This is a genomic window from Bradyrhizobium sp. MV1.5 (genome assembly GCF_055807615.1).
Genome location: NZ_JBVVPL010000030.1, coordinates 1 through 57,671 on the forward strand (window position 1 = coordinate 1; position 57,671 = coordinate 57,671).

Annotated in this window: 47 protein-coding genes and 1 pseudogene (1 of these 48 running past the window's edge); 25 read left to right on the forward strand and 23 right to left on the reverse strand. The window is 64.2% G+C overall.

The window, feature by feature from the left end; genetic code table 11:
* The 5 genes and pseudogenes from AC0L2J_RS24910 to AC0L2J_RS24930 all read left to right on the forward strand — a co-directional run.
* A pseudogene (locus AC0L2J_RS24910) lies at positions 1-104 on the forward strand (chemotaxis protein CheW); the annotation flags it as partial.
* A gap of 31 nt (positions 105-135) precedes the next feature.
* A complete protein-coding gene (locus tag AC0L2J_RS24915; protein ID WP_007604416.1) occupies positions 136-522 on the forward strand; it encodes a response regulator in 387 nt (128 codons plus the stop codon).
* A gap of 59 nt (positions 523-581) precedes the next feature.
* Positions 582-1,463, forward strand: coding sequence for a CheR family methyltransferase (locus tag AC0L2J_RS24920; RefSeq protein ID WP_473394827.1), 882 nt, complete (start codon positions 582-584; stop codon positions 1,461-1,463).
* A gap of 2 nt (positions 1,464-1,465) precedes the next feature.
* Positions 1,466-1,783, forward strand: coding sequence for a hypothetical protein (locus tag AC0L2J_RS24925; protein WP_007598957.1), 318 nt, complete (start codon positions 1,466-1,468; stop codon positions 1,781-1,783).
* A 141-nt stretch (positions 1,784-1,924) separates the two neighbouring features.
* On the forward strand, positions 1,925-2,428 hold the full coding sequence (locus tag AC0L2J_RS24930) for a response regulator (RefSeq protein WP_007604418.1): 504 nt from the start codon (positions 1,925-1,927) through the stop codon (positions 2,426-2,428).
* Between the two features lie 85 nt (positions 2,429-2,513).
* Here the strand turns inward: AC0L2J_RS24930 and AC0L2J_RS24935 are convergent, their stop codons facing one another.
* Positions 2,514-2,774, reverse strand: coding sequence for a hypothetical protein (locus AC0L2J_RS24935; protein ID WP_473394828.1), 261 nt, complete (start codon positions 2,772-2,774; stop codon positions 2,514-2,516).
* A gap of 150 nt (positions 2,775-2,924) precedes the next feature.
* Between AC0L2J_RS24935 and AC0L2J_RS24940 the strand changes: the two genes are divergently transcribed.
* Positions 2,925-3,560, forward strand: coding sequence for a response regulator transcription factor (locus AC0L2J_RS24940; RefSeq protein ID WP_007604420.1), 636 nt, complete (start codon positions 2,925-2,927; stop codon positions 3,558-3,560).
* 109 nt (positions 3,561-3,669) lie between these two features.
* Here the strand turns inward: AC0L2J_RS24940 and AC0L2J_RS24945 are convergent, their stop codons facing one another.
* The 3 genes from AC0L2J_RS24945 to AC0L2J_RS24955 all read right to left on the reverse strand — a co-directional run bounded on the left by AC0L2J_RS24945 (position 3,670) and on the right by AC0L2J_RS24955 (position 8,589).
* The gene (locus AC0L2J_RS24945; protein WP_473394829.1) at positions 3,670-7,266 is read right to left on the reverse strand and encodes a PAS domain S-box protein; all 3,597 of its coding nucleotides are present in this window, start codon (positions 7,264-7,266) and stop codon (positions 3,670-3,672) included.
* On the reverse strand, positions 7,244-7,672 hold the full coding sequence (locus AC0L2J_RS24950; RefSeq protein ID WP_473394830.1) for a response regulator: 429 nt from the start codon (positions 7,670-7,672) through the stop codon (positions 7,244-7,246). The genes AC0L2J_RS24945 and AC0L2J_RS24950 overlap by 23 nt, the downstream gene beginning before the upstream one ends.
* Positions 7,673-7,872: 200 nt before the next feature.
* Entirely contained in the window at positions 7,873-8,589 is a 717-nt protein-coding gene (locus AC0L2J_RS24955) for a GntR family transcriptional regulator (protein ID WP_473251329.1), read from the reverse strand.
* A gap of 95 nt (positions 8,590-8,684) precedes the next feature.
* Between AC0L2J_RS24955 and AC0L2J_RS24960 the strand changes: the two genes are divergently transcribed.
* The 5 genes from AC0L2J_RS24960 (at position 8,685) to AC0L2J_RS24980 (ending at position 13,921) form a co-directional block, all read left to right on the forward strand.
* Positions 8,685-9,704: an ABC transporter substrate-binding protein gene (locus tag AC0L2J_RS24960; RefSeq protein WP_007604424.1), complete on the forward strand. Its 1,020-nt coding sequence runs from the start codon at positions 8,685-8,687 to the stop codon at positions 9,702-9,704.
* Entirely contained in the window at positions 9,704-10,465 is a 762-nt protein-coding gene (locus AC0L2J_RS24965) for an ABC transporter ATP-binding protein (protein ID WP_473394831.1), read from the forward strand. Before AC0L2J_RS24960 ends, AC0L2J_RS24965 begins: the two co-directional genes overlap by 1 nt.
* A gap of 11 nt (positions 10,466-10,476) precedes the next feature.
* On the forward strand, positions 10,477-11,334 hold the full coding sequence (locus tag AC0L2J_RS24970) for an ABC transporter permease (RefSeq protein WP_473394832.1): 858 nt from the start codon (positions 10,477-10,479) through the stop codon (positions 11,332-11,334).
* Positions 11,331-13,070: an L-arabinonate dehydratase gene (gene araD, locus AC0L2J_RS24975; RefSeq protein WP_473394833.1), complete on the forward strand. Its 1,740-nt coding sequence runs from the start codon at positions 11,331-11,333 to the stop codon at positions 13,068-13,070. Before AC0L2J_RS24970 ends, araD begins: the two co-directional genes overlap by 4 nt.
* 131 nt (positions 13,071-13,201) lie before the next feature.
* Positions 13,202-13,921 carry a ribonuclease activity regulator RraA gene (locus AC0L2J_RS24980; RefSeq protein WP_063992391.1) on the forward strand — a complete coding sequence of 240 codons (720 nt, stop codon included), beginning with the start codon at positions 13,202-13,204 and terminating at the stop codon, positions 13,919-13,921.
* 187 nt (positions 13,922-14,108) lie between these two features.
* Here the strand turns inward: AC0L2J_RS24980 and AC0L2J_RS24985 are convergent, their stop codons facing one another.
* Complete coding sequence (locus AC0L2J_RS24985; RefSeq protein ID WP_473394834.1) at positions 14,109-16,214, reverse strand: S9 family peptidase; 2,106 nt, start codon at positions 16,212-16,214, stop codon at positions 14,109-14,111.
* A gap of 186 nt (positions 16,215-16,400) precedes the next feature.
* Between AC0L2J_RS24985 and AC0L2J_RS24990 the strand changes: the two genes are divergently transcribed.
* Together AC0L2J_RS24990 and AC0L2J_RS24995 are read left to right on the forward strand one after the other, a co-directional pair.
* Positions 16,401-17,837, forward strand: a complete 1,437-nt coding sequence (locus tag AC0L2J_RS24990) for an MBOAT family O-acyltransferase (protein WP_007604430.1) — start codon at positions 16,401-16,403, stop codon at positions 17,835-17,837.
* Positions 17,837-18,949: a hypothetical protein gene (locus AC0L2J_RS24995; RefSeq protein WP_473394835.1), complete on the forward strand. Its 1,113-nt coding sequence runs from the start codon at positions 17,837-17,839 to the stop codon at positions 18,947-18,949. The genes AC0L2J_RS24990 and AC0L2J_RS24995 overlap by 1 nt, the downstream gene beginning before the upstream one ends.
* Before the next feature lie 108 nt (positions 18,950-19,057).
* Here the strand turns inward: AC0L2J_RS24995 and AC0L2J_RS25000 are convergent, their stop codons facing one another.
* The 3 genes from AC0L2J_RS25000 to AC0L2J_RS25010 all read right to left on the reverse strand — a co-directional run bounded on the left by AC0L2J_RS25000 (position 19,058) and on the right by AC0L2J_RS25010 (position 23,033).
* Complete coding sequence (locus AC0L2J_RS25000) at positions 19,058-20,245, reverse strand: pyridoxal-phosphate-dependent aminotransferase family protein (protein WP_473394836.1); 1,188 nt, start codon at positions 20,243-20,245, stop codon at positions 19,058-19,060.
* Between the two features lie 107 nt (positions 20,246-20,352).
* Complete coding sequence (locus AC0L2J_RS25005; RefSeq protein ID WP_007604433.1) at positions 20,353-21,093, reverse strand: thermonuclease family protein; 741 nt, start codon at positions 21,091-21,093, stop codon at positions 20,353-20,355.
* Positions 21,094-21,305: 212 nt separating this feature from the next.
* Positions 21,306-23,033: a hypothetical protein gene (locus AC0L2J_RS25010; RefSeq protein WP_473394837.1), complete on the reverse strand. Its 1,728-nt coding sequence runs from the start codon at positions 23,031-23,033 to the stop codon at positions 21,306-21,308.
* A 424-nt stretch (positions 23,034-23,457) separates the two neighbouring features.
* On the opposite strand from AC0L2J_RS25010, the gene AC0L2J_RS25015 reads away from it, so the two are divergent.
* Positions 23,458-24,306, forward strand: coding sequence for a caspase family protein (locus AC0L2J_RS25015; RefSeq protein WP_473251338.1), 849 nt, complete (start codon positions 23,458-23,460; stop codon positions 24,304-24,306).
* A gap of 166 nt (positions 24,307-24,472) precedes the next feature.
* Here AC0L2J_RS25015 and AC0L2J_RS25020 read toward each other — a convergent pair whose 3' ends face one another.
* The 3 genes from AC0L2J_RS25020 to AC0L2J_RS25030 form a co-directional block, all read right to left on the reverse strand.
* A complete protein-coding gene (locus tag AC0L2J_RS25020; protein WP_473394838.1) occupies positions 24,473-25,360 on the reverse strand; it encodes an efflux RND transporter periplasmic adaptor subunit in 888 nt (295 codons plus the stop codon).
* A 322-nt stretch (positions 25,361-25,682) separates the two neighbouring features.
* Entirely contained in the window at positions 25,683-26,807 is a 1,125-nt protein-coding gene (locus AC0L2J_RS25025) for a lactonase family protein (RefSeq protein ID WP_473394839.1), read from the reverse strand.
* 121 nt (positions 26,808-26,928) lie between these two features.
* A complete protein-coding gene (locus AC0L2J_RS25030; RefSeq protein WP_179950111.1) occupies positions 26,929-27,081 on the reverse strand; it encodes a hypothetical protein in 153 nt (50 codons plus the stop codon).
* Positions 27,082-27,198: 117 nt separating this feature from the next.
* Between AC0L2J_RS25030 and AC0L2J_RS25035 the strand changes: the two genes are divergently transcribed.
* Together AC0L2J_RS25035 and AC0L2J_RS25040 are read left to right on the forward strand one after the other, a co-directional pair.
* Positions 27,199-27,375, forward strand: coding sequence for a hypothetical protein (locus AC0L2J_RS25035; protein ID WP_157233960.1), 177 nt, complete (start codon positions 27,199-27,201; stop codon positions 27,373-27,375).
* A gap of 96 nt (positions 27,376-27,471) precedes the next feature.
* Positions 27,472-27,594, forward strand: a complete 123-nt coding sequence (locus tag AC0L2J_RS25040) for a hypothetical protein (protein WP_007604441.1) — start codon at positions 27,472-27,474, stop codon at positions 27,592-27,594.
* A 60-nt stretch (positions 27,595-27,654) separates the two neighbouring features.
* Here AC0L2J_RS25040 and AC0L2J_RS25045 read toward each other — a convergent pair whose 3' ends face one another.
* The 3 genes from AC0L2J_RS25045 to AC0L2J_RS25055 all read right to left on the reverse strand — a co-directional run bounded on the left by AC0L2J_RS25045 (position 27,655) and on the right by AC0L2J_RS25055 (position 31,736).
* A complete protein-coding gene (locus AC0L2J_RS25045; protein ID WP_050992532.1) occupies positions 27,655-27,966 on the reverse strand; it encodes a hypothetical protein in 312 nt (103 codons plus the stop codon).
* 264 nt (positions 27,967-28,230) lie between these two features.
* On the reverse strand, positions 28,231-30,894 hold the full coding sequence (locus AC0L2J_RS25050; RefSeq protein WP_007604443.1) for a bifunctional diguanylate cyclase/phosphodiesterase: 2,664 nt from the start codon (positions 30,892-30,894) through the stop codon (positions 28,231-28,233).
* 140 nt (positions 30,895-31,034) lie between these two features.
* Positions 31,035-31,736, reverse strand: coding sequence for a TolB-like translocation protein (locus AC0L2J_RS25055; RefSeq protein ID WP_473394840.1), 702 nt, complete (start codon positions 31,734-31,736; stop codon positions 31,035-31,037).
* A 183-nt stretch (positions 31,737-31,919) separates the two neighbouring features.
* Between AC0L2J_RS25055 and AC0L2J_RS25060 the strand changes: the two genes are divergently transcribed.
* From AC0L2J_RS25060 to AC0L2J_RS25085, 6 genes are all read left to right on the forward strand, one after another.
* Positions 31,920-32,963, forward strand: a complete 1,044-nt coding sequence (locus AC0L2J_RS25060) for a LysM peptidoglycan-binding domain-containing protein (RefSeq protein WP_473394841.1) — start codon at positions 31,920-31,922, stop codon at positions 32,961-32,963.
* A gap of 284 nt (positions 32,964-33,247) precedes the next feature.
* Positions 33,248-34,537, forward strand: coding sequence for a Spy/CpxP family protein refolding chaperone (locus tag AC0L2J_RS25065; RefSeq protein WP_473394842.1), 1,290 nt, complete (start codon positions 33,248-33,250; stop codon positions 34,535-34,537).
* 111 nt (positions 34,538-34,648) lie between these two features.
* On the forward strand, positions 34,649-37,375 hold the full coding sequence (locus AC0L2J_RS25070) for a class I SAM-dependent DNA methyltransferase (protein WP_473394843.1): 2,727 nt from the start codon (positions 34,649-34,651) through the stop codon (positions 37,373-37,375).
* 84 nt (positions 37,376-37,459) lie between these two features.
* The gene (locus AC0L2J_RS25075) at positions 37,460-37,744 is read left to right on the forward strand and encodes a BrnT family toxin (protein ID WP_473394844.1); all 285 of its coding nucleotides are present in this window, start codon (positions 37,460-37,462) and stop codon (positions 37,742-37,744) included.
* A gap of 10 nt (positions 37,745-37,754) precedes the next feature.
* The gene (locus AC0L2J_RS25080) at positions 37,755-39,893 is read left to right on the forward strand and encodes a DEAD/DEAH box helicase (protein ID WP_473394879.1); all 2,139 of its coding nucleotides are present in this window, start codon (positions 37,755-37,757) and stop codon (positions 39,891-39,893) included.
* On the forward strand, positions 39,886-41,103 hold the full coding sequence (locus AC0L2J_RS25085) for a GIY-YIG nuclease family protein (protein ID WP_473394845.1): 1,218 nt from the start codon (positions 39,886-39,888) through the stop codon (positions 41,101-41,103). Before AC0L2J_RS25080 ends, AC0L2J_RS25085 begins: the two co-directional genes overlap by 8 nt.
* A gap of 198 nt (positions 41,104-41,301) precedes the next feature.
* On the opposite strand, the gene AC0L2J_RS25090 is transcribed toward AC0L2J_RS25085, so the two are convergent.
* Both AC0L2J_RS25090 and AC0L2J_RS25095 read right to left on the reverse strand, forming a co-directional pair.
* Positions 41,302-43,749, reverse strand: a complete 2,448-nt coding sequence (locus AC0L2J_RS25090) for an adenylate/guanylate cyclase domain-containing protein (RefSeq protein ID WP_473394846.1) — start codon at positions 43,747-43,749, stop codon at positions 41,302-41,304.
* A gap of 284 nt (positions 43,750-44,033) precedes the next feature.
* Complete coding sequence (locus AC0L2J_RS25095) at positions 44,034-46,127, reverse strand: AsmA family protein (RefSeq protein WP_473394847.1); 2,094 nt, start codon at positions 46,125-46,127, stop codon at positions 44,034-44,036.
* 235 nt (positions 46,128-46,362) lie between these two features.
* Here AC0L2J_RS25095 and AC0L2J_RS25100 point away from each other — a divergent pair, with 235 nt between their 5' ends.
* Positions 46,363-47,037, forward strand: coding sequence for a Crp/Fnr family transcriptional regulator (locus AC0L2J_RS25100; protein WP_007599026.1), 675 nt, complete (start codon positions 46,363-46,365; stop codon positions 47,035-47,037).
* A 7-nt stretch (positions 47,038-47,044) separates the two neighbouring features.
* Here the strand turns inward: AC0L2J_RS25100 and AC0L2J_RS25105 are convergent, their stop codons facing one another.
* From AC0L2J_RS25105 to AC0L2J_RS25130, 6 genes are all read right to left on the reverse strand, one after another.
* Positions 47,045-47,281: a DUF4926 domain-containing protein gene (locus AC0L2J_RS25105; RefSeq protein WP_083843118.1), complete on the reverse strand. Its 237-nt coding sequence runs from the start codon at positions 47,279-47,281 to the stop codon at positions 47,045-47,047.
* The gene (locus AC0L2J_RS25110; protein ID WP_473394848.1) at positions 47,281-47,613 is read right to left on the reverse strand and encodes a DUF6883 domain-containing protein; all 333 of its coding nucleotides are present in this window, start codon (positions 47,611-47,613) and stop codon (positions 47,281-47,283) included. The genes AC0L2J_RS25105 and AC0L2J_RS25110 overlap by 1 nt, the downstream gene beginning before the upstream one ends.
* A 30-nt stretch (positions 47,614-47,643) precedes the next feature.
* Positions 47,644-50,793 (reverse strand): efflux RND transporter permease subunit, encoded by a 3,150-nt coding sequence (locus AC0L2J_RS25115; protein WP_473394849.1) that lies wholly within the window; start codon positions 50,791-50,793, stop codon positions 47,644-47,646.
* Complete coding sequence (locus AC0L2J_RS25120) at positions 50,793-51,722, reverse strand: efflux RND transporter periplasmic adaptor subunit (protein ID WP_007604451.1); 930 nt, start codon at positions 51,720-51,722, stop codon at positions 50,793-50,795. The genes AC0L2J_RS25115 and AC0L2J_RS25120 overlap by 1 nt, the downstream gene beginning before the upstream one ends.
* 158 nt (positions 51,723-51,880) lie before the next feature.
* Positions 51,881-52,552 (reverse strand): OmpA family protein, encoded by a 672-nt coding sequence (locus AC0L2J_RS25125; RefSeq protein WP_007604452.1) that lies wholly within the window; start codon positions 52,550-52,552, stop codon positions 51,881-51,883.
* Positions 52,553-52,697: 145 nt separating this feature from the next.
* The gene (locus tag AC0L2J_RS25130; RefSeq protein ID WP_473394850.1) at positions 52,698-54,209 is read right to left on the reverse strand and encodes a caspase family protein; all 1,512 of its coding nucleotides are present in this window, start codon (positions 54,207-54,209) and stop codon (positions 52,698-52,700) included.
* Between the two features lie 372 nt (positions 54,210-54,581).
* Between AC0L2J_RS25130 and AC0L2J_RS25135 the strand changes: the two genes are divergently transcribed.
* On the forward strand, positions 54,582-55,388 hold the full coding sequence (locus AC0L2J_RS25135) for an N-acyl homoserine lactonase family protein (protein ID WP_473394851.1): 807 nt from the start codon (positions 54,582-54,584) through the stop codon (positions 55,386-55,388).
* A 144-nt stretch (positions 55,389-55,532) separates the two neighbouring features.
* Here AC0L2J_RS25135 and AC0L2J_RS25140 read toward each other — a convergent pair whose 3' ends face one another.
* On the reverse strand, positions 55,533-56,075 hold the full coding sequence (locus AC0L2J_RS25140) for a MarR family winged helix-turn-helix transcriptional regulator (protein WP_473394852.1): 543 nt from the start codon (positions 56,073-56,075) through the stop codon (positions 55,533-55,535).
* Positions 56,076-56,184: 109 nt separating this feature from the next.
* On the opposite strand from AC0L2J_RS25140, the gene AC0L2J_RS25145 reads away from it, so the two are divergent.
* Positions 56,185-57,671 carry the 5' portion of an FAD-dependent oxidoreductase gene (locus tag AC0L2J_RS25145; RefSeq protein ID WP_473394853.1) on the forward strand. Its footprint extends 136 nt past the window's final position, so 1,487 of the gene's 1,623 nt are visible here — the first part of the coding sequence; the start codon lies at positions 56,185-56,187; its stop codon lies beyond the right edge, outside the window.

The following is a 57,671-nucleotide window of genomic DNA, read 5'->3' on the forward strand; positions in this document are numbered from 1 at the left end:
CCAAGCTCGCCGGCGGTGTCCACCGTCTCGACGGCCAGCTCATGGTCGTCCTCGACGTCGACCGCGTCCTCGAGCTCAAGACCGAAGTGCAAATGGCTGCGTGAGCCCCAGAAACATCGAAGCCGGAGAACCGAAATGAAGACGTGTTTGGTGGTCGATGATTCCAGCGTCGTGCGCAAGATCGCACGCCGAATCCTGGAAGGCCTGGAATTCGAAGTCACGGAGGCCGAGGACGGCTCCAAGGCGCTCGAGATCTGCCAGCACAAGCTGCCGGACGCGGTGCTGCTGGACTGGAACATGCCGGTGATGGACGGCTTCGAGTTCATGGGCCACATGCGCCGCCTGCCGGGCGGCGAGGAGCCCAAGGTCGTGTTCTGCACCACCGAAAACAACGTGGCTCATATCGCTCAGGCGCTCAGCGGGGGCGCCAACGAGTACATCATGAAGCCCTTCGACAAAGACATCATCGCCGACAAATTCGCTGAAGTCGGCTTGATCCCGGTCGGGCAAGCCATGGTCTGAGTGTCTGGCGGAGTGTTCCAGCCAGAGTGTTCCCAGTACAGCTTCCGAGAGGCCTATCAGTGACCCCGACCGAGTATGAGTATCTGCGTAAGTTCCTGAGGGATCATTCCGGGCTCGATCTGTCCGCAGACAAGCAATATCTGATTGAAAGCCGGCTGTTGCCGCTGGCGCGCAAGGCCGGGATCCCTGGCATCGGCGAACTCGTGCAGAAGCTGCAAGGCGCTGGCTCGGGCGCGCTCGTCACCAGCGTGGTCGAGGCGATGACCACCAACGAGACCTTCTTCTTTCGCGACAAGGTCCCGTTCGATCATTTCCGCGACACCATCATGCCGGAGGTCATCAAGGCCCGCGCCGGCCGCCGCAGCGTGCGCATCTGGTGCGCCGCCGGCTCGACCGGGCAGGAGCCCTATTCGCTGGCGATGAGCCTGAAGGAGATGGGTGCGGCCCTGACCGGCTGGCGCGTCGAGATCATCGCGACCGATTTGTCGCAGGAGGTGCTCGAGAAGGCCAAGGCCGGCATCTACAGCCAGTTCGAAGTGCAGCGCGGCCTGCCGATCCAGATGCTGATGAAATATTTCAAGCAGACCGGTGAGACCTGGCAGATCAATCCCGAGCTGCGGGCGATGATCCAGCACCGGCAGCTCAATCTGCTGCACGATTTCGCTCAGCTCGGCACCTTCGACGTCATCTTCTGCCGCAACGTGCTGATCTATTTCGATCAGGACACCAAGATCAACATCTTCAACCGCCTGGCTCGCCAGATCGAGGGAGACGGTTTCCTGGTGCTGGGCGCGGCCGAAACGGTGGTCGGACTGACCGACACGTTCAGGCCAATTCCAGAGCGGCGCGGTCTCTACAAGCCGAACGACCCGCGTGCCGCGGCCGCCAAGCCGGCGCTTGCCGGCGCCGTGCCGCGCGTAGCGGTCATGGCAGGACGATAGGCATGGCCGAGGATGGCAAGGGCGCGGAACGCGTGACGTTCAGTCGCGGCTATGATGTCTGCATCATGGCCATCGACGGCACGTGGCGCCGCGACTGCAAGCTCAACGCGATCTCCGACACCGACGCTATCCTGACGGTGGAAGGCTCCATTCAGGGCCTGAACCTCAAGGAGTTCTTCCTGCTGCTGTCGTCCACCGGGCTTGCCTACCGCCGCTGCGAACTGGTGCGCGTCAACGGCGTCGAAATGGACATCCAATTCCTGCGTGGCAAGAACCGGAAGAAGCGCGGCGCCGCCGGTGGCCGTGACGAGGCGGCGTGATCGTCACCTGCGTCTCGTCGCCGTTTGCCGCGAAGTTGGTTCACATTTGCTGAAACATCCGACTGAATTTGCCTTGGCGACTTTACGTCGCCTAAGCGCGAGCCGTGTATGCATTGCCGGTCTCAATCTCAGGATACCGCAATGCCCAGAAGCTCTTTTTCCCCTCTCCCGTCAAACCTGCCCGACGGCGCCGAGCGGCGCGCACTTCAGCTTCTGGTGGTCGATGACGACGCCACGCAGCGCAGCCTGATCACGGTCGCGGCCAAGCAGGCCGGCCATGAAGTCACCGTGGCGCCGTCCGTGGCCGAAGCGATCGAAAAACTCCGCACCGCGCGCTTCGACTGCGTGACACTCGATCTCCTGCTGGAGGATGGCGACGGCATCGACGTGCTGGGCGAGATGGCCAAGGCGAAATTTGGCGGCGCCGTGATCGTCATCAGCGGCATGGACGGCAAGCGCCGCAGCGCCGCCCGCAGCTTCGCCCGTTCCGTCGGGATCGAGCTCCAGAGCCTGCCCAAGCCGCTGGATCTGGCCGCATTGCGCATCAGCCTCGCCAATCTCAGCAAGACCGCGATGGGCCTGCCGGCTATCCACACCTGGGGTGGTGTCGCCACCGACGCGATCGTGGAGCGGCACCGCGCCTGAGCCGCGGGCCTGCCATGCGATGAAATGCGGTCGTCGCGCCGCAGCAACCGCGATCTATACCGTGCTGCCAGTTTCCGACAGGCATTCAGCGGCGTGGCCCAAGGCCCGCCCGGCAGGCGTCGAGCGCGGCGATCGCGATGGCATACCTGGGTGTGACGTCGTCGAGCACGAAAACGTCGGCGGAACCTTCCGGATCGCTGCCGTGTTCTTGATCAATGGCTGTGGCGGTCCGGCGCATACTGGTCTCGATCTGCGAGATCAGCATGCGAAGGTCCGCCGCAATCAGCTCACGGCTCTCGACTTCGGGCATCGCGACGAGAGGCGGCGTAGCGGCCCAATTTAGCATGGATATTCTCCGTCCTCTGCAATTGGGCGCCTTGCCGCTACTTGTGCGTTAAGTCCATGTCCCGTACAAATACGGTGGGCCGAATCCGCGCCGAACGCCATAACGGTTGGGGCGGACGCGAGTCCTTCATGCCAACCGGATGTGTGGCACATGGCCGAACAAAGCTCTCGCGGTGAAATCTTCGTGGTCGACGACGACGCTGCCGTTCGCGACACCTTGTCGATGGTGTTGAAGGCGGCGGGCTATGAGGTGATCTGTTTTGCGGACGGCGCAGCATTGCTCTCTGTCGCGCGAAGCCGCACACCTGCAGCGGTCCTGCTCGACGTGCACATTCCCGGCAAGTCGGGTCTCGACATTCTCAATGAGCTGCACGGCGAAGACTATCCGGCACCGATCTTCATGATCTCCGGGCAGGGCGATATCGCGATGGCGGTCGGGGCCATCAAGAGCGGCGCGCTCGACTTCATCGAGAAGCCGTTCCGCGGCAGCGAGATCGTCGGCCGGCTCGACGAGGCGATCGGCGCCTATGCACGCAGGCAGTCGGAGAACGCGGCGCCGAAGTTCGGCTCGCTGCATTTCCCCGGGCGCGAGCCGTTGACGCGCAGGGAACGCGAGGTGCTCGAGCAGTTCGCCGCCGGCGCTTCCAACAAGGAAGCCGGCCGCACGCTCGGCATCAGCCCGCGCACCATCGAGGACCACCGCGCCAACATCATGAAGAAGCTCGGTGCGCGCAATGCCGCCGATCTGATCCGGATCGTGATGACCGCGGCGCAGCGCGCGTCGTAAATTTATCGGCAGTAGCCCGGATGGAGCGTAGCGAAATCCGGGGATCCGTGTCCACGGCAAGACACGTCCCGGATTGCGCTACGCTCCATCCGGGCTACGGCCCCTCACATCACCCGCTCAGCGCCTTGCGGATGGCCCGTGCCAGATCCGATTTCCGATAGGGCTTCGCCAGCAGCAGAACGCCCGAATCCAGCCGGCCGTGATGGATGATCGCGTTCTCGGTGTAGCCGGACGTGTAGAGCACCCTGAGATCGGGACGCGTTCTCTGCAGTTCGTCGGCGAGCTGCCGCCCGTTCATCTTGCCGGGCATGATAACGTCGGTGAACAGGAGGTCGAACGGTTTTCCGGCGGCGACGATTGCGAGCGCCTCCGCGGCGTTCGCAGCCTGCAAGGTGACGTAGCCGAGCGAATGCAGCTGTGCCAGCACGTAGTCGCGCACCAGCCGGTCGTCCTCGACCACAAGGATCGTCTCGTGTCCGCCCTCGATGGTCGCCGGCGTCGCGCTCTCGCCGACCGCCGTTGGCGTCTTGCCGGGCGGCAGATACATCTTGATCGTGGTGCCGTGGTCTTCCTCGCTGTAGATCTTGATATGGCCCGCTGACTGCTTGATGAAGCCGTAGACCATCGAAAGCCCGAGTCCGGTGCCCTTGCCCGGTCCCTTCGAGGTGAAGAAGGGGTCGAACACCCTGGCCAGCATGTTGGCGGGAATTCCGCTGCCGGTGTCGCTCACGGCGATCAGCACGTAGTGTCCCGGCGGGACGTCGTTGACGTTGGCATAGACCTCGTCGAGATAGGCCGCGCCCGTCTCCACGATCAGCTTGCCGCCGCCCGGCATGGCGTCGCGGGCATTGAGCGCGAGGTTGAGGATCGCGGTGGTGAGCTGGCTGGGATCGACGATCGCGACGCAATTCTCGTCCTCGAACACCGATTCGATATGGATCTGCTCGCCCAGCGTCGGCCGCAACAGTTTCGCCGTGTCGATGATCAGCGCGTTGACGTCGATTTCGCGCGGCTGGAGCGGCTGCTTGCGCGCAAACGCCAGCAGATGCTGCGTCAGCTCGGCGCCACGCCCGGCGGCCTCGTCGATCATCTTCGTGATCGCGGCGAGCTCCGGCTCCTTGGCCACCGCGTCGGCCAGGATCTCGATCGTGCCGGTGATGACGGTGAGGATGTTGTTGAAATCGTGCGCCACGCCGCCGGTGAGTTGGCCCACCGCCTCCATCTTTTCGGCCTGGCGGATGCGCTCGTCGGCCGCGATCTTGTCGGTCAGGTCGCGGTAGAACGAATTGAAGAGAACGCCTTCGCGTCGCCGGAGCGCCGTGACGCTGAGCTCGGCCCTGAACTCCTTGCCGTCGCGCCGCCGCACCAAAAGGTCGCGCCGTGGATTGGCCAGCGATTGTTGCTCGGATTCGAGAAAGAGCTTCAGTCTGGCCCTGACACTTTCGCGCTCACTGGGGGCGACGAAAAGCTCGATCGCATCCTCGCCGATCGCCTCCTCACGCGTCCATCCGAAGAGCTTCTCGGCTTGCGAGTTCCAACTCAGGATGGTCCCGGTGTGGTCGGTCTGGGTGAAAGCATCGAGCGAGGTCTCGACAATGTTGCGCGCCAGCTGTTCGCTCTCCCGCAAGGACTCCTGTGCAAGCCTCGCCTCCGTCATGTCGCGCCCGACAAAGAAGTAGCGATTGGCCTGGGCGGACCAGCTGGCGAGCCAGGACAGCCAGACCTCGTGGCCATTCTTGTGGAAGCAGCGGGTGTCGGCGAGCCTCGGACGTTCGCCGCGCCGCAGTGCGCGCATCTCGTCGCGCGACCGGTCGAGGTGGTCCGGATGAATGAAATCGGCGCCGCTGCGACCGATCATCTGCTCCGGCCGGTAGCCGAGGATGGCCTCGCTGCTCGGACTGATCTGCGCGATGTGGCCGCGCGCGTCCATCACCATGATCAGATCCTGGGAGGTCTCGAAGATCTGCCGCCGTTCCTCGAGCTGCTGCTGCAGCGCCCGCTCGGCCCGCCGCGCCTCGGTCAGGCTGCGCGCCGTGCCGGAGGCGCCCACGATCTCGCCAGACGGGCCCCTGATCGGCGACAGGCTGAGTGAGATTTCGACCGACGTGCCATCCTTGCGCAGGCGCACCGTCTCGAAGCGTTCGATCGGTTCACCTCCGGCGATCCGCCGCAAATAGTCCTTGCCTTGCTCGCGTCGGTCGGGTGGGACGATGATCGAGGTGGATTGCCCGATCGCCTCATTCGCCGAATAGCCGTAGAGGCGCTCGGCGGCCGCATTCCAGCCGGTGATGATGGCGTCGAGCGATTGCATCACGATCGCATCGTCGGAGGATTCGACGGCGGCGCTGAACAAGCGCTCGCGCGCTTCATGATGGCTTCGCGCGGCCTCGGTGCGGCGATGCTCCTCGATCTCGCGTTCAAGCGCGGCCGTCTTTGCTCTCGTTTCTTCGACCATTTGCGCGAATGCCCGCGCCAGCACGCCTGTCTCTCCGCTCGCATCGACGGGAATCTCGGCGCGCCGTCCGCTGCCGATCGCTTCCACCGCCGCGGTCAGACGCCCGATCGGCCGCGTCAATGAGCGCGCCAGCAGCACCGCAAGCAAAGCTGCGGCAAGGATGGCAAGCAGGCCGACCAGCGAGGAGGTTTTTTGAATGGCCGCCGGAACGCTACTGAACACGGATGGTGGTGCCGTCTCGATGACTGCCAACCACTCCTTGCCGGCCAGCAGTACCGGTGCGATCGCCGCTCCACTCGGCCGGCCCGCTTGATCGCTCGTAAGCTGCGTGGATCCTTGCGGCAGGCCGGCCCGGGCTGCAAAGAAAGGAAAGTCTCGGCGCCAATCGTTGGCGTTGCCAAGCAATGCACCGAATTCCCGCGCGCGATCAGGGTGGACAAGATAGTCGCCACGCGAATTCACGACATAGATTTCTCCTCCTGCGCTCGCGGTCGAGCGGACGCGGTCGAGCGCAGGACGCATGTCGATATTGGCGATGATGATGCCGAACGGCTTGCTATCAGGCGAGAACAGCGGCGTCGCGACGCGCAATGTCGGAATGTGAGGGTCCGTGGTCCCTCCCTGCCGCGTGGCGAGATCGACGGGCGAAACATAGATGTCGCCCGGCGCCAATTGAATCGTCTCCTGGAAGTAGGTTCGGTCGCTCTTGCGTTCCAGTTCGCCGTCGGGGACAATCCGTGCTGTTCCGTTCGGGCCGGTGCGATCGACGCGGACCAGCTCGCGCTGGTCGTCGTCAAGGCCGATGATTCGAAATTGCCCGTAGCTCGGTTTCGCGTCGATCTCGGCTGCGAGCCGCGCAGCGATGCGCTCGCGCCAGGTTTGCTCGGAAACGCCGTCGACATCGTCGAGGCCTCCACCGATATGGGTACGGATCAGGCCGTTGATGGCCGCGGCGGAGCGATAACCGAGCAGATCGCCGCGAGCGCCGGCAACGTAGGATTCAAGATGGGTGGCCAGCAGGCTCGACTGGGCTTCAATCCGTTCCAGGACCCGCGGAATGACGGCCTGGGTGATATTGCGATAGCCGAGCCAGCCGACTGCGGCCACGGTGACCGCCACCAGCAGGATCATCGCGATGGCGAGCCGCGTAGCGAGCGTCATGGCGATATTTGCACCGCGTCCTGAATGGCCGTGCCCGCGCTTGGTTGGAACAGAATGAAGGTTCTTGTCATCGGCGGCCGGTGCTGACATCCGGATTCCTCACCGATGCGGCCCGCGCCGCGTCCAGGCAGCCAGCGACCGCGGCGAGCAGCGCGTCGGCCCGGAACGGCTTCTGCAGGCTCGCCACCGCGCCGAGCTTGGTCGCCATCCTGAGGAAGTCCGGCTCCGCATGGGCATCCGGCGTGAACGAACGGCCGGAAATGACGACGATCGGAATCGCCGGCTGCAGCGCCCGGATGTGGCGCATCGTCTCCAGGCCGTCCATGCCGGGCATGAAGATGTCGAGAAACAGCAAGTCGAACTGGCTGGCCTCGAACAGCGCAAGTCCCTTGCGGCCGTCTCCGGCGACGGTGATGTGATGACCGGCCCTCTCCAGGAGCAGCCGGATCGTCATCTGCACGGCCGGATCGTCATCCACGATCAGGATGTTGGCCACGTCTGGTGTCCTCCCGGGCCGGATGGGGCTTCCCAGCGACCGCAAATCAAACCATCAACTCTGAAATTGTTGCGCGGATTGCATCCGGCCTGCAAGCACTTCGCCATCGATCCGACGATTGCTCGCAAATGGCGAAACGATTGCGCCAACCTATGCACGGTGACGTGCACAAGCACTCGCGACAACCGCGCGCCATAGGCCTAGTCGGTCAAATATTCCGGATAGTGGCTTCGGATCGTGGCGAGCTCGCTCAACGTGCCCGACAGGTGTTTGCGCAGATGCTGTTGCGCAGCATCGGCGTCGCCGGCCTCGATCGCGCGCGTGATCAGCTTGTGGTGGCGGACGATGTTCTGGGCCTTGCCGGGTGAGGGTAGATGCAGCCGGCGCAGCCGGTCGATATGTCCGCTGCGGCTGCGCACCAGCGTCCAGAGTTCCTGCTTGCCGGCCGCGGCATAAAGCTGCGCATGAAAATCATTGTCGCCGGCGATGAAGCTCTCGAAGTCTCCGGCCTTGGCGCATTGCTGCTGGAGCGCGATCGTGTGGTCGAGGCGTATGACCAGCGCTTCGCCGTGCTGCTGCGCGAGCAGACGGACGATTTCGAGCTCCAGCGCCTGGCGCAGGAAATGGGCCTGCTCGGCCCGACCGACATCGACCCGGCTGACGACGGTGGCGTGCTGCGGAAACACGTCGACCAGCCCTTCTTCCTCCAGCCGCATCAAGGCGTCGCGGATCGGCGTCGAGCTGACGCCGAATTGTGCGGCGAGATCCGTGCGCGACAGCGGCGACCCCGGCGGCAGTTCGAGCGCGAGAATGGCGTTGCGCAGCCGCTCGAACACTTGCGGTGCGGCCTGCCGGGCCCGGTCGAGCCGCGCGCCGGGGCGGGCGGCGCCGCGGGGCGCGGGTTGGGCTGGTTCCATGCGAAGAGCTCCGGCCGGCCTTGCCTTTGATACACTAATACATTAGTGCATCAGCGAGATCGCTCGTCAATGGCGGCCGGAGGAAACGAACAACAATGATCAAGCAATTGCAGTGCGGCCTCACGGCCATCGCCCTGATCGCCGCGACGGCGCTGACGGCCTCGCCCGCGACGGCGCAGCAAAAATCCGAGATATCGCTGTCGCGCCAACCCGGCATTTTCTACATGCCGAGCCACGTCATGGAAAAACAGAAGCTGATCGAAAAGCATGCAGCCCAGCTCGGGGTGGCGGGTGTCACCACCAAATGGGTCACCTTCTCCGGCGGCGGTGCGCAGACCGATGCGCTGCTCGCGGGCGGCGTCGACATCCTCAACACCGGCACCGGCAATCTGCTGCTGCTGTGGGACCGCACCCGCGGCGGGGTCAAGGGCATCGTCGCGACCTCGGCGCAGCCGATGACGCTGATCAGCCGCGACGCCAACATCAAGTCGATCAGGGATTTCGGTCCCGGCGACAAGATCGCGGTGCCGACCGTCAAAGTCTCGACCCAGGCGATCGTGCTCCAGATCGCCGCCGCCGAGGCCTTTGGCGCCGACCAATGGTCGAAGCTGGACGTCAACACGGTGCAGCTCGGCCATCCCGACGCCTATGCGGCGCTGTCCAACGCCAAGCACGAGGTGCACACCCATTTCTCGATTCCGCCGTTCACGTTCCTCGAGCTGAAGAACGTGCCGGGTGCGCATGTCGTGCTGTCGTCGCCTGACGTGATGGGCGGCCCGCTCAGCCAGGCGCAGTTCTTCACCACCACAAAGTTCGCCGATGCCAACCCGAAAATCATCCAGGCCGTGCGTGATGCGACCAAGGAGGCGCAGGATCTGATCCGTAGCGACACCAAGCAGGCGGTCGAGATCTACAAGGAGATCACCGGCGACAAGACCTCGGTGGAAGAGCTGCTCGATCTGCTCAAGGAGCCTGGCATGATGGAGTGGAATCTCGAACCGCAGGGCACGATGAAATTCGCCGCCCATCTGTTCAAGACGGGCACGCTGAAGACCCAGCCCAAGGCCTGGACCGATTACTATCTGCCCGTCGCCCACGATCTGAAGGGCAACTGATGGCGCTGCTCGACGTCAGCTCCGTGACTCTGCGTTACAAGACCTCCAGCGCCGTCGTCACCGCCACGGAAAGGGTGAGCTTCACCGTCGACAAGTCCGACCGCTTCGTGCTGCTCGGGCCGTCCGGCTGCGGCAAGTCGACCCTGCTCAAGGCCGTCGGCGGCTACATGGCGCCGAGCGAAGGTCGCATGACCATCAACGACCGCGAGATCCACGGTCCCGGCGCCGATCGCATGATGATCTTCCAGGAGTTCGACCAGCTGCTGCCCTGGAAGAGCGTGCTGGCCAACGTGATGTTTCCGCTGCTGACCGCGCGAAAATTGTCGCGCAAGGACGCCGAGGTGCGGGCGCGGGCCTATATCGAGAAGGTCGGCCTGACCCGCGTCGTCGATGCCTATCCGCACACGCTCTCCGGCGGCATGAAGCAGCGCGTCGCGATCGCGCGTGGCATGGCAATGGAGCCCGACATCCTGCTGATGGACGAGCCGTTCGCCGCGCTCGACGCGCTGACGCGCCGGACCTGTCAGGACGAGCTGCTCCAGCTCTGGAGCGAGACCAAATTCACCGTGCTGTTCGTGACCCACTCGATTGCGGAAGCGATTCGCATCGGCAACCGCATCCTGCTGCTGTCGCCGCATCCCGGCCGCGTCAAGGCCGAAGTGGTGGACGTCGACAAGGTCTCGAATGACGATGGCAGTGCCGGCCGGCTCGAGAAGGAGATCCACGATCTCCTGTTCGCCGCCGAAGGCACGGCGTATTGAGGGAGCCTCTCATGGGCGCAGCCAGGATCCTGCTACGTGAGGCGCCGGTCGCCGCCAGCACAGCCGAAGTCGAGCGCAAGCTGAGCGTGCCCGAGCTGTTGTGGAACGATGGGTTTGTCCGCAAGACCGTCATCATCCTGTTCCTCGCGGCGGTCTGGGAGGCCTACGGCCTCGCCCTCGACAATCCCCTGCTGTTTCCGACGCTGCACGACACGGTCCTCACGATGTACGATCGCGTCAAGGACGGCACGATTCCCATGCGGGCCTGGGCTTCGCTGAAAGTGCTGTTCATGGGCTATTCGGCCGGCATCGCGCTCGCCGCGATCTTTACCGTGCTCGCGATCTCGACCCGCATTGGCACCGATTTTCTCGAGACTGTGACGGCGATGTTCAATCCGCTGCCGGCGATCGCACTGTTGCCGCTCGCTTTGATCTGGTTCGGTCTCGGCAACGGCAGTCTGGTGTTTGTGCTGATCCATTCGGTGCTGTGGCCGGTCGCGCTCAACACCCATTCCGGCTTCAAGAGCGTGTCCAACACGCTGCGCATGGTCGGCCGCAATTACGGCCTTCGGGGATTGCCGTACGTCGCGAAAATCCTGATCCCCGCCGCGTTCGGCTCGATCCTGACCGGCCTCAAGATCGGCTGGGCCTTTGCCTGGCGCACGCTGATCGCGGCCGAGCTGGTGTTCGGCGTATCGTCGGGGCAGGGCGGGCTCGGCTGGTTCATCTTCGAAAACCGTAACCTCCTCGACATACCTGCGGTCTTCGCCGGCCTCTTGACGGTGATCATCATCGGGCTTTTTGTCGAAAACCTGATCTTCCGCGCCATCGAGCGGAACACCGTGCAGAAATGGGGCACCCAATCATGACCAAGAAGAAACTAACGCCCGACCAGCTCCGCAGCGCGCGCTGGTTTGCACCCGACGATCTCCGCTCGTTCGGCCACCGCTCCCGCGCCATGCAGATGGGCTACGCGCCGGAGGAGTGGAAGGACCGCCCGATCATCGCGATCCTCAACACCTGGTCGGACGCGCAGCCCTGCCACATGCACTTCAAGTCGCGCGTCGACGACGTCAAGCGCGGCATCCTGATGGCCGGCGGCCTGCCGCTGGAGCTGCCGGCACTGTCGCTGTCGGAATCGCTGCTCAAGCCGACCACGATGCTCTATCGCAATCTGCTGGCGATGGACGCCGAGGAGCTGCTGCGCAGCCATCCCGTCGACGGCGTGGTGCTGATGGGCGGCTGCGACAAGACCACTCCGGCGCTGCTGCTGGGTGCGACCTCGATGAACATCCCGGCGATCTATCTGCCGGCAGGTCCGATGCTGCGCGGCAATTGGAAGGGCAAGACGCTCGGTTCGGGCTCGGACGGCTGGAAATACTGGGACGAGCGGCGCGCCGGCAAGATCTCCGACAAGGACTGGCTCGACATCGAAGCCGGCATTGCGCGCAGCTACGGCACCTGCATGACCATGGGCACCGCCTCGACCATGACCGCGATTGCCGAGGCGATCGGCATGACGCTGCCGGGCGCGTCCTCGATTCCCGCCGCGGATGCCAACCATATCCGCATGGCCTCCGAATGCGGCCGCCGCATCGTCGAGATGGTCTGGGAAGATCTGACGCCGAAGACGATCCAGACCCGGAAAGCCTTCGAGAACGCGATCGCGGTCGCGATGGCGATGGGCTGTTCGACCAACGCGATCATCCATCTGATCGCGCAGGCCCGCCGCGCCGGTCTCGACATCGGCCTCGACGATTTCGAGATTGCGAGCCGCAAGGTGCCCGTCATCGCCAATGTGCGGCCGAGCGGTGACGCCTATCTGATGGAGGACTTCTTCTACGCCGGAGGCCTGCCGGCGCTGATGGGGCAGATCAAGCCGCACCTGCATCTCGACTGCATCACCGTCACCGGCCAGACGGTCGGCGAGAACATCGAGGGAGCCGAGGTCCACAATGACGACGTGATCCGCTCGATCGACAATCCCATCTACAAGGAAGGCGCACTCGCCGTGCTCAAGGGCAATCTCGCGCCCGACGGCTGCGTCATCAAGCCCTCCGCCTGCGCCCCGCGCTTCCTCAAGCACACCGGGCCCGCGCTGGTGTTCGACGATTATCCCGCGATGAAGAAGGCGGTGGACGATCCCGATCTCGACGTCACCGAGGATCACATTCTCATTTTGCGCAACGCGGGGCCGCAGGGCGGGCCGGGCATGCCGGAATGGGGCATGCTGCCGATCCCGACCAAGCTTGTGAAGCAAGGCGTGCGCGACATGGTGCGGATCTCGGATGCGCGCATGAGCGGCACCAGCTACGGGGCCTGCATTTTGCATGTCGCCCCCGAATCCTATGTCGGCGGGCCGCTGGCGCTGGTGCGGAACGGCGACCGCATCACGCTCGACGTCGCCGCCCGCACCATCGATCTCGATGTGTCCGAGGCCGAGCTCGAAAAGCGCCGTGCCGCCTGGAAGCAGCCCGAGCGCCGCTTCGAGCGCGGCTATGGCTGGATGTTCACCAAGCACATCAAGCAGGCCAATGACGGCTGCGACTTCGACTTCCTCGAGACCGATTTCGGCGCGCCGATCGGCGAGCCCTCGATTTACTGATGACCCTGTCATCCCGGGGCATCGCGAAGCGATGAGCCCGGAATCCATTGGGCCGCAGTCTGTGCCGCCCGATGGATTCCGGGTTCGCGCTACGCGCGCCCCGAAATGACAAAAGAAAGAGTGCCAATGCAATGACCAAGCTTACCGAAGCCACCCGCAACAAGCTCAAATCCGTTTCCACCGCCACCGTCGCCACCGCGTTGTTCAAGCGCGGCCTGCGCATCCAGATGATCCAGGATGTGCACCCGCTCAGTGCCGGCCAGCCCACCATGGTCGGTGAAGCCTTCACGCTGCGCTATATGCCGGCCCGCGAGGATCTCAACACCATCGACGTCTTTAGGGATCACTCCCATCCGCAGCGCAAGGCGGTCGAGGATTGCCCGGCGGGCAGCGTTCTGGTGATGGACAGCCGCAAGGACGCGCGCGCCGCTTCCGCCGGTGCGATCCTGGTCACGCGCTTGATGAAGCGCGGTGTCGCCGGGGTCGTCACAGACGGGGGTTTTCGCGACTCGGCCGAGATCGCCAAGCTGGGCATGCCCGCCTACCACCACCGTCCGAGCGCGCCGACCAATTTGACGCTGCATCACGCCATCGAGATCAATGTGCCGATCGGCTGCGGAGACGCGCCGGTGTTTCCCGGCGACGTCATTCTCGGCGACAGTGACGGCGTGATCGTGATTCCCGCGCATCTCACTGAGGAGATCGCCAACGAGACCTTCGAGATGACCGCGTTCGAGGACTTCGTCACCGAGGAAGTCAACAAGGGCCGCGGCATTTTCGGTCTCTATCCGGCGACGGACCCGCAGACGCTGACCGACTTCGCCGCATGGCGGAAGGCGAACGGAAGGTAAAGGCCGACAACTCGTCCCGCAATCTCCATCGTCGTCCTGGCGAAAGCCAGGACCCATCACCCCAGGGAGGAATTTGGCGAAGACCCGGAGTCGTCATGCTTTCGCGCGGTACTGATACCGAGCTTTATCGGATGGATCACGCGGTATGGGTCCTGGCTTTCGCCACGACGACCCGGGAGAGCGTGGCCTACACCCCCGCCTCCGCCATCCCCGCAGCCCACAGCGCGAACGCATACACGATCGCTACTTCATCCAGCCGGTTGAAGCGTCCCGAGGCGCCGCCGTGGCCGGCGCCCATGTTGGTCCGGAGCAACACCGGTCCGCCGCCACTCATGGTCGCCCGCAGGCGCGCGATCCATTTGGCGGGCTCCCAGTACGTGACGCGCGGATCTGTCAATCCGCCCATCGCCAGGATCGCGGGATAGTCTTTCGCGGCGACATTGTCGTAGGGCGAATACGACAGGATGGTGCGGAAATCCTTCTCGCTTTCGATCGGGTTGCCCCATTCCGGCCATTCCGGCGGCGTCAGCGGCAGCGTGTCGTCGAGCATGGTGTTGAGCACGTCGACGAACGGCACTTCGGCGACGATGCCGGCGAACAATTCGCCGGCGCGGTTGGCGACCGCGCCCATCAGCATGCCACCGGCCGAGCCACCATGGCCGACGATGCGTTTCGCACTGGTGTACTTCGCATCGATCAGCGCGCGGGCGCTGGCCGAGAAATCGTCGAACGAGTTCGTCTTCTTCTCGCGCTTGCCGTCGAGATACCAGCCCCAGCCCTTGTCGGCGCCGCCGCGGATATGGGCGATGGCATAGACGAAGCCGCGATCGACCAGCGACAGCCGGTTGGCGCTGAACGAAGCCGGCATCGCCATGCCGTAGGAGCCGTAGCCGTAGAGCAGCAGCGGCGCCGCGCCGTCCAGCGTGAGCCCGCGGCGATGGAGGATCGACACCGGCACCTCTGCGCCGTCCTGCGCCTTCGCCATGATCCGCGTGGTGACGTAGTCGGCCGCATTGTGGCCGGACGGAATCTCCTGCCGCTTGCGCAGGGTGCGCGTCCGCTTGACCATGTCGTAATCATAGACTTCCGACGGCGTCGTCATCGACGAATAGGCGAAACGCAAATTCGTCGTCTCGAATTCATAGGAGCCCATCGTATCCAGCGAATAGGCCGCCTCGTCGAACGCGATGGCGTGCTCCTCCTTGGTCGCGAGGTCGCGGATCACGATGGACGGCAGCGCATTGGCGCGCTCCAACCGCACCATGTGGCCGGCATAGAGATCGAGGTCGATGATGTAGATGCCCGGGCGATACGGGATCAGATCGCGCCAGTTCTTGCGCTCGGGGGAAGCGAGCGGCGCGGTGACGATCTTGAAGTCGATCGCGTCGTCGGCGTTGGTGAGGATGAACAGTTCGTCGCCACGGTCGGCGAGCGAATATTGCACGCCTTCCTCGCGCGCCGCGACGAGGCGCGGTGGTGCCTCGGGATGGGCGAGATCGATCAGCCGCTGCTCAGAGGTCTCGTGGTCGCCGCCCGCGATCACGCAGAAGCGGCCGCTGGTGCTCTCGTGCAGATGGGTGAACCAGCCGGAATCCTGCTCTTCGTAAACCAGCGTGTCGTCGGCCTGCCCGGTGCCGAGCTTGTGCCGCCACACCTGCATCGGGCGATGATTGTCGTCGAGCTTCACGTAGAAGAACGACGTGGCGTCCTTGCTCCAGACCACGCCGCCGTCGGTCTCCTCGACGACGTCGTCAAGGTCGTTTCCGGTCGCCCAGTCGCGCACGCGGATGGAGAAATACTCCGAGCCTTTGGTGTCGGCGCTCCAGGCCTGCAGCCTGTGGTCGTTCGAGTGCCGGCTGCCGCCGAATTTGAAATAGGTATGGTCCTTGGCGAGCGCGTCGCCGTCGAGCACGATGTGGCCTTCGCCGCCATCGCGCGGCATGCGGCCGAACAGCTCGTGCTGACCGCCTTCGCGAAACTTGCGGAAATAGGCGAAGGGACCATCCGGCGACGGCACGCTGGAATCGTCCTCCTTGATCCGCCCTCGCATCTCGCGCACCAGCGTCTTCTGGAGGGCTGCGGTATGGCCGAGCAGGCTCTCGGTGTAGCCATTTTCTGCGTCGAGATATTTGCGGATGTCGGGATCGAGCACCGCGGGGTCGCGCAGCACCTCCTGCCATTTCTCGTCCTTCAACCAGGCATAGTCATCGGTCACGGTGATCCCATGCCGCGTGAATGAATGCGGCCGGCGCGGCGCGACGGGAGGCTGGGAAGGTGTTTTGGCTTGTGTCACTCGATCCTCACTCAGATGCGCCGGCGTTCTTTCAGCTCTCCCCGCAGGCGGGAAAGGGAGAAAGATGTGTCCCACCTTATATCGTCCCGATTTCATGAATTGCCAGCGCCACTGCGCCAGTCGCCGGGTTGTTGATCGGTCCCTTCTATGCTTTAGGCTTCCTATCCCCGCCGCCGGTCCAGCCTGATGCTGTTCAATTCCTATCCGTTCATCCTGCTGTTCCTGCCGGCCGCGCTGGCGGGCTATTTCTGGCTGGGGCGGCGCAGCAATCTGGCCCCGGTGATCTGGCTGGCGGCGGCCTCGCTCGCCTTCTATGCCATCGGCAATTGGCAATTCGTGGCCCTGTTGCTGATCTCGATCGCCTTCAACTATGGCATTGGCCATCTCCTCATCGTGGCGAAGCTTGCTCCGTCGCAGCGAAAGGCCGCACTTGCCCTCGGCGTCGCCGGCGATCTCCTGGTGCTCGGCGTCTTCAAATATGCCGGCTTCGTCGCGGAGAACGTCAATGCGTTGACCGGCACGCATTTCGCGGTCCACATCCTGCTGCCGGTCGGCATCTCCTTCTACACCTTTACCCAGATCGCGTTCCTAGTTGACGCCTGGCGCGGGCAGGTCGCGGCCTACGCGCTGCCGCACTACGCGCTGTTCGTGACCTACTTTCCGCATCTGATCGCGGGGCCGATCCTTCACCACAAGGACATGATCCCGCAATTCGAACGGGAGGAAACCAAGCACCCGCATGCGCATCTGATCCTGTGCGGAATCATCATCTTCGCAATCGGCCTGTTCAAGAAGACATGCCTCGCCGACGGCATCCAGCCGCTCGTCGCGCTCGCCTTCGAGGCGCGCGCGCCGAGTTTTGATCAGGCCTGGCTCGGTGCACTCGCCTACACCTTTCAGCTCTATTTCGACTTCTCCGGCTATTCCGACATGGCGATCGGGATATCGCTGATGTTCGGCATCTTCTTACCCGTAAATTTCAACTCGCCCTACAAGGCGAGCAGCATCGTGGAGTTCTGGCGGCGCTGGCACATGACGCTGTCGCACTTCCTGCGCGACTATCTCTACATTCCGCTCGGAGGTAACCGTCGCGGCCGCGTGCTCCGTTATGTCAATTTGATGCTGACGATGCTGCTTGGCGGGCTCTGGCACGGCGCGGCCTGGACATTCGTCGTCTGGGGCGCACTGCATGGCGCCTATCTCTGCATCAATCACGCCTTCAACGCGCTGGTGCCGAATGTTCCGAAGTTGCTCGCGCGCCCAACGCGCGTCGCCGGGGCCGTGCTGACATTCCTCGCCGTCGTTGTCGCCTGGGTATTCTTCCGTGCCGAACGGGTCGATTGGGCGCTGCGGATTCTGAATGCCATGGCCGATCCCTCCAACATCGTGTTCGGGCGCGAGGAGATTGCGGCGTCGGTGATGGTCGCAATTTATGCCGCGCTGGTGTGGCTGGCACCGAACACGCAAGGTATCATGGGGTACGACCACGCCAATCGCCGGGTCGGCGAAGGCCTGATGGCCGGACGGATGCGGCCGCTGGTCCTCTATGGTGCGTCGCTGGTGCTTGCGTTCGGGATTTTGGGCATCCAGAGCCACAGCGAATTCATCTATTTCCGGTTCTGATGCGAGGCGCGTTCACACATCCAGGGCGTCTTCTCCTCGCGAGCATCGCGTGCGTGCTCGGCGCGGCTGCGCTCACCTATGTCATCGATCCCCTGCAACTGTTTCGCCCCTCGCGCCTCGTCGCGCCGTTCTATTCCGATGACACGCGCGTGCAGAATGCCGGTCTGATCCGCAGCCAGTCGTTCGACACCGCCTTCATGGGCACCTCGCTGGCGATCCATTTCCGCCAGAGCGACATCGACCATGCGCTTGGCGTGCACTCGCTCAAGCTGGCGATGACCGGATCCAATTCGCGCCAGCAGGGTTTTGTGCTCGAGCAGGCCATCGATCGCGGCGCAAAGCGCGTGATCTGGCAGATGGATGATTTCATCTTTGTCGATGCGGCCGACATCGAGACCGATCCTTATCTCTCTGCTGATCTCTATCGCGGGACGGCCAAGGGCATCGCGTCGTATCTGTTCAGCGCGGCGATGGCGAAGGAATCCCTGTTCGCATTGCTCCGGTCGGTTCCGCCGCTGCGGCAGCCGCTGACCCGGGCCGCGCCTTTTCTGCCCGTCAAGTTTGCGCTGTCCGATGTCGACGACATCTATGCGCTGCCGCGGGATGTCGACGTCGCGCGCGCCTATAATGCGAAAAGGACGCTCGCGGCCTTCGCCTATATCACCGATCCCGTACGCAGCCGCTTTCTCGGCGAAGGCTATGGTTACGAGGCCATGGTGCGGCATTTCGAGCGTGACGCCGCCGGCCTGATTGCGCGCCATCCTGACGTGACCTTCGACATCTACTTCCCGCCCTATTCGATCCTGCAATTCGTCGCGATGCGCGACGCTTCGCCTGCGACGTTGAAGATCGTCACCGACCTCACGGCTGTCATTGCGCAGCGCCTGACGCAGCTTCCCAATGTGCGCCTGTACGATTTCCGGGCGATCAAGGACGTGACGCACGATTTCGACAATTATGGCGACGTCATCCACCATTCGCCGGTGGTGGATGCGATGGTGCTGTCGTGGCTGGCGCGCGGGGAATATCGTGTCGACCCGAAGGCGCCACTTGCGGCGCTGAATGAACTGAGGGCGCAGGTCGAGGCTTATCGCGTGCCGCCGCTGCCGTAGCCCGCATGAGCGAAGCGACATGCGGGAACTCACGCAAGAATCCCGGGTGTCGCTTCGCTCACCCGGGCTACTAGATTGCTCCCGCAAGGGGAGAAGGAAAAAAGACGCCTACACCGCCACCTCTTCGCCGAGATACGCGACCGCTGCCTCAAGCCCGCCCTTGCCGTGCGGGATCTTCAGCGCGTTCAGCCCGACCTCGATCACCCCCAACGTGCCGAGCAGCATCGGGGCGTTGACGTGGCCCATATGGGCGATGCGGAAGGCTTGTCCCGAGAGATCACCGATGCCGGTGCCGAGCACCACGCCGCACTTCTCCTTGCAATAGCGTTGCAGGATTGCCGGATCGTGGCCGTTGCTCATGGTCACCGTGGTCACGGTGTTGGAACGTTCGCTGGCTTCCGCGATGTTGAAGCCGAGCACCTGGCCTTCCGACCACGCGCCGACGGCGCGTCGCGCGGCTTCGCCGAGCAGGCTGTGGCGGCGGAAGGCGTTCTCCAGCCCCTCCTCGTGCAGCAGGTCGATCGCCTGGCGCAGCGCGAACAGCAGATGCACCGGCGCGGTGCCGGCATATTTGCGATAATGCTCGCTGCCTTCGCGCTCGCTCCAGCTCCAATAGGGCGTGCTCATGTTGGCGGTCTTCTGGACCTCGAGCGCACGCGCGTTGGCCGCGACAAAGCCGAGGCCGGGCGGCGTCATCAGGCCCTTTTGTGAGCCCGACATCGCGACGTCGATGCCCCATTTGTCCATCTCGAACGGCATGCAGCCGAGCGAGGCGACGGTGTCGACCATGTACAGCGCCGGGTGGCCGCTTGCCTTGATCGCCTTGCCGATCGCCTCGATGTCGTTCTGCACGCCTGAGGCCGTGTCGACCTGGACGACGACAACGGCCTTGATCGTATGCTCCTTGTCGCGGCGCAGGCGCTCCTCGACCTCGTGCGGCCGCACCGCGCGGCGCCAGTCGCCCTTGAGCACCTCGACATCGGCACCCATCAGGGAAGCCGCATTGCCCCAGCCGATCGCGAACCGCCCGCTTTCGAGCACCAGCACCTTGTCGCCGCGCGACAGCACGTTGCTCAGCGCCGCTTCCCAGGCGCCGTGTCCGTTGGCGATGTAGATGTAGGACTTGCCCTTGGTGGCAAACAGTTTCGAGATGTCGCTGAGCAGGCTCTCGGTCAGATCGGTCATCTGCTTGGAGTAGATGTCGATCGCCGGACGATGCATCGCCCGCAGCACCTCGTCGGGCATATTGGTGGGCCCGGGAATGGCCAGAAATTCCCGGCCCGCGCGAACGGTCATTGCTGTTGGTCCTTGTTGCCTGAGAACAGGATGGTGGGTCGCTGATTCACACTTTTACGCGGCGCTGCGGTGCAAGAAAAGGCCGGAAAACGCAGGTCTGAACTGGGCTATCTCTTAGTCTCGCGGCAGCCCGCATCTTCGGCTTCCTCCACCGAGCAGAACCAGCGCGTGCCCTTGCTGATCTTCATCTTGATCTGCGCATACCAGCGGCTGGTCGGCCGGTGATAGATGCACTCGCCGGCGGTGTTGACGTTGCCCTTGATGGTGCAGTCCGGCGAGGGCGCGATGGGCCCCGACGCCGAAGCGAGCAGGATCGCATGCGCGCCGTCGGGCGGCTTGGTGGCGCCGAGGATGGTGGTCTTCTTGTTGCGCACGCGCCAGTCCCAGGGCGCGATGAAGGCGCCCTGCCACATGCCGGCCTTGGCCTCCCGCGCGGCCTTCTCGTCCGCCTCGTAGTCGTGCGACATGCGGGTGTAGGCCAGCGCCCAGCCTGTGCGCACCAGCCATTTCTGGATATCTTCGCCGCCGACGTCGCAGCGCGCCACGGTGCGGCCGCGCCGGTCGATCGACCTCGCATGGCAGACCCAGCTCTTGCCGTCGGCGTATTTGGCAAGCTCGTCGCGGGCCGCGATGCCGCAGGTCCAGCGCTCGCCCTTGTTGTTGAGGCAGAGCTGGTCGACCGCGGGCGCGTCGATGCCGCCGAGCCTGATCCGCGTGTTGCCGATCACCACGGCGTCGCCGGCGCGAACCTTCGCGGTGCCGGTGATGTCGGCGGCCTCAGCCGGCGACAGCAAGCCGGGCAAGGACAAGCCAAGCAATGACAGCGCAATCAGGAATTTTCGCAACATGCCGGTCCGCGTGTGATGAAAATTGCGATAGACCTCGCAATTGTGGTCGGCTTTTGTCCGCCCGGCCAGCTTATGCCTGGCAGTTGGGCTTTCAACTTACTGTCATCGGACGAAGTTTAGTAGGGGTGGGTTAGCCGAAGGCGTAACCCACCTCTTTCGTCTCCACGGCGGCAGAAGTGGTGGGTTACGCTTCGCTTACCCACCCTACGAACCTATCCCCGCGACATCGCCCGCTTGGCCACCGCCAGCCCCATCAGCACGAACGCCGACGTGACCTCCGGACCGCCGACCAAAATCCGCGTCGGCGTCTTCATCTTGTTCCATTCATAGGCGCGGAACGGGCCGCGGCGGCCGCCTTCGCCGAGGCTCGCGATGATCACGTTCAGCGCCGGCGCAAAGGCGCGCGGGTCGGCGCCGAGATGGCCGAGCGCGATCAGCGCGAGCGCTGCGTCGAACACGTTCATCTCGGCGGCCATCAGCTCGCCCTTGACGTAAGACAGCACGCGGTGGCGGATGAAATCGAAATCGCCGTCGGGATCGATGATCGCCTGCGCCGCCAGCGGCAGCGCCAGGAAGGCGGCGTAGCAGCGGCCGAAATAGGCGCTGTAGAGCTCCGGCAGATAATAGATGTGCGAGCGCGGATTGGCGAAGGCGCCGCTCGCCGCCAGCCGCTTCTGGAAGCCGAGGATGCGATGCACGGTGGCAAGCCGCGCCGGCGTCTCCAATACTTTCCAGCGCGCGAGGTTGCGAAAGCTGACCTCGAGAATGTCGAGATTGAGCGTCGGATCGAGATCGTTGCCGTAGGGCCGCTCGCCCTTGAGGTTATCGATCCAGGTCGCAACCCCGCCCTCATAGTCGATATTGTCGTTGAGCGGCACGGTCACGCGCGGCTCGTTGACGCCCGCGCGCACCTGATAGCCGGCATAGAAATCCAGCAGCGGCTGGTCGAGGATCGGATCGGTGCAGCCGGCCTGCGTCGCCGCGGAGATCGAGCACGCCGTGGTGTCGCAATCCGGCACGTAGACGCCGAAACCGAGATCCTGCTTGATCTGGGCGAAGTAGCGCGAGAAGCGCGGATGCGGTGCAGGCGCGAGCGCGGTGATGACGTTGAACCGCGCGCCGTCGATGCCCTCGACCTCTTCGCGGCTGATGTTGACGCAGAAATCGACCATGTCCGCGACCGCGCGCTCCGCCGCCATCTTGTCGGCGGACGAGGCGAGGCCGCTCTCGACGTAACTCAACAGCGCCTCGATGAAGAACGCGTCGTAATAGGCCGAGCGGTGGCGGATCTGCACCGGCTCCCACATCGGTTCGGCAATCCCTCGCCAGGGCGGATTGACGACGGCGCGCGCCGGCGTTCGCGCGATGAAGACACGGGCGAGGTTGAACAGCAGCGAGGAGTTCTTGTAGCCGCGCGCGTTGAGACCCGTGAGCGCCATGGTCAGTTCGCGGCCGCGGAAATCGGGATCGCCGATCAGGTTGAACGCGGCGTAGGTCGGCAGAAAGCCATTTTTTCGGTACGAGCCCAGCAGATGCTGCGCACAGTCGCGGATCACGGCGTCGATCTGCGATTGTTGCGGCATGGCGCCGGTGAACATGGCCGGCGGCGGCTTGGGATGATCCAGCGCGATGCTGTCGACGAGATCGGCAACGGGCTGGCCGACCGCCGCCCAATCGGGCTCGGCCTCGTCGCGGGCGCGAACCAGCGCCTGGCGCAGCCGGGCCAGTTTGCCTTCGTCGCGCAGCTCGGGCAGTCCGGCCCGGCGGAGCAGCACCCGCAATGCGGGATTGCCGAGCGCGGTCTTGTAGAACTTGGCCAGATGCGGATCGCCGCTGGCCGCAACGGACAGTACGGGATCGCAGACGTCGTAAAGCGAGGGGCCGTCCTTCCGCGCCGTCAGCGCCCGGCAGGCGGCGCCGGCAAAATATTGAAAGCTCATGAAATACCTGGTCGCGGGAATTGGCCGGGGGGCCGGCCGGCACGCTCCCAGCCGCGCGCCACCCCCTGCAAGTCGTTGAAAAAGCTACCCGGATTCGCAGGAAATACAAATGTGATGGCAGTCACAGAAAAAGCCGGCACGAAGCCTGCATAATTGGGCTCCGGTAGGTTACGGGGACGCAAAAAAATCACACTTTGGGCGGTGCAAATTAACTCATGTTTCCAGAGGCTTAGATCAAATTTTCGGCGATCTATTGCCGGGGAGGCGATATCCGGTTAAGGCTTTGTTTGGTGCGGCGCCGCAAATTGCGCGCAATTCGGGGGCACACCCCCGGCCAATCCCTCAAACCCAAAGACGCTATCGCGCTACTCAAACAGTGTGCGCGTGCTTGGCTGGTCTTTGGCACTGACAGGAATGACGCGAGATGAATGTAACGCAGCTCGACATTTCCCGACGCACGATCGCGGTGGCCGCAGCCCTCATCGGCACGGTGTCGCTCGTGATCGGCGCCCATGCTGCCCTCAACATGCGGGCGCTCGATGCCGCCAAGGCCATTTCGACCGACCAGGTCACCGGCTCGATCGGCCAGGCCTCGCGTCTCGCCCTCGTCATCGGCAATGGGCACTACCCCGACGCCAACGCGCCGCTGACCCAGTCGATCAACGACGCCCGTGCGCTGTCCTCGTCGCTGCGCAAGAACGGTTTTGACGTCGACATGGTGGAAGACGCGACCAAGGACGACATGGTCCGCGCCGTCAATCGCCTGAAGTCCCGGATCAAGCGCGACACGGTCGTCATGCTGTTCTTCGGCGGCTACGGCGTGCAGGCCGGCCGCGAGAGCTACATGCTGCCGGTCGATGCCGCGATCTGGAAGGAAAACGACGTCCGCCGTCAGGGCGTCTCCATCGAGGGCGTGCTCGACATGATGAAGGAGCAGGGCGCCAAGGCCAAGCTCGTCGTGGTCGACGCCTCTCGCCGCAATCCCTATGAGCGCCGCTTCCGCTCCTACAGCCACGGCCTCGCGCCGATCAGCGCGACCGACAATGCGCTGATCCTCTCCTCGGCTTCGCCGGGCAAGGTCGTCGACGACGGCAAGGGCGAGCACAGCGTACTGGTCAGCGAGTTCCTCAACAACCTCAATGCGCAGGGCAGCGCCGAGAGCGTCTTCAACAAGACCCGCGTTGCGATCTCCCGCGCCAGCGAAGGCGACCAGGTCCCGTCCGTCTCCTCCTCGCTGCTCGAGGACGTCCATTTCGGCGAAGCCGGCGGCTAGCTTTCTTAGGTTCTGCGAAGTCTCGTGCCCCGGACGCGGCGCATCATGCAATGATGCGACGCTGAGCCGGGGCCCAGTTTTTTAGGTTGTCGCTTGGACGGGAGATGGGTCCCGGCTCTGCGCGGCAGCGTTACACGCTGCAGCGCGTCCGGGACACGAGCCAACCCTACTTCGCCGCTTCCGCGGCCATCACGGTGCGCACCGGATCGCCTTCGCGCAGCAGCGCGCCGGCGCGGGCGACGACGATGTCGCCTTCGTTGAGGCCGTCGCGAATCTCGATATTTCCGCCCGACATCAGTCCGACCTCGACGCGCTTGGTCTCGACGCGGTTGCGGCGGATCACCTGAACGACGGTGCCGGCGGAGGAATACTGCACCGAGGTCAGCGGCACCGCGACATTGCAGCTCTGCCCGGACTTGATCAGCGCGCGACCGCTCGCATTCAGCAACAGGCGTTTCTGCGCGGAGATGCCGATATAGACCATGCCCTGCTGGATGTTCGGCTCGACCGTCGGGCCGATGCGGCGCACCTTGCCGTCGATATCGCCGGCGCCGGCGATGCGCACGCTCGCCACCTGGTTGACCGCGAGCTTGCGCATATCGCTGGTCGCGACGAGGGCGACCAGATCGTACTCGCTGCGCGCCACGATCGTGAACAGCGCCTCGCCCTTGGCGGAGGCGAGGTTGCCGATCTGCGCGGTCGACGTTGCGATCACGCCTGCCACGGGGGCGGTGACCTGAAGCGTGCCGCCCTCGGGCAGTGCCAGCCGCGCCAGCACCTGGCCTGCGGTGGTGGTGTCGCCGGCTTCCGCCAGCACCTCCGTCACCTTCAGGCCGGGTCGCTCCGGCCGCAGCGAGCTTGCCTCGCGCGCGATGATGGTGCCGGTGCCCTCGACGATGTCGGAGAAACAGGATTTTGCGACCTTCAGCACCGTGACCGCCGGGCCCTTGGGCGCGTCGTCATCGGCGGCGGCAGCGGGCTGGGCCGACAGCAACAGCAGTCCGGTGAGCGCAACGAGATGTCTGGAAACAGGACGCGCAGGCAATGAACGCATGGGTCATTCCGGTTGGGGCCTTGACGGCCTCATCGTTAGCAGAAGCGATCGCGGCGGACCATGGGCCGGCCGAATGAGAATGCCGCAGCCGCACGGGCGGCGTGATGCCGCCCGTTGAATTAGTCTACGGGCCGGCGCCAAGGTTCGCTGTCTCCCTCCGTCCCTGCGGCCATCCTTCGAGACGCCCGCCTGCGGCGGGCCCTCAGGATGAGGTCGTGCTTCGCGGCGAGATGTCAGACCCTCATGGTGAGGAGCCCGCCAAAGCGGGCGTCTCGAACCATGCAGGCCGAACTCATCCCCCAGCCTCCAAAGGGGAGCAATCTCACGGCAGGCTCAAGAACTCCACCCAGTTCGGCTTCTTGCCGGTGGCGTAGGATTTCAGCTTGGCGAGCGCGCCGCTGCTCTGGTCGATGGCATAGACCGTCATGCTGTCGGAGAGTTCGCCGACGGCGGCGAGGTAGCGCCCGCCGGGATCGATGTGGAAGCCGCGTGGCTGCTTCTCGGTCGGCACGCTGCCGATCGTGGTCAGCTTGCCGCTGGTTGCATCGACCTTGTAGGCGGTGAGAGTGCTGGTGGTGCGCTCGGAGGCGTAGAGGAAATGGCCGTCGGGAGTGATGTGAATGTCGGCGGCCCAGGGCTTTCCGCCAAATCCTTCGGGCAAGGCGCTGGTGCGCTGGATCTCGTCCCATGCGCCGCTCTTCGCCTCATAGGCGAACGCCGCGACGTCGCCGTTCAGCTCGTGGAGGAGATAGACGAACTTGCCGTTGGGGTGGAACACGAAATGCCGCGGCCCCGATTTCTCCGGCACCTTGTGAGCCGGCGGATCGCTCGGCGTGAGCGTGCCGGTCGTGGCGTCGAACGCGAAGGCCAGGATCTGGTCGGAGCCGAGATTGGTCGCGAACGCGAAGCGGTTGTCGGGCGAGGGCAGGAAGGCGTGCGCGTTCAGCCCGGTCGGGATCACCTGCTTCGGCTCGCCCGCGACGCCGTTGGCGAGCAGCGGATTCAGCGCGACCTTGTTGCCGCCATAGGAGGCGCTGAACAGGAATTTGCCGCCGCGGTCGATGGCGATGTTGGCCATGCTGTCGGCGAGCGGGCCGTTGCCGATATGGCTGAGCTGGCCGGTCTTGGGATCGATCGCAAAGCTCACCGCGAGAAACGGCTGCGAGCGGACCCCGGCGATCAGCACGCGATGATCGGGCGTGATCGCGAGCGGCGTCGAGGAGCCGGGCTTTTCGACGCCGGTGAAGGCGGCCGTCTGCACGGGCGTCATCTCGCCGCTCTCGGCCATCTTGAACACGCTGATGTCGTTGCTGTCGGCGTTGCCGACATAGGCGAAGGTCTCGGCCATGCCGGCGCGGACTCCAGAAATGAGAGTGAGGAAAGCAAGCGTGGTGGCGATCGCGGCGCGGGGTACGCCGGATCTGTTACGTCGGGTCGGTCTCAACATGGGGTCCTCCTGGATGCCGGTGCGGCATTTGTCGTTTTGCCGGCGAGGATAGCGGCAGCCGCCCCGCTGCACCAAATTCCAATTGGGATCGATCGATGCCGAAATGGTATCGGTGGGAGACCTACCGTATCGCCGCTGTGCGGGAGGGCAGATGGGGCCCGGGCGGGGTGTGGGGCGGCCCGAGCACGGTCCACACGGTGACCGCGAGCAGCGCGCAGGTCAGGATCGTCCAGGCGACGAGTGGTTTCCGCATCAGGCCGAATCCGTCAGTCATATGAATGAGAATGCTCCCGGAGGCGGGCCTGGCGATCGTGCACTGCAAATCGCGGCGATCCTATGAACTCGTTCACAGGCGAACCGAACCAATGCCGCGCGAGCGCATTGAACCGGCATGCCCCGTGAAAACGATCTTGAAGGTAAGCCCGACATGGGCGGCAAGCATGGCGGTCAGGCCGGCCAGCCCAAGTCGCCGCCGCGCCCGCGTCAGGGCGAGCGCGATGAGGACGTCGTGGCAAAGCGCCACACCGGCCAAACCGATCCCGACTCCGCGCCGACCAAACCAAAATAGCACCTCGCCCGCGCCGCCCGCGCACCGGGAACGGCAGCCTCGCCTTGCCGTTACCCTGATCCCGCGGGCGGAGCAGATCGAAACGGAGGCTGGCACGTGTTTTGGATTTATTGGGACACCGCCTGGTCGCTGATCATCAGCGGCATCATGTTCGCCACCATCGTCGCGCATCCCGACGCCGAGTTCGTCGAGATCCACGCGGCCAACCAGTCGAAGTGACCCGCAACTCCGATCAGCCGCCCATGCTGCGCCGCGCCCTGGACACCGGAATTCATAATCTCAGGTCATGCTGCCGGGCATGAAGCAGCGGATCATGGCGCGGCCGTTGATGTAATACGGCCAGACCATGGTGCGGCCGGCGCGGTTCGGCTCGGTGATGACCGTGTCGTCGGGCACCTCGATCCAGTCGCCCAGAAGTCGGACGCGATAATGTCCGTTGCTGGTGTCCCAGTCGACATCGTCCAGCGCCGTGCCGTCGGCGTCGGCACAGCAGGGGCCGCCGCCCTTGCTGCGCAGACTCTCGAACCAGCCCTTGAGGGGAGAGTTCGCGTAGCGACCGTCGTCGCGGGCCTGCACGGATGGGCCGATCATGGCGGCAACCGCTACAAGAGCAACCAACCGGGAAATCGAGTTTGGCATATCGCTTGGCTCATGTTTTACGCACGCGCGAACGCGCGGGCAAAATGGCTTGCCACGCGCGTGATGCATGCTGCCTGGTGCTCGCCGGCCGGAGTTCCAGCCGTCGAGCAGAGCGATAATCGCGAGCCGTGAGGTTTGATCCTATTTTCTTGGGACACGAATTCAGGTGGCGCGACCACTGATCGTCACCATGGCATCGCGGCGAAGGAGCCGGCCTCAGGCCGCCACTGCCTGTGCCAGCAACAGCTGCTTCAGTTTCGCCGCCGGCACCGCAGGGCTGAACAGCCAGCCCTGCATCTGGCTGCATCCGAGCTGGAGCAGCACCGCGCGCTGGGCTTCGGTCTCGACGCCTTCCGCGGTCGTCGCCATGTGGCGGGCGGCGGCCATGTGCACCACCGCCTGCACGATCGGCGAGGAATCTTCCGACTGACCGATGTCGCTGATGAAGCTGCGGTCGATCTTGATCTTGTCGAACGGGAAGCGATGCAAATAGCTCAGCGACGAATAGCCGGTGCCGAAATCGTCGAGCGCGATGCGCACCCCGAGTTCGCGCAGCTGCTGCAGGATCGTCAGCGCCTCCTGGTCGTCGCGGATCAGGACGGTCTCGGTGATCTCGAGCTCGAGCCGTCCGGGCGCGAGACCCGACTCGGCGAGGGCGGCTGCGACCTTCAGCGCCAATGTTCGCGAGCGGAACTGCACCGGTGAGACGTTGACCGCGATGTTGATCTGGCCGGGCCAACTGGCGGCCTCGAGGCAGGCCTGCCTCAGCACCCATTCGCCGATCTCGCCGATCAATCCGGTCTCTTCCGCAACCGGGATGAAATCGGCGGGCGACACCATGCCGCGCTCCGGATGGTGCCAGCGCAGCAGGGCTTCGCAGCCGGTGACGACATTGGCCGCGAGATCGACCAGGGGCTGGTAGTGCACCTCGAACTCGCCGCGGGCCAGCGCCTGCCGCAGATCGGACTCGAGCTGGCGGCGCAGCCGCGCCTTGGCGTCGTATTCGGGCGAGAAAACGCGGAAGGTGCGGCGGCCCTCGGATTTCGCTGCATACATTGCGAGATCGGCGCGCTTGAGCAGATCGTCGAGATTGTCGCCGTGGTCGGGTGCGATCGCAATGCCGATGCTGGCATCGGTCGGGATTTCCTGGCCGTTGCAGTCCACGGGCGCGCGCAGTGCTTTCAGGATTTGTTCGGCGAGGGCCGTCAGCTCGGCCTCGTCGCGTGTGCCGGCCTTGACGATGGCGAATTCGTCGCCGCCCAACCGTGCGACCATGTCGTTGCCGCTGATGCAGGCGCGCAGGCGGTTCGCGATCTGGCGCAGCAGCTCGTCGCCGACCTCGTGTCCCAGCGAATCGTTGACGCCCTTGAACTCGTCGACGTCGATATAGAGGATCGCGAACGGCTTGCCTTGGGCAAGCTCCGCGACGCGCCGCTCCAGATGGCCGCGCATCAGCACGCGGTTGGGCAGGTCGGTCAGCGCGTCGTAATGCGCCATATGGGCGATGCGCTCGTCGGCGCGGATGCGCTCGGTGACGTCGTCATGGGTCGCGAGCCAGCCGCCGGCGGCACCGGGTTGATTCTTGATCTCGATCAGGCGGCCATCGGAGGTCTCGACGATCGTGCTCTGCGTCTGCCCGGCATTGCCCAAGATGCCGTCGCAATAGGAATCGACGTCGCCGTGGAACGAACCCGTGTCGTGGCGATGCTGGATCACGTCGCGGAAATATGCGCCGGGCTTCACAACGTCGGCCGACAGTCCGTACATCTCGATGTAGCGCCGGTTGCAGACGATCAGCCGCTCGTCCCGGTCGAACATCAGGAGACCCTGCGTCATCGTGTTCATCGCGGTGTCGAGCTGGTGCTTCTCCACGGCGAGCCGGCGGGTCATCTGGCGGAAGATCAAATACAGCGTGAGCACGAGCAGGCCGATCGACAGCACGGCGACGGCCACGAAGAACTTGGTTTGCGTGTGCCATGTCGCCAGCGTCGCATCCAGCGACTTGGTCGCGACCACGACCAGCGGCTCGCCGGTCAGGAGGCGTGCGGCGACGATGCGATCCTTGCCGTCGATCGGGCTTGCGAGCTGCATCGTGACGAAGGTGCGCTCGAACACCGCCATCTGCTCGGGCCTGCCGTTGCGGAAATTCTGCCCGATCAGCGCCTCCACATGCGGAACGCGCGCGAGCAACTGGCCGTTCTGGTGGTGCATCGCGATCGAGGATTCCTCGCCGAGCCCGCTCGAGGCGAAGAAGGATTCGAGCTGGTCGGGCGTGATCGCACGCGAGACCAGCCCGAGGAATTCGCCGTGAGGACCGGAGACGCGGCGCGCGAACACGATCGCCGGTCCGCTGCCCAACCGTCCGGGCACCACCTCGACCTCCTCCTGCGAAGCCGGATCGTTCTTGAGGCGATTGAAATAGCCGCGGTCGGCGACCGAGACATCGGCGACCGGCCAGCGCCGCGACGAGTTGATCAGCACGCCCCTGGCATCGAACACGTTGGCGCCGGCGACGTCCGACCAGCCGCTGGCCTTGGCGCGCAGCACCTCGTGCACGGCGAGCGTGCCCATCTCGCTACGGAAGACGTCGGCGGATTCGATGCCGTGGCTTTCGAGTTCGGCGATGATGCTCTTCTGCAGCACCGCGAAGTCCTCGAACTCGCGGTCGAAATGGCGGGCAAGCAACCGGACCGCGCTCTCCAGGCTGTCGCGGCCGCTTTCGATCGCGTTCTGCCGGAAGCGGTCGACAGTGAGCGCGGTGCCGATCGCCATTGCGGCCATCAGCACGAAGCCCCCTGCGATCAGCCATGTCAGCGGCGCGCCGCGCCAACGGCGCAGCAACGCGCGCATGCGCGCGCTCCATCGGATCGATGTGCCCATGCAGCCCTCCCGTGGGATGCAAGATGCGGCAAAACCGACAAGACCCCGTTACCAGTAAGGGTTAGGAAAACATGAATCGGAACGGAATCAGAGGGTTGGTTCCCTCGCTTGTCTGAAGGCGCGGTGGGCCCATGGTTCCCTCAGCGTCGGATTTCCCATCGCAACGCTTCCGCATTGGTCTTGGCGAACATCGCCGGCACGTCGAAGGTCCCGGTCTTGAGATCATAGCGGCAGCGCCAGTCGGCCAATCCCTTCACGGCGACGTTCTTCGGATGCTTGTCCATTTCGCCAGACAGCGAGATCACGAGGTATCGGTTGTCCGGCCAGTGCACGCCGAGCCCGCGATAGGCCTCTTCGGTGCCTTTCACGAGATTGGCCGAGATGTGGTAATCGAGCTTCATCTTCCCGGTGTCCGGCCGGCTGTGGAAATAGGCCCAGGCCAGATCGCTGAACGAGGTCTTCGTCGCGGTGACAAAGGCGCCCTGCTCGACATGGTAGAGATAGAGGTCCTGCTCACCGGAGCCGGTCTTCTGCATCCGGACCAGCCACTGTGAGTCGGGCGTGAAGCGGAAGCCGGCCCCGTAGCCCTGCTCGGGCTTCAGCTCCGTCATCTGTTCGCCGCGCCTCGCCCAGGCCTGCCATTTGACTTCGAAATCTCCGCCGTCCTTCATGTACTGCTCAATCCTGGTGGCGCCGTCGGGTGAGGTGAAGGCGAGATCGGCATTGTCGGTGAGGATGTAATCCGGCGGCGGGCCGGAAGCGGCGAGCCCTGGTGTTGCGGCCAGTGTCAGGGCAAGCACCAACCCAACGGGCCATTGTGCGGGACGGCAAAACGCGTTCACGGGACAATTCCTCAAGAAAAATGCCGCGATGCGGCCTTGAGCATTTGACACCGGCGGGGGTGCGCCGGTTCATCCCCGTGCCGGCTCATCATCCTATCGACCGTCTTGCTGCCGTGGCCAAAACGGCGCAACTTGCCGGCTAGATTGATTTGCAAGGTTCTTCCTGATCAAGGTTCGTTTCCGATGGTGACCGCATCCAAGGCCTTCATTGCATTCTGTCTGCTCGCGATGGGCGGCACCGTGCTGGTGGTCGGCCCCACCGAGCTGCGTCGCCTGCTGCCGATGGGGGCGAAGACCGACACCGTGGTCGCCGCCAAGCCGGAGGCCAAGGTCGAACAGAAGGTCGATGCCAAAGTCGAACCCAAACCGGAACTCAAGCCGGAAGAGCCCAAGCTAGCCTCAAACGCGCCGCCGGCGCCGGCCGCGTCCCCTGCCCCTGAAACGAAGACGGGTGCGCTGGCCGAGAGCCAAAAGCAGGTCACTGCCGCGCTTGCCGATCTCGCACCGGTCAAGCCGCCGCCGGCGGTTGCCGATACCGGCCCCCGTTTCGATGTCGCGCGCGTCGACGATCACGGCGAGGCGGCGGTGATCGCGGGCCAGGCGACGCCGGGCGCCAAGGTCGAGCTGTTGCGCGACGGCAAGCCGCTCGACAGTGTGGTGGCGGATGCCTCGGGCCAGTTCGTAATGACGCCGCCGCAGCTTCCCGCCGGTTCCTATGAGCTGACCCTGCGGGCGAAATCGCCTGACGGCACCGTCACGCAATCCGGCCGCAACATGCCGGTGGTGATCGCCGAAGCCGCACCGCCGCCCGCGCGCCCTGCACCGGTCGCGCGGCAAGAGGCGAAACAGGAGACCAAACAAGAGGCCAAGCCCGAGAAGCCCGACGACAAGTCGGATGTCGTGGCATCGGTATCGGACAGGCCCGCGGCCCGGCCGAGATTGATGGGGGCACCGAAACCCAAGGGCACATCAGGAGGCATGGCACGGGCTCCCGCGGCCACGACCGTCGCGTCGGCCTCGCCGGCCGAAATCGTCGGCGGTGCACCGGCGGAAACAGGCGGCAGCCGGGTGATCTCCCGCGGCGACAGCCTGTGGGCGCTGAGCCGGCTCGCTTACGGCGACGGCGCCCGCTTTGCCGTGATCTACAACGCCAATCGCGCCAAGATCCACAATCCGAATCTGATCTATCCCGGCCAGACCTTCGTGGTGCCGCAGAAGGCCGAGTGAAGGCGGCGCTTCGCCGCGGCTCCTGCGGCCATCCTTCGAGACGCCCGCCTGCGGCGGCATTTCAACGCAGATGGATGCAGCTCAGCCTCATCCTGAGGAGGCCGCGAAGCGGTCGTCTCGAAGGACGAGGCGCTCGCTCAGGCGCCGCCGAGACGTCCTAAGAAAATACCGCGACGCTTTGCCCTGTGCGCTTCCGGAACATTTGGTTCCCTCGCGCGTCATGGTGATGCGACGCGATGCGCGCTTGGCGGCGGAGGAGGGCCAAGGTGGACAGGTCAGTGGTCATGTCGAGATCACGCTTGGGGCTCAAGCCAAGGCTGGGGCCGGCGCTAACGGGCGCAACCCTCGTGATTCTGGCAGCGCTCTTGCCAGGTCGCGCCGAGGCGCAGTTCGGATTGCGCGGCGGCCCGCTCGGTGTCGCGCGCTTTGCCGTCGGCCACATGATCGGCATGTCGCGCTTGCGCCATGCCCGGATGGCGGTGCGGGGCGGCCGATACCGCTCCGCAGCGTTGAGGTCGCAAGATCCCCGCGGTGTTGAACGAGGGCAGCCTGCCAATCCTTACGTCATGCGTGCGGCGCTTACGGCGCAAGCTGCGCTGTCGGGATGGCATGGCGGCCGCCGTCCGCAGGGCTGGTGGCGCCACCCCGACGGCAGCTATGGCTGGGTCGGCCCGGTGTTCTGGCCATTCGCGCATGACGATCTCACCACCGCGATCATTCTCGGCGATACGACCAGCCTCTCGCTCTACGGCTATGGCGACATCTATGCCGCGATCTTCGCGCCCTATGCGGCCACCGAGCTTGCCGCCTACACCACGCCGCACGGCCGGCGCGGACGGCGAGTCCCGACCGCGGAGACGGTCTGCGATGCCAGCGACACCGGCGGCCTGCCGGTCGATCGCATCGCCGCTGCCGTGCAGCCGAACGAATTGCAGCGCACAGCGCTCGACGAGCTCGCCACCACCTGGCTGTCCGCGCGCGACGCCATCCGCGCGGCCTGTCCAACGCAGGTCCCCGCGACGGCCATGGAGCGCCTCGGCCTGATGCGCGAGCGCATCGAGGCCATGATCAAGGCTACGGACGCCGTCGCACCGCCGCTGGCCAAATTCGTCGATCTCCTCGACGACGACCAGAAGGCCAAGCTCGACAGCCTGGCCAAGGAGCGCCGCGCCGCGCTTGCCGCGATCCAGCAAAAGAATCCCCAGGCGGCATCGGCCTGCCAGGCGGACAGCGATCCCCGCTACGACGAGAAGCTGCAGCGCCAATACGAGCAGCTCGTGCAGCAGCAATGGCCCGCGGCCGAGATCGCCTCCACCCTCAAGCTCGACGACACCGCCCGCGCCCGCCTCGACGTGCTCCAGGACACCACGCTGCGCGCCATGGAAACGCTCAGCGCCTGTCCCTCACAGGCCGCACCGACACCGCAGGCCCGCCTCACCGCCGTGAAGACGCGGCTGGAGACGATGCTGCAAGCCGTGAACGGCGTGAGTGACGCGCTCGACGATTTCGAGGCGGATCTGAGCGACGAGCAGAAGGCGGGGTTGGAGGCGATGGGGCCGAAGCGGGGGGTGTGAGGGGGCGCACGCCGCCGTGCCTTCCCTTTCCATGAGCCCCTCTTGAGGGAGTTGCCACGGCCCGCCTTCTGAGGCACTCCTGTGCCCGGATATCCGCCGGGCCAGGGACTTATGAACGCCGTTGAAATTGAAGAGGCCATCTCCGCGCTGGCCGAACAAGCCTTTGACGCCGCAGAGTTCCCCTTCGCTTTCCTCCAAGCCTTCGGAAACAAGGAGACGACGCTCAAGCGTCTGCGCAGGGGCGAGACCAACAAGTCCGATCTGGGCGGCGTGCTTCAGACCAGCAACATCCACATCGCCGTTGCTCCGTCCGGCGAGGTTACGAAAACCCTTGCTGCGCTGAAAGCCAGCCCGGCGACGACCAGGGCCAAGGCAAAATTGGTTCTCGCGACCGATGGCGAGACGTTCGAGGCCGAGGATCTCGCGAGCGGCGAGACGGTCGCATGCGCCTACACCGAGTTTCCCGATCATTTCGGCTTCTTCCTCCCGCTGGCCGGCATCACCACCGTCAAGCAGGTCCGCGAAAATTCGTTCGACATCCGCGCCACCGGCCGTCTCAACCGGCTCTATGTCGAGCTTCTGAAGACCAACCCGGAATGGGGCACGTCCGAGCGCCGCCACGACATGAACCATTTCATGGCGCGGCTGATCTTCTGCTTCTTCGCCGAGAGCACCGACATCTTCAACGGCGACGATCTGTTCACGGCGACGGTCACGCAGATGAGCGATGCGACCAATCCGCACGAGGTGATCGGCGCCGCGTTCCGGGCGATGAATACGGCCATCGCGGACCGGCCGGCCGCAAGCCTGCCGCGGTGGGCCGATGCCTTCCCCTATGTCAACGGCGGCCTGTTTTCCGGCAGCCTCGACGTGCCGCGTTTCAGCCGGATCGCGCGCTCCTATCTGCTTCACATCGGCAGTCTGGATTGGCGGAAGATCAACCCTGACATCTTCGGCTCGATGATCCAGGCGGTCGCGGAGGACGAGGAGCGCGGCGCGCTCGGTATGCACTACACCAGCGTGCCGAACATCTTGAAGGTGCTCAACCCGCTATTCCTGGACGATCTGCGCGAGCGGCTGGCGGAAGCCGAGGACAATTCCCGCAAGCTCCTGAATCTTCGCAATCGCATGTCGCGAATCCGGGTGTTCGACCCCGCCTGCGGCTCGGGGAATTTCCTCGTCATCGCCTACAAGGAAATGCGCGCGATCGAGGCCGAGATCAACAAGCGTCGCGGCGAACCAGAGCGGCGGACCGAAATTCCACTAACGAATTTTCGTGGCATCGAGCTGCGCGACTTTCCGGCCGAGATAGCACGGTTGGCACTAATCATCGCTGAATATCAGTGCGATGTGCTCTATCGCGGTCAGAAGGAGGCCCTTCAAGATTTCCTGCCGCTTGATGCTGAAAACTGGATCACGCGCGGAAATGCCCTGAGATTGGACTGGTTGGGCATTTGCCCACCAACCGGGTCTTGGGTGAAGCAGCATGCTGATGATCTCTTTTGCACTCCACTCGATCAGGCGAAGATCGATTTTGAGAACGAAGGCGGTGAGACGTATGTTTGCGGGAATCCACCTTACATAGGTGGAAAGAAGCAAAATCCATCCCAGAAGCAGGACATGAAGGCGATCTTTGCCGGGGAAGAGAAATACAAAAATTTGGATTATATCTGCGGCTTCATTGTTAAAGCGTGCGCCTTTCTCAATCACGCGACAAAGGCTGCTCTCGTCACCACGAATTCCATAGCTCAAGGAACGCATGTCCCGGTCCTTTGGCCGATTATTTTTCGCCTCGGTTGCCACGCCGAGTTTGCGTACGAGACCTTCAAATGGGCGAATAACGCTCAGCGCAACGCAGGGGTGTCGTGTACAATAGTTGGACTCAGCAAGAACGAGGGTCGCGCAAAATATCTTTTTAGCGAGTCGGCCCGGCGTCAGGTTCTCAACATAAACCCGTATTTGGTCGAGGGAGCGAACATTATCGTTGACAGCAAGGCTTCCAACGATAACTCGCTGTCCTCCATGATAACAGGAAACGCCGCCTATGACGGCGGACACCTATTTCTTACAGTCGAAGACGCTCGCGCAATGGTGGAGCGTATTCCCGAAACTAAGCCGCTTCTGCGCCTCGTTTCGGGTACGAGCGAGTTCGTGGACGGAATTACAAGATACTGCCTTTGGCTTGACGACGGAAGTTTGCCAATCGCGAGGAGTGTCCCGGAAATATCAGCTCGAATTGACAAGGTGCTGGAATATCGGATTGGCGGCGGCGAAGTGGCTTCCAGCCTAACTAAGCGCCCACATCAATTTCGGTATCGAAACGTTTGCCGATATAGCCAAATACTCGTTCCTCAAGTTTCTTCCGAAAGAAGAGAATATTTGCCGGTTGGATTCTTGAATAGGGAATTCATCATTACTCATCTTGCCCACGCCATATATGACCCGACGCTGGTTGACTTCGCTGTGCTTGCATCGAAGCTGCATCTCGTATGGATTTCGACCATATGCGGCAAATTGGAGACTCGCATTCGGTACTCCAGCAATCTCGGCTGGAACACCTTTCCGGTTCCTGCACTCAGCGAGAAAAACCAAGCTGATTTGGCCCGCTGCGCCGAAGACATCCTCTTGGCGCGGGAGGCCCATTTTCCTGCAACGATCGCTGAACTCTACAACCCCGAAAAAATGCCCGCCGATCTCCGCGAGGCGCATGACCGCAACGATGAGGTGCTTGAGCGCATCTATATCGGCCGCCGTTTTCGCAACGACACCGAACGGCTGGAAAAGCTGTTCGAGCTTTACACCAAGAGCCTGACCAAGAAGACGTTGCAGGAGGCCTGAGCCGCCACCCCGCAAGTCGTGAGAATGGCGCTGGACGACCCCTGGTTTAGAACATATGATGAACGTCGCTGAGGGGGAGCGTCCATGCAAGGGTTCGAATGGGACCCCGAGAAGAACATTGCGAACCTGCAAAAGCACGGGCTGTCCTTCGAGGAAGCCGCCACGATGTTCAACGGACCGGTCCTGACCGGCCCGGATGACAGCGCCGGCGAGGTTCGTGAGAAGAGCTTCGGGCTGCTGGGTGGTGTGGTCGTGGTTTGCGTTATCCACACCGAGCGGCAGGGAAAGATTCGCATCATCAGCGCCCGTAAGGCGACGGCAAGAGAAAGAAAGTACTTCGATGCCTATCTCAAAAAAGCGCTTAGCTGAGTTGGCGGCCTTGCCGGATGGCGCCACCGATACCGCCGATATTGCGGAGGCGGACGAGGCGTTCTTTCGCGCGGCCAAACTGCGGCAACCGAACGCGTTGAGCGGCGTCCCGTCAGTCGCCGTCAGGTATGCCAGGACCGGAGCAGCGACCCGAGCGAATGCGCTGGGGATGCGGCCGATGCAGGAGAAGGCGTTCGAGAAGCGAGGCGAGCAATATCTGCTGATCAAGTCGCCGCCTGCGTCCGGAAAGAGCCGGGCGCTCATGTTCATCGCCCTCGACAAGCTCCACAACCAGAATATCAAACAGGCGATCATCGTCGTGCCCGAGAAATCCATCGGCGCGAGTTTCCAGGACGAGCCGCTGACCCGATACGGGTTCTGGGCGGATTGGACCGTCGTTCCCAAATGGAATCTCTGCGACGCGCCCGGCGCGGACAATGGGGGCAAGGTCAATGCTCTCGGCGCCTTCCTCGAAAGCAGCGACAAGGTGCTGGTGTGCACCCACGCCACCTTCCGTTTCGCCGTGGACAAGTTCGGGGTCGAAGCCTTCGACGGCCGGCTCATTGCTGTGGACGAGTTTCACCACGTCTCCGCCAATCCCGACAACAGGCTTGGCCAGCAGCTCGGCCAGCTCATCGCGCGCGACAAGGTGCACATCGTCGCGATGACCGGCTCCTATTTCAGGGGCGATGCCGAAGCCGTGCTGGCGCCGCACGACGAGAACAAGTTCGATGAAGTGACTTACACCTATTATGAGCAGCTCAACGGTTACGAGTACCTCAAGGAACTCGACATCGGCTATTTCTTCTATTCGGGGTCTTATGCCGACGACATCATGAAGGTGCTCGATCCCGCTGAAAAGACCATCATTCACATTCCCAGCGTCAATGCCCGCGAAAGCACCAAGGACAAAATCAAGGAGGTCGAACACATCATCGAGGAGCTGGGCGAATGGCAGGGGATTGATCCGGCCACCGGTTTCCAGTTGGTGAGGTCACCCGGGGGACGTGTCCTCCGGATCGCCGATCTCGTCGACGACAATCCCGCGAAGCGCGACCGGGTGTCTGGCGCGCTCAAGGACCCCGCTCAGAAGAACAACCGCGACCATGTCGACATCATCATCGCGCTCGGCATGGCGAAGGAGGGGTTCGACTGGATCTGGTGCGAGCACGCGCTGACCGTGGGGTATCGGTCGAGCCTTACGGAGATCGTGCAGATCATCGGCCGCGCCACCCGTGACGCACCCGGCAAATTCCGCACGCGCTTCACTAACTTAATCGCCGAGCCCGATGCGTCGCCGGAGAACGTCAATGAAGCGGTGAACGACACGCTGAAGGCCATTGCCGCCAGCCTGCTCATGGAGCAGGTGCTCGCGCCGCGCTTCGAATTCAAGCCGAAGAACCCGGCGAGCAGTCCTGAGGAGGGGTTTCACTATGGCGAGGGAGGCTACGACCCGGCCAAGTGCAATGTCGGCTTCAACGAAGGGACCGGCCAGTTTCAGATCGAGATCAAGGGCCTCGTCACACCGAAGAGCGAGGAGGCGCAACGTATTTGCCAGCAGGATCTGAACGAAGTGATTGCCGCGTTCGTCCAGGACAAGACGGCCATCGAGCGCGGGCTGTTCGATCCCGAGGTGGTCCCCGCCGAGCTGACCCAACTTCGGTTGGGAAAGATCATTAAGGACAAATACCCCGACCTGGATGACGGAGACCAGGAAGCGGTGCGCCAACACGCAATTGCAGCGCTCAATCTGACGCAAATGGCAAAGAAGGTCGCTTTGGCTGGGACCGAAGGTCCGAATGAGTCCAACCCGAACACGGCTTTTGTGGATGGTGTGCGCAAATACGCGATGGACGTGCGCGAACTGGACATCGACCTGATCGACAGTATCAATCCTTTCGGCGAGGCCTACGCCATCCTCGCCAAGACCATGAGCGAAGAGAGCCTGAAACAGGTTCAGGCCGCGATTTCGGCAAAGCGTGTCAGCATGACGATCGATGAAGCGCGCGACCTCGCCAAGCGTGCCCTGAAGTTCAAGCAGGACCGCGGTCGGCTGCCGTCGATCACGGCCGCCGACGCCTGGGAGAAGCGCATGGCCGAAGGCGTCGCCTTCCTGGCCCGTATGAAGGCTGAGGCTGCGCGTGGCTGACTTTACTGATGAGGACGACGCACTACTTGAAGAGCTGGGCGTCGAGGTCGAGGCCAAAAAGGGCGCGAGCCGGACGCCGCGCGAAGAGCGGATCATTGCCGGATTCGAGGAGATTCAGCGTTTCGTCGACCAACATGGTCACCCGCCCCAGCACGGTGAAGACCGCGACATTTTCGAGCGGTTGTATGCGGTGCGCCTGGATCGTCTCCGCGATCTCGCCGACTGCCGCGCCTTACTCGAGCCGCTTGATCGCCAAGGGCTTCTGGAAAGCACAGTGTCCTCGCCGATGGGTTTCGCCGAAGAACTCGATGATGATGCGCTCCTGTCTCAACTGGGGGTCGACGCCGACGCGCCGGCCGACATCACCGAACTCCGTCATGTCCGCTCATCTGCGGAAAAGCGCGCCGCCGAAGAGATCGCAAACCGGACGAAATGCGAGGATTTCGATCAGTTTCAGCCCCTGTTCGCTAAGGTAAAGCGTGAGCTCGACGCGGGCATCCGCGAAACACGCCCGTTTCAGACCATGGCCGAAATCAAGAAAGGCGAGTTCTTCATCGTTGGCGGACAGATCGCCTTCGTTGCGGAGGTCGGCGAGGAGTTCATCTCACAGTACGACCGCCGCGACAGCCGATTGCGTGTGATCTATGACAACGCAACGGAGAGCGACGTGCTGCTCCGCTCGCTCCAGCGTGCGCTGCACCGTGACGATGCGGGGCGCCGCATCACCGATCCCAACGCCGGGCCGCTGTTCGCCGACGAGAGCGAGGACGGCGATCTCGCGAGTGGAACGATTTACGTCCTGCGGAGCAAGTCCGATCATCCTGCCGTTGTGGCCAATCGCGAAGTGCTTCACAAGATTGGGGTCACTGGCGGCGACGTCGCCAAGCGCATCGCGAACGCCAAGCTCGACGCGACCTACCTGATGGCCGACGTCGAAATCGTCGCAACTTACGATCTCTACAACATCAACCGCACTCGGCTAGAGAATCTGATCCATCGTGTTTTTGGCCGCGCCCAACTCGATCTCGAAATCAAGGATCGGTTCGGACATCCCGTCGTTCCCCGTGAGTGGTTCTTGGTGCCGCTCTTCGTCATCGACGAGGCGGTCGACCGCATCAAGGACGGGACGATAACGGACTACACTTACGATCCGAAGAAGGCCGCTTTGGTGAAGGTAGGCGGGGGTAATTTGCCAAGAGGCTCGAAGTAAGGAGACCTCACAGCATTGGGCAAATCGCACCAAAGCGGGATCGGATGAGTCCGGCCTAATCGCCCGATAATGCCACCCTGCCGGTGTTTTGCCCGACGAGTCAAACCGCTTCCAGCCAATTCCGGGCCCGCGTAACCCATTGATCTTGCAGGCCCCGGCTACTGTGCATGGGGTTGTTTTCGCAGTTTTTTGTTCTGGCTACCCGCGCCGCCTCGCCGCGGCGGCATCCACCACGTTCTCGACCTCCTCGCGCCACGACAAAATCTCCATCGCGAGCACGGGGTGGTTGAAGCCTTTGAGCACGAGATCGTCGAGCGCGCGGGCTTCGACCCAGGGCTCGACCATGCCGTAGACGCGGCGGCTGACGACGACCTGACCGGCCTTGGCTTCGTCGCAGAGGCGGGAGGAGAGATTGGTGACGCTGCCGATCGCGGCGTATTCGAGCCGCTGCTCGAAGCCGATCTGGCCGAGCGTGGCGTAGCCCATGGCGACACCGACGCCGAAGCCGAGCGAGTGGCCGCGGTTCTTCCATTTCTCGGTCAATTGGCCAATCACATCGCGCATCTCGACCGCCATCTTCACGGCGCGCTTGGTATGGTCGGCGAACTGAATCGGCGCGTTGAACAGGATCATCACGCCGTCGCCGGCAAAGCGGTCGAGCGTGCCTTCATAGCGGTGGATCAGCTCGCCGAGCGCGGCGTGATATTCGCGCAGCACGTTCATCGCCTCTTCCGGCTCGGTCGCCTCCGTGAACGAGGTGAAGCCGCGCAAATCACAGAATACGACGGTGACCTCGCGGCGATGGCTGTCGAGCAGCGCGTCGTGGCCGTCGGACGATGCGATCAGCTGCGCGACCTGCGGCGCGAGGAAACGTTCGAGCCGCTTGATGCGGCCGATCTCCCCCAACTGTTTCTCGACGCGCTCTTCCAGCGAGCGGTTCCAGTTGCGCAGCTGCTCGGTCTGCTCCTGGAGCTTGGCAGCCTGCTGCTGCACGGTTTCGTGCGCAGCCGCGAGCTCGCGGCCCTTGTGGTCGACCTCGGTGAACAGCCGCGCGTTGCGCATCGCCAGCACGGCCTGGTTGGCGAAGGTGCGCATCAGGCCGATGATGCTGGGGGCGAACTCGCCGCTGGCGCGGCGCAGCACGACCAGCGAGCCGAGCGTGCCCTGCTGGTCGACCAGCGGCACCACCAGCACCGAATGGAAGCCGGCCTCGATCGCGACCTCGCGCAGCGGCTGCTCGGAGGCCTGGTCGAGATCGGCAATCACGATCGGCTCGCCGCTCCCGGCCGCATCGCTCAGGATATTCTCGCCTTCGTCGATGGTGACATGGGCGCCGTCGGCGGATTTGTCGATGCCGTTGGCCTCGACCAGATTGAAGCGGCGCGCCTCGGCATCATAGCCGTAGATCAGCACCGCGTCGGCATGGGTGATCTCGATCGCGCGCGCGGCGATGGTCGGCAGCACGGCGTTGAGATCGAGCGAGGCGGCGACCGCGCGACCGACCTCTTCCAGCACCTTGAGCTCGTTGATCGACTGCGCGAGATCACGGGTGCGCTCCTCGACCTTGGTCTCCAAATCCGAATAGGTCTCCTGGATCTGGTCGGCCATGCGGTTGAACTGGCCGGCGAGATCTTCCAGCTCGTCCGAGGTGTGCACCTCGATGCGATGGCTGAAGTCGCCCTCGCCGAGCTTGTGCGCGCCGTCGCGCAGCGCGGTGATCGGAATGATCATGCGGCGGGCGAGGAGCGTGCCGGCGAGGATCGCGACCAGCAGGCCCATGCCGATCAAAAGCGCAATGCGCACCAGCTGGTCGCGGATCGGCATCAGGGCCTGCGTGGTCGGTTGCTCGAACATCACGCTCCAGCCGAGCTTCGGCACGGTGCTTGCGGCGCTCATCACCGCATGGCCATTGAAGTCGGTGCCCGAATTGTCGGGCTCGTGGGCCGGTGCAACCGCGGCCGCAACCTGCGGCAGCTTCGAAAGGTCCTTGCCGACCTCAGGCCCTTTCGAGGACGTCGCCAGCACGCGGCCGCGCGGATCGACCACATAGGCGAAGGCGGCCTTGCCGACCTGGGCGTCGGAGAGGTACTCGGAGAGGAAGCTGAGATCGAGCTCGGCCACGGTGACGCCGGCGTTGAAACCGGAATGCGCCACCGAGATCGACATGAACGGCGTCCGGTCGGAGAACCAGGCCGGCGCGTAGCTGACGCCGCGGGCGACTGTGTCGGTGAAGCGCATGTCGCGGGAGAGATCGGCATTGCTGCCGGTCGTGGTCGACTGGCGCGAGACGCGCAGCACCTCGCGGCCGTCACCGTTGAGCTGGAACAGCTGAGTGACGACCGAGACCTGGTGCAGCAGCTGGGCGTAGTCGGCGCGGCGCTTCTCCAGCGTGTCCTGGCTCGCCCGCGTCACCCAGCTGATCTGGCGCTCGAGCTCGGAGATTGACTGCTCGATCCGCCGCGCGGCAGCCTGCGCCTTGTCCTCGAGACCGTCGGTCAGCTGTGTCTTGGTGGCGCGGTAGGAGATCCAGCTTTCCATCGCGCCGTTGACGGCGAGCACGAACACGACCAGGCCGACGAGAGAGACGACGTATTTGGCGAACAGACCCTCGCGCAGAAACCGTGTCTTGTCGTTCGCTCCTGCCATCCCGATCCTCTCGCGCCGCCATCGGCGCCGGCGCTACGGGCCGCACGGACCCTGCGAGCCTTCTAGCACAATTTGGTCCAAGGGACTGTGAAGGGACTGGTCAAGGGCCGGCCGTGCACCCGGCGTGGTTACCCGACTTGGCTACTCCCTTAGACGCTGGCAGGCGGAAGTATGGTGAATTGTCGCAGTCTCATCCGTTTGGAGGAAGCCGCGGCCGGGGACGCCGATGTAAGGGGATGGCCTTGGCAAGGGAGGGCTCGGAGTCCAGCGCTTTGGTCCTGCAATCATCGATTAAAAAGCTGCCGCAGCACGTCGTTCATCGGCTGGCTGTCCTGCTGCGCCGCCGGCGGGTCCTCCAGGGCGGGGGACGCCGGCGAGGCTTGCGGCATCGATGTGGATGGCGCTGCAGGCAGGCTGCGGCTGCGGCCGGTGGCAGTGCCGGTGCCGGCGGCAGTCCCAGTGCCGTTTCCCGTACCACTGGAAAGTCCCTGCTGGATCAGATTGCCGAGCGCCTCGCCCAGGGGGCCACCGAGCAAATTGTTCTGCCCGGAGGGCTGCTGAGTTTGCGGATTGGCAGTGCCGGCCGCATTGCCGCCACCCGGCGCGGCGGTCCCTCCGAGACCAAGGTTGCTGCCAAGGCTGCCCAAAATATTGCCGAGCCCGGCCCCATCAGCGCCGAACAGCCCCTTGCCCATCTCGCGCAGCTTGGCATAAGCGGCGTCCGGATTGTCCAGCATGCCGGCCATGTCGGGATAGATCCGCGGCTGCGACCAGGGGCCCTGGATCATCACGGGGATGCCGAAGCCGACCGGCTCGGCGGCGCGGCCCTGGCCTTCAGTCGTCATCACCAGCTTCGGCTCGACGCGAAAGCCCATCATCTTGGTGTCGAGTGCGATCGTGCCGGCGCCGGTCACGCGGACCAGCGGTCCGGTCAGGCTGAGATCGGTCGTCACCGCCTGGCCCTTGTCGATCCGAAACGACGCCGAGAGCTGCGACAAATCCGTGCTCTGCTCCCGACTGTTGTCCTGGTTTGCCTGCCAGCCGGACAGCGTGCCCGATGTCAGCGAGCGGATCATCTGTGCGACGTTGATGCCGCGAATGGCGCCGTCCTGGAAATTGACGAAGGCCGTGCCCTGCATGTTCGCCATCAGCGCGCGCTGGCTGGTGCCGGCGCTGCGCAATGCGAGCTTGGCCTGCAGCTTGCCGTCGATCCGGTCGAATTCGGCGAGGCCATGCAGCAGCGGCAGCGCGCGCACGCCGGCGAGATCGGAATGCATGGCAAAGCTCGGCGCGCCGCTGGTCGCATCCAGGATCAATTCGCCCGTGACCTGGCCGCCATAGGCGCCGAGATTGGCGGTGCCGGCCTTCAGCACGCCGCCGGCGAGCTTTGCATCGACCGCCAGCGGCGCGAGGCGCGCATCGCCGATCACCGCCTCATGCGCGGAGATCCTGATTTGCGCATCGACATAGTTGAGCCCGGACACGTCGATCGGCGCATCGCTCCAGGGCTGCCCGGACGCGCCTTCCGGCGATTTCGCCAGCGGAATCGCGAGCCGCTGGAAGTCGAGATCGACCTTGACCAGAGGCTTGCTCGCGATATCGATCGAGGCCCAGCCGTTGAACGCGCCATCGCCGAGCGTGCCACTCACGCCGTTGATCATCACGACATCGCCGCTCAGCCGCATCTCGGCATGACCCGCGAGCCGGGACTTCAGCACGTCCGGCATGTCGATGGCGAAATCCACCGGAATGGTCGGCCGGTCCGCCGGCGGTGCCGGCGTGGTCGCCTTGATGTCGAATTTGGTCGGATGCTCGCCGACCCGTGCGGTGCCGGTGATATTGATCTTGCGATCACGGCCGACGATCGCATCGGCATTGATGGCGCTGATGCGGCTCTCGACGCGATCCCGCACGCGCGCGAACGCGATCTCGCCATCGGTGACCTTGATGCGGTCGATGGCGGCACCCTCGGTATCGAGCGCGACCGGCTTCGACGTGCCGCCGGCATTCGGCAGGCGCTCACGCAGCAGCGGCTGGTAGAGCACGGGATGGGTGACGACGAGCTCGCTGATCTTCGGGCGGCCCGACCAGACGCTCGAGAGCGACATGTCGGCCTGCACGCTCTCGATGGTCAGGCGCGTGATGCCGCTGCGGTCCTTGGGGTCGGCAAGCGTGAGGTCGTTCAGCGTCACGTTCAGCGTCGGCCACAGGCTGATTCGGGTCGTGCCGTCGATCGACAGGCGATAGCCGGTCGCGCTCTCGACCCGCGAGGCAATCGTCGAGGTCAGAAAGCCCGAGGGGACTCCGACCACCAGCAGGAGTGCGATCACGATGACGACTGCGGCCACCGCCGCGCCGGCGAATTTCACTGCTCTCATGTCGACTTTCCAGCGGCAGACGACCGGCGTCCAATCCGGCAGATGACGGTCATTTGCACGCGTCCTTTGCGCCTGAGTTTATCCCGGGACGGGAAGCGGCTCCAAGCACGTAAAAATAGTCTGGGGGTGCTGCAAAGTTATGTGACTTATGGCACACTTCCCCGGCGCGGTTTTACGCGATCCTGATGTTGATGGTTCCAAGCGATTTGCCAACCAAATTCACAAGGACATTGAAATGAGCAAGCAGGCCGAATTTGCGGTCATCCTCAAGATGAATGCGATGTTCGCCGATCTCGGCGCAGACGAGCTCCAGCGGCTGGCGAATCTCTGCCACACCCAGCATCTGGGGAATGGCGAGGTGCTGTTCCAGAAGGGCGACGCGGGCGATGCGCTGTTCGGCGTGCGCCGAGGCCAGGTCCGTATCGAGACCGGCGCCTCCGACGGCAGCCGCCTGACGCTGAACTTCATGGGGCCGGGCGACCTGTTCGGGGAAGTTGCGGTGCTGGACGGCCAGAGCCGCACGGCGGACGCGACCGCGGGCGAAGCCAGCGAGCTGTTCGTGCTGCGGCGCGAAGACTTTCTCGCCTTCCTCGAGCGCGAGCCGAAGGTCGGGATCAAGATCATCGCGCTGCTGTGCCAGCGCATCCGCTGGCAGAGCGAGCGCATGGAAGAATCCATGCTCCAGCCACTGCCGGTTCGTCTCGCGCGGCGCCTCTGCGCGCTCGCCGCCGATTTCGGCTCGGAGGTGCACATCTCGCAGGAGCAACTCGGCGTGTTCGTCGGCGCCGCCCGCGAGAGCGTCAACCGCCAGCTTCAGGCCTGGCGCAAGGAAGCGATCCTCGATCTCCAGCGCGGCCGCATCCTGCTGCGGAACATGACCAAGCTGACGGCGATCGCGCGGAACGAGTAGGATGCAACTAGGCTGCTTCCGGCACGTAGTGCAAAACAAGCAGCTCGGATCGGGGACAAGGAGCGACGGCATATGGCCGCCCATCATCGTCGCTGAATTCGACGAGCACCGTCGTGCCGTCGAGCTCTTCGACAACGGTGCCGACGTTCCCCCGCGCCAACCGGTGGTCCGGAAGGTTTGCCAGCAACGCGACAACATCCAGTGCCCCTGGCGCTCGATCTTCGTTGTTGTTTACTGCGCTCATTATACCACCCAACAGGTGACGAAGGTTGGCCGGTCCTCGCCGGCTCGTACAATCCATGCGGTTCTTACCACGGCCTGCTTCTGATGTCGCCTGAGCAGGATATCTATGTGCCAATGGCTCCCCCAGCGATCTGTCGCAATCTGGACCGCATCGCCTGTTGGTGCGGCTTCAAGCAGGGCTTCGCGAAGCCAAGAGGCATCTTCACGTCGAAGATCGAGCGCGTCGCGGAAGACCCTTGCCTTATGCCGACCGCGTGGATGCGAGGGACTTAGGCAGTAGTCTTCGATCTTCCGAATGTCGATGGTGGCGTTCTTGCCATTCGGAATATGCATCTTTGTGAAACCCTGTCGCTCGCCCGGAACCTACTCCGCCGCAGGGTGCACGATGTTTTGCGGCCCTGGTGCCGCTCCCACCGGCGCCGCCTCGTGATGACCGGCGTCCTCCGCATCTTCGCTGTGCACGACCAGCCGCTTGGCGAAGCGCCAGATCAGGGCGCCGAGATCGTCCATCACCATGAACATCGCGGGCACGAACACCAGCGACAGAATGGTCGAGAAGATCAGGCCGCCGATCACCGCGAGCGCCATCGGCGAGCGGAACTCGCCACCCGCACCGACCGCGAGCGCGCTTGGCATCATGCCCGCGGCCATCGCGATCGTGGTCATCACGATCGGGCGGGCGCGTTTCATGCCCGCGTCGATCATGGCTTCTTCGCGCGGTGTGCCGGCGTGAATGGATTCGATGGCGAATTCCACCAGCATGATCGCGTTCTTGGTGACGATGCCCATCAGCATCAGGATGCCGATCCACACCGGTGTCGTGAGCTGCTTGCCGGTGATCAGCAGGGCCGCGATCGCGCCGCCGATCGAGAGCGGCAGCGAGAACAGAATGGTGATCGGCTGCAGGAAGGTGCCGAACAGCAGCACCAGCACGGCGTAGACCATCATCAGGCCCGCCGTGATCGCGGTGGCGAAGCCTTCGGACAGTTCGTTCAGGCTTTCGGCGTCGCCAGAGGGGGAGACCTTCACGCCCTTCGGCCGGCTCTTCATGACCGGAAGGTCGTAGATCTTCTTGGTGGCGTCGCCGAGCGCGGCGGAGCCGACGAGATCGGCTGCGACGGTGGCCTGTCGTTCGCGATCGTAACGGTTGATGCTGGTCGGCCCCTGGTCGAGCTTGACGTCGGCGATGACGGAGAGCGGCACGCCGCCTTTCTCGCCATGCTCGCCGAGCGGCACGCGCAACTGTTCGAGCGTCTTCAGATTGCCGCGCGCGGCATCCTCGAGCTGCACGCGGATCGGCACCAGACGGTCGCCGACGTCGAACTTGGCGAGCGCGGGGCCGACGTCGCCGATGGTGGCGACGCGGATGGTCTGCGACAGGCTTTCGGTCGAGACGCCGAGCCGTGCGGCGAGATCGGCACGCGGTTCGACGCGCAGCTCGGGTCGCTCCAGCGTGGTTTCCGAGATCACGTTGGAGATGGTGGGAATCCGCTTCATCTGCGTCGCGAGCTCGCTGGCGACGTTGTTGACGATGTTGGCGTCTGCGCCGGTCACGACCAGCGAGATGGCGCGCAGGCCGTTCTCGTCGAGGAACCAGAAGCGGATGTCCGGAATGTTCTCCAGCTCCTGGCTGATCGAGAATTCGAGCTCGCGCTGGGTGATGTCCCGGCTGTCCTTGGGCGTGTAGTTGATGATCAAGGCGGCGCGCCGGACTTCCTGGGTCCCCGGTGGAACGCGGCCGCCGTCGACGAAGATGCTCTTCACCTCGGGCCGCTTGCGCAGGCGCGCCACGATGTCTTCGGTGACTTTTTCAGTGTAGGCGAGCTGGGTGCCTGGCGGCAGCTCGAGGGCAACCAGCGAGCGCGAGCTGTCCTGCGCCGGCAGGAAACCCTGAGGCAGCAGCGTGATGCTCCAGATCGAGGCGGCGAAGACGCCGAAGCCGACCAGCACCGTAATGAAATAGTGCTTCACCGACCAGGCCACGAGCCTGTGATAGGACCGCAGCACGCGGCCGGGCGGCGGCTCCTGGTGATTGCCATGTTTGAGGAAGTAGGCGGCGAGCACCGGCGTGACGAAGCGCGCCGCGAGCAGCGAGAAGAACACCTGCACCGAGACGGTGATGCCGAACTGTTTGAAGAACTGTCCGGCGATGCCCGACATGAAGCTCGCGGGTGCGAAGATCGCGATGATCGTCAGCGAGATTGCGATCACCGCCAGGCCGATCTCATCGGCGGCTTCCAGGGCGGCACGATAGGGCGACTTGCCCATGTTCATGTGCCTGACGATGTTCTCAATCTCGACGATGGCGTCGTCGACCAGGATACCCGTCGACAGCGTGATGGCGAGGAAGCTGACGAGGTTGAGCGAGAAGCCGAGCAGGTCCATCGCCCAGAACGCCGGGAAGATCGACAACGGCAGCGAGATCGCGGCGATGATGGTGGCGCGCAGGTCGCGCAGGAACAACAGCACGATGACGACGGCGAGGATGGCGCCTTCGAACAGCGTCGAGATCGCCGCGTGGTAATTGCCGTTGGTATATTCGACCGAGGTGTCGATCACCTTCAGGTCGACGTCGGGATAGGTGGCCTTGAGCGTGTCGATGCGCTTCTGCACGGCCTCGGCGACCTTCACGTCGCTGGCACCCTTGGAGCGCTTGATGCCGAGCGCGACAATTGGCTCGCCGTTGAAGCGAGCGAAGGTGCGGCGGTCTGCGATGGTGTCGGTGACGGTGCCGAGATCGTCGAGCCGGACCTCGCCGCCGCCGAACAGCGGAATCATGGTGCCGGCGAGGTCGCTCAGCGTCTTGGCGCCGGCGAGGGTGCGGATCGCCTGGTCGTTCTTGCCGATCTCGGCGCGGCCGCCGGCGACGTCGACATTGGTGCCGCGCAGGCTCTGGCTGACATTGACGGCCGTCAGCCCCATCGACTGCAGGCGGTCGGGATCGAGCGAGACCAGGATCTCGCGCTCGACACCGCCGATGCGCTCGACCTGGGCGACGCCGCGCACGCCCTGCAGCGCGCGCTTGACCACGTCGTCGACGAAATAGGAGAGCTGCTCCGGCGTCTTGCCGGGCGAGATCGCGGCGTAGGTAACGATCGGCAGGCCGATGACGTCGACGCGCTGGATCAGCGGCTCGGTGACGTTCTGCGGCAGGTTCGAGCGCACGCGCGTCACCGCGTCCTTGACGTCGTTGAGCGCGCGGTCGGTGTTGGTTTCCAGCGCGAACTGGATCGTCGTCACCGACAAGCCGTCGGTGATCTGCGAGGTAATGTGCCTGACGCCTTCGACGCCGGAGACGGCGTCTTCAACCGTCTTGCTGACCTGGGATTCGAGCTCGGCGGGTGCCGCGCCGAACTGCGATACCGCGACCGAGATCACGGGAATGTCGGCCGAGGGTAACCGCGTCACTGCGAGCTTGGTGAAGGACACCCAGCCGAGGATCAGGAGGATGATGGAAAATACGACCGACGGCAGCGGGTTGCGGATCGACCATGCCGAGATATTGAGAGCCATCAGCGTACCCGCGTGCGATCGAGTTCATCAGCGAACATGGTCTTGATCTGGTCGCCGTCATGCAGCGAAGAGCCGGCGTCGGCGACGACGATCTCGCCGACGTTGAGGCCTTCCAGGATTTCCGTCGCGCTGTCCGACGACAGCCCGACCCGTACCTTGCGCGTCTCGACAATGTTGCTCTTGACGACCTGCACGGTGAGATGGTCGATCGCGGTCTTGGGAACCGCGACGCCGCAGCTTCGCTTGGCGTCGATCGAGGCGCGGGCGAACACGCCGACTTTCAGCGAAGGATTGTTGGTGACGCTGATGCGCACGCGGCCGAGCTGGGTGGCGCGATCGATTTCGGGCGCGACCAGCCTGACCCGCCCGATCAGATCGGGCGCGTCGTCGCGGCTGATGCGCACGGTCGCGCCGGAGCTGAGCTTGGCCATGTGCACAGCAGGCACCTGCGCGTCCAGCTCGATCTCGTTGTTGACGGCGATGCGGAACATCGGGCCGGCCTGCGGCGAGGCCGGCGCACCGACGATGGTGCGGACCTCGGTGACGAGGCCCGGCGCAGAGGCTTTCAGCGAGACCGGACCTTGCGGGCCGGGCCGCTGCGGCTGGCCCGGGATCTGGGGCGGCGCGGTCAGGCGCGCCAGCTCCTGATTGTCAGTGACGAGGGTGCCCTCGGTGACGAAGAGGTCGGTGACCCTGGATCCCTCCTGGTCGGCGATGACCACGGCTTCGCGGCGCGGCACGAAGAAGCCGGTCACCCGGACCAGGTCCGAGAAGCAGGCATTGGTCGACTTGGTCACGATGACCAGCGCCTCGCTCGGGGTTTCCTTGGGCTCGGCGCGGTGCCGGTGCTCGAACAGATAATAGCCGACGCCGAGCGCGATGACGAAGACCACCGTTCCGGCCGGCTTGAGATATTGGGAGAGGTTCATTGCCGGATCGTCCTGGCCTGGCTCACGGCCATCCGCGCGCGGCCCGTGGAGAGCGTTTCCCTGAAATAAAGCAGCGTCCCGCAAGCCTGCGGGACGCGCGCTGGAAGCGAGACTTTACACCACATCACGACTTGTCACTTCAAAGGATTACGTCGTGCTCACTTCGATGCGGTGGTCTTGTTTTCCATGTTGACGACCTGCACGCGACGATTGACCTCCGCCATCGGCTGGGCCGGGTCCTTCAGCTTGCTCTTGCCGTAGCCGACCGTGACGAGGTCGGTCGCGGAGATGCTGTACTTTTCGACCAAATAGCGCTTGATCGAATCCGCGCGGCGCTCCGACAGATCCTGATTGTAGCTCTCGCCGCCGGCGGCGTCCGTGTGGCCGGCGACCACGAAGGTCGAGCCTTTCAGGTCGGGGCTGGTCAGCGCGCGGCCGAGCGCCTGGACCGAGGCAAGCGATTTGGCGCTGATATTGGCCGAGTTGTAGTCGAACGTGATTTCCAGATCGATGTTCGGCTTGTCCTTGGCCGCCGACGCGATTTCTTCGCGCTCGGTCGATGACAGCGATCGTGTCGAGCGGCCGCGCACGGACTGGATCAGCTTGGTCTCCGTCGCACTTGGTGCGGGATCGGCCTGCGGAGCGATCGAGAGGCCGCGGGTCAGCGGCTTCTTCGACGGCGGCGCCAGCGCGCGGACGATCTCGTCCTCGGTGACGTTCTTGCTGTTGCCGTCGTCGCCCGCGAATGCCAGCGGGATCGTCAGCGACAGCGCGGCGCCAACGGTGATGATGGACAGGATTGCGGTAAGTCCCTTTGCAGCCAATCTCATAGCCAGTCCCTCCTGAGCAGCCAGCTCGCGCGGTTCCAAAATCCCTGCAATAAGCCCCCCGAAGGACGGCCTGCGGCATCCGTTCGATTAGTCTTCGCCGGGCCGTCGCGGGTTCGAGGCACATCGGCCTCGATCCAAAAAAATATCAACGCACTCCGTAGCTTGCGAATTCCTGAACAATGTTCGGGTCCATTGCCTTGGCATTGGCGATGTCGAGTGCACCTTCCTGGGCCGAGCCGTTGCGCTGCTTGGCGATCCCGCGTCCGAACAGCGAGGAGGTCAGGCGCGGATTGATCCTCAGGGCAGCCTCGAAATCGGCGATGGCGTTCTTCACCGCCCCCGATTTCAGATTGACGAGCCCCCGGCTGTCCAGCGCGTCGACGAAGTTCGGTCGCAGCCGCAGGGCCTCGTTGCAATCCTTCAGCGCGCCCTGGAGGTCGCCGACCACGGTGCGGGTCCAGCAGCGATTGTTCAGGGCCTCGACATCCTTCGGATTGATCCGGAGCGTCTCGTCAAAATCCTTGATGGCCAGGCTGTAGGCGCCCTTGCTGGCATAGACCTGGCCGCGCCGGTAAAGCGCGTTCACGTCGTCCGGATTGGCCGCGATCTTGGCGGTCAGCCCCTTGATCGTGGGGTCCTCGGCCAGCACGGCCGCACTCGGCCCGCTCTCCATGCTCGGAGCGGTGACGGGATCGGCCGGAATGACAGGCGGTGGCGGCGGCGGTGCCGGCGGCAAGGCAGCCTCGACCTGCGGCTTCGGTGACGGAGCCGGTGCTGCCACTGTGTCGGCCGGTTTCGGCGGCACAGGTGGTGGCGCGGGCGGAGCCGGCGGCGGGTTGTTGGCGACGACCGGCGGCGGCGCGGGAGGCGCAGGTGGTGGCGTCGTCGTCGGGCGCGAGCCACCGGCCCCTGGAATGAACGAGAAATCCTCGGCCAGTGACGAGGATATCCACGGCACCTGCTCGCCCCTGGAGGCGCGGGTGACGCCCATCTTGGTGCGGTTCAGCGTCTCCTCGGCCATCAGGTCGGGGACGCGGATTTCCTTGAGGAGTTCCTGGACGAACAGGCTGTGCTCGCCGCCGGCGTCCGATACCACCGAGGCCAACGCCGCCGAATACATGACCAGCGTGCCGTTCGGCGCGATGACGGGGGTGAGGCCAGCCGAGAAGCTGCGGAACCGGCGCTCGAACGGATTGCGCCGGGAGGCATCGACCAGCGCGATCTTGACGCCGGCGCCGCGGGTATTGAGCTCGCCAAGCACGGTTTCGAGGCTGATGCCGTCGCGCCGCACGTCGGATTCGGTCCAGATCTGCGCATCGATCGGCAGCAAATAGCTCTGCCGCGCGGACTGGATGCCGAAGCCGCTGAAGAACACCAGGGCCACCGACCCCGGCTTGATCTTGCCGTAGAGCTTGTCGAAGGCGCGGCGCATGCCGTCGCCGGTCAGGTTCTCACCGATCTCGACGGAAAAGCCGTCGCGCTTGAGCTCGTCGGCAACGTCGCGCGCGTCGTTGAGCGGTTCCTTCAGGGGAGCGTCGGCGTCCGGATATTTGGCATTGCCGATGACCAGCGCAAAGCGATCGCCGGCCGCAAGTGACGGAGCGGTCGGGATGAGCGACACGAGCAAGGACAGAACGAAAAGCAGGCGAATTTTCATAATTAGCGCGATCCAGCCAAAAAGGCGCCGTTTCCAGCTTGCGCCGCGGCGACCTTAACTTACGCAATGTGCATTATCAAACCGGGGAAGGGGGGCGTCAACCGCTTGCGGATTCGGCGCGATCGCGACAATTGACCGCGACGCATGGGCATGTGGCGGGGGGAATAAACGGGCGGTCACGATTGCACGCGATGCATTCTGGTTGTCATTGCGGCTGCACGTTAGGGCAGCCGTGGCGACAAGAATGTGATTGGTCTCACATTGCGGACGGGCCTCCTTCGCAACCTCCGGTGTTTGACCTTTGCGGTGGACGATGGCTTGGTGCGGTCGATCGCCCTGAAGGTGCATCCACAAAAGAGCAAGATCAAAACCATGGGAAACGCCTACGAAATCTACGCCCTGCGCTATGCGACGATGTCGCCGCGCACGCCCAATATGAACTTTCTCGCGCCCGACCCGCATGACAGCGCGGCGCAGGACCTCGACTATTTCGTCTGGCTGATCCGCGGCAACGGCCGCGACATCCTGGTCGATACCGGTTTCAATGCCGAGGAGGCGGGCTTGCGGGCCCGTAAGCTGACGCTCAATCCGGTCGATGCGCTGGAGCGGTTTGGTGTGTCGGCAGCGAGCATTCGCGACATCATCGTGACGCATCTGCATTACGACCATGCCGGCAATCTCGACCGCTTCCCGAACGCGCGCTTCCATCTCCAGGAGCGCGAGATGGCCTACGCGACGGGGCGCTGCATGTGCAACGGACTGCTGCGACATCCGTTCTCGGTCGAGCACGTCACCCAGATGGTCCGCCATGTCTATGGCGAGCGCGTCAATTTCTATTCCGGCGACGGCGAGGTCGCGCCCGGCGTCACCGTGCACCGCGTCGGCGGCCATTCGGACGGCTTGCAGGTGGTGAGGGTCGAGACCGCGCGCGGGTCCGTGGTACTGGCGTCCGATGCCGCGCATTATTACGCCAATCTCCAGCGGAGGAGCCCGTTCCCGATCGTCTACAATGTCGGCGACATGGCCGTCGGCTGGGAGACGATCGAGCGTCTCGCCGGCCATCCCGACCGGTTCATTCCCGGCCACGATCCGATCGTGACGGAGATCTATCCGCGCGCCAGCGACCAGGGCGACGTCTGGGCGCTGCATTTGCCGCCGTCGCGGTCGTTTGCGAACTGACGGTATAGCGCCTCATGGTGAGGAGGAGCGCCGTCTCGAACCATGCAGGCCCGGCTGCTACACCTCGGCCTTCATCCTTCGAGACGCGCGCAAGGGGCGCGCTCCTCAGGATGAGGAGCTGGTGTCGCTGCGATGGGCGACCAATCAATACGCCTGCTTGGCGTCGGCCTCTTCGCTGGTCTGGATCAGGTCGAGGCTCTGTTCGATCTTGCCGAGCAGCGTCGATAGCTGTTTGCGCTCCTGCGCGGAGAGGCAGGCGAGGATCTCGTCTTCCCGCCGCAGCAATTGCGGAAACAGCTCCTCGTAGAGCGTGCGGCCTTTCCTCGTCAGTCGCAGGCGGAATTCGCGGCGGTCGGCTTCGTTCTCGACGCGCTCGATCAAACCCTGTTGCAGCAACATGGTCACCGCACGGCTGATGGTGGATTTGTGCGTGCGGGTGCATTGCGCGACGTACTGTGCGCTGCAGGCATCGTTGCGGAAGCCGAGCGTCGCGATCACGCGCCAGGCCGGGATGTCGAGGCCGTGACGTTCCTGATATTCGACCGAAAGCGCGGCGCTGACCTCCGCGGCGAGCCGGTTGAGGCGGAACGGCACGAACCTGAACAGGTCGAGCCGTGTTTTTGGTCGCGGTGAAGCCTCATCGGCCTCGCGTGTCTTCAGCGCGATGTCGCTGGATGTCCTCGCCAAGGAGAGCGCTCCGAATTCCAGTTGACGGCCGGCCGGCTCCGGTCCAAAATAGTTGCACGTGAGACTATTAGCAGATCAGGCCTCTCCTGACCAGAGCCGAGGTTAGCGCATGGCGAAGGCCAATACGCATCAGGCTAAAACCCAGTTCGGCTATCGCCGCCATCCCGATCAGGATCGTCTTGGCCAGAGCGCGGCCGAGCATCCCGTGGTGGTCGTCGGCGCGGGCCCGGTCGGGCTGTCGCTGGCGATCGACCTTGCCCAGCGCGGCCAGCCCGTCGTCCTTCTGGATGATGCCGACCGCATCGGAGAGGGCTCCCGCGCGATCTGCTTCTCGAAACGGTCGCTGGAATATTGGGACCGGCTCGGCGTCGGCGACCGCATGGTCGACAAGGGCGTGGTCTGGAGCGTCGGCCGCATCTTCCACGGCGAGCAGCAGCTCTACCAGTTCAATCTGCTGCCGGAGGACGGTCACAAGCGGCCGGCCTTCATCAATCTCCAGCAATATTACGCCGAAGCCTATCTGGTCGACCGCATCAGCGAGCTGCCCGAGATCAATCTGCGCTGGCGCAACAAGGTGACGGCGCTGGAGAGCCGCAACGATTCCGTCGCGCTGACGATCGAGACGCCGGAGGGCGCCTATCGCCTGCACGCGCAATATGTCGTCGCCTGCGACGGCGCGCGCTCCTCGCTGCGGCAGATGGTGGGCGCCGACTTCGCGGGACAGGTGTTCGAGGACCAGTTCCTGATCGCCGACGTCAAGATGACCGCGGAATTCCCGACCGAACGCTGGTTCTGGTTCGATCCGCCGTTTCATGCGGGACGTTCGGCGCTGTTGCACCGACAGCCCGACGATGTCTGGCGCATCGACCTCCAGCTCAATCGCTATGCCGACCCGATCGTCGAGAAGAAGCCCGAGAACGTGCGGCCGCGAATTGCGCGCATGCTCGGCCACGACAAGTTCGAGTTCGAGTGGATCTCGCTCTACAAGTTCCAGTGCCGGCGGATGGACCGCTTCGTCCATGGCCGCGTGATCTTCGCGGGAGATTCCGCGCACCAGGTCTCGCCGTTCGGCGCGCGCGGCGCCAATTCGGGACTCGAGGACGCCGAGAACCTCTCCTGGAAGCTCGACCGCGTGCTGCGCGGCGCCTCACCCGCGAGCCTGCTCGAGAGTTATCATGTCGAGCGCAGTCTGGCGGCCGACGAGAACATCCGCGAGTCCACCCGCTCGACCGATTTCATGGCGCCGAACTCGCATCAGGAAGCGCGGCTGCGCAAGGCGGTGCTGTCGCTGGCCAAGGAAACGGAGTTCGGCAAACGCATGGTCAATGGCGGGCGGCTCTCGGTGCCGTGCAGCTATGACTCGCCGCTGGCATCGCCGGATGCGGATGCGTGGCGCGGTGGCCCGCTCCCGGGTTGTTCGATGCTCGATGCTCCCGTTGCGACCCGCGCGGGCGAGCAGGGCTATTTGACGGATGCGTTCCGCAAGGGTGGAACAGACTTCACCTTGCTGTCGTTCAGCAATGGCTCGGCGATTGAGGCGCCCGTTGGTGTGAAGGACATCCGCATCGGCGGTGAGGACGGGCTCGCAGATCCGGC

What these genes read in the sequence shown, in the direction of transcription:
- AC0L2J_RS24915 (WP_007604416.1), top strand. Translation starts at nt 136, where the DNA reads ATGAAGACGTGTTTGGTGGTCGATGATTCCAGCGTCGTGCGCAAGATC.
- AC0L2J_RS24925 (WP_007598957.1), top strand. Translation starts at nt 1,466, where the DNA reads ATGGCCGAGGATGGCAAGGGCGCGGAACGCGTGACGTTCAGTCGCGGC.
- AC0L2J_RS24930 (WP_007604418.1), top strand. Translation starts at nt 1,925, where the DNA reads ATGCCCAGAAGCTCTTTTTCCCCTCTCCCGTCAAACCTGCCCGACGGC.
- AC0L2J_RS24935 (WP_473394828.1), bottom strand. Translation starts at nt 2,774, where the DNA reads ATGCTAAATTGGGCCGCTACGCCGCCTCTCGTCGCGATGCCCGAAGTC.
- AC0L2J_RS24940 (WP_007604420.1), top strand. Translation starts at nt 2,925, where the DNA reads ATGGCCGAACAAAGCTCTCGCGGTGAAATCTTCGTGGTCGACGACGAC.
- AC0L2J_RS24945 (WP_473394829.1), bottom strand. Translation starts at nt 7,266, where the DNA reads ATGTCAGCACCGGCCGCCGATGACAAGAACCTTCATTCTGTTCCAACC.
- AC0L2J_RS24955 (WP_473251329.1), bottom strand. Translation starts at nt 8,589, where the DNA reads ATGGAACCAGCCCAACCCGCGCCCCGCGGCGCCGCCCGCCCCGGCGCG.
- AC0L2J_RS24960 (WP_007604424.1), top strand. Translation starts at nt 8,685, where the DNA reads ATGATCAAGCAATTGCAGTGCGGCCTCACGGCCATCGCCCTGATCGCC.
- AC0L2J_RS24965 (WP_473394831.1), top strand. Translation starts at nt 9,704, where the DNA reads ATGGCGCTGCTCGACGTCAGCTCCGTGACTCTGCGTTACAAGACCTCC.
- AC0L2J_RS24970 (WP_473394832.1), top strand. Translation starts at nt 10,477, where the DNA reads ATGGGCGCAGCCAGGATCCTGCTACGTGAGGCGCCGGTCGCCGCCAGC.
- araD (WP_473394833.1), top strand. Translation starts at nt 11,331, where the DNA reads ATGACCAAGAAGAAACTAACGCCCGACCAGCTCCGCAGCGCGCGCTGG.
- AC0L2J_RS24980 (WP_063992391.1), top strand. Translation starts at nt 13,202, where the DNA reads ATGACCAAGCTTACCGAAGCCACCCGCAACAAGCTCAAATCCGTTTCC.
- AC0L2J_RS24990 (WP_007604430.1), top strand. Translation starts at nt 16,401, where the DNA reads ATGCTGTTCAATTCCTATCCGTTCATCCTGCTGTTCCTGCCGGCCGCG.
- AC0L2J_RS24995 (WP_473394835.1), top strand. Translation starts at nt 17,837, where the DNA reads ATGCGAGGCGCGTTCACACATCCAGGGCGTCTTCTCCTCGCGAGCATC.
- AC0L2J_RS25000 (WP_473394836.1), bottom strand. Translation starts at nt 20,245, where the DNA reads ATGACCGTTCGCGCGGGCCGGGAATTTCTGGCCATTCCCGGGCCCACC.
- AC0L2J_RS25005 (WP_007604433.1), bottom strand. Translation starts at nt 21,093, where the DNA reads ATGTTGCGAAAATTCCTGATTGCGCTGTCATTGCTTGGCTTGTCCTTG.
- AC0L2J_RS25010 (WP_473394837.1), bottom strand. Translation starts at nt 23,033, where the DNA reads ATGAGCTTTCAATATTTTGCCGGCGCCGCCTGCCGGGCGCTGACGGCG.
- AC0L2J_RS25015 (WP_473251338.1), top strand. Translation starts at nt 23,458, where the DNA reads ATGAATGTAACGCAGCTCGACATTTCCCGACGCACGATCGCGGTGGCC.
- AC0L2J_RS25020 (WP_473394838.1), bottom strand. Translation starts at nt 25,360, where the DNA reads ATGCGTTCATTGCCTGCGCGTCCTGTTTCCAGACATCTCGTTGCGCTC.
- AC0L2J_RS25025 (WP_473394839.1), bottom strand. Translation starts at nt 26,807, where the DNA reads ATGTTGAGACCGACCCGACGTAACAGATCCGGCGTACCCCGCGCCGCG.
- AC0L2J_RS25030 (WP_179950111.1), bottom strand. Translation starts at nt 27,081, where the DNA reads ATGACTGACGGATTCGGCCTGATGCGGAAACCACTCGTCGCCTGGACG.
- AC0L2J_RS25035 (WP_157233960.1), top strand. Translation starts at nt 27,199, where the DNA reads ATGCCCCGTGAAAACGATCTTGAAGGTAAGCCCGACATGGGCGGCAAG.
- AC0L2J_RS25045 (WP_050992532.1), bottom strand. Translation starts at nt 27,966, where the DNA reads ATGATCGGCCCATCCGTGCAGGCCCGCGACGACGGTCGCTACGCGAAC.
- AC0L2J_RS25050 (WP_007604443.1), bottom strand. Translation starts at nt 30,894, where the DNA reads ATGGGCACATCGATCCGATGGAGCGCGCGCATGCGCGCGTTGCTGCGC.
- AC0L2J_RS25060 (WP_473394841.1), top strand. Translation starts at nt 31,920, where the DNA reads ATGGTGACCGCATCCAAGGCCTTCATTGCATTCTGTCTGCTCGCGATG.
- AC0L2J_RS25065 (WP_473394842.1), top strand. Translation starts at nt 33,248, where the DNA reads ATGTCGAGATCACGCTTGGGGCTCAAGCCAAGGCTGGGGCCGGCGCTA.
- AC0L2J_RS25070 (WP_473394843.1), top strand. Translation starts at nt 34,649, where the DNA reads ATGAACGCCGTTGAAATTGAAGAGGCCATCTCCGCGCTGGCCGAACAA.
- AC0L2J_RS25075 (WP_473394844.1), top strand. Translation starts at nt 37,460, where the DNA reads ATGCAAGGGTTCGAATGGGACCCCGAGAAGAACATTGCGAACCTGCAA.
- AC0L2J_RS25090 (WP_473394846.1), bottom strand. Translation starts at nt 43,749, where the DNA reads ATGGCAGGAGCGAACGACAAGACACGGTTTCTGCGCGAGGGTCTGTTC.
- AC0L2J_RS25095 (WP_473394847.1), bottom strand. Translation starts at nt 46,127, where the DNA reads ATGAGAGCAGTGAAATTCGCCGGCGCGGCGGTGGCCGCAGTCGTCATC.
- AC0L2J_RS25100 (WP_007599026.1), top strand. Translation starts at nt 46,363, where the DNA reads ATGAGCAAGCAGGCCGAATTTGCGGTCATCCTCAAGATGAATGCGATG.
- AC0L2J_RS25105 (WP_083843118.1), bottom strand. Translation starts at nt 47,281, where the DNA reads ATGAGCGCAGTAAACAACAACGAAGATCGAGCGCCAGGGGCACTGGAT.
- AC0L2J_RS25110 (WP_473394848.1), bottom strand. Translation starts at nt 47,613, where the DNA reads ATGCATATTCCGAATGGCAAGAACGCCACCATCGACATTCGGAAGATC.
- AC0L2J_RS25115 (WP_473394849.1), bottom strand. Translation starts at nt 50,793, where the DNA reads ATGGCTCTCAATATCTCGGCATGGTCGATCCGCAACCCGCTGCCGTCG.
- AC0L2J_RS25120 (WP_007604451.1), bottom strand. Translation starts at nt 51,722, where the DNA reads ATGAACCTCTCCCAATATCTCAAGCCGGCCGGAACGGTGGTCTTCGTC.
- AC0L2J_RS25125 (WP_007604452.1), bottom strand. Translation starts at nt 52,552, where the DNA reads ATGAGATTGGCTGCAAAGGGACTTACCGCAATCCTGTCCATCATCACC.
- AC0L2J_RS25130 (WP_473394850.1), bottom strand. Translation starts at nt 54,209, where the DNA reads ATGAAAATTCGCCTGCTTTTCGTTCTGTCCTTGCTCGTGTCGCTCATC.
- AC0L2J_RS25135 (WP_473394851.1), top strand. Translation starts at nt 54,582, where the DNA reads ATGGGAAACGCCTACGAAATCTACGCCCTGCGCTATGCGACGATGTCG.